Source organism: Micromonospora sp. GCM10011541, assembly GCF_042650725.1.
GTDB classification, from domain to species: domain Bacteria; phylum Actinomycetota; class Actinomycetes; order Mycobacteriales; family Micromonosporaceae; genus Micromonospora; species Micromonospora sicca.
Genome location: NZ_JBHSBP010000009.1, coordinates 113,555 through 168,768, shown reverse-complemented (window position 1 = coordinate 168,768; position 55,214 = coordinate 113,555). Strand labels below are relative to the sequence as shown.

The window sequence follows — 55,214 nt, the reverse complement described above, 5'->3', positions numbered from 1 at the left end:
GGCCACCTGGCCACCTTCGTGGTCGCGGCCCGCACCGCGGGCGCCGACGCGCCGCTGGCCCGGCTGGTGCCGCTGACGTTGCTGGCCCTGCTGGCGATGGGGCTGCCGGCCAACGTCGGCGGGTTCGGCCCGCGCGAGGGGGTCGCCGCGTGGGCGTTCGCCGCCGCCGGCCTGACCGCCGCGCAGGGCGTCGCCGCCGCCATGGTGTACGGCGCGCTGGTGCTCGTCGCGAGCCTGCCCGGCGCGGCCGTGCTGCTGCTGGGCCGGTTCCCGGCGACGACGGCGAGCACCGCTCGCTGACCGCGCCTACGGTGGACCTTGGTAAGCGCGGCCGGCCCGTCCGGCGGCACCGGACGGAGGAGAGCAATGGACGAAGCGCTGCCGGCGGCGACGGTCCGGACCCAGGTGACGGTGCCGCTGCGGTTCCCCGACGGGTACGTCACGGACGCCCGGGTCTTCTCGTTCGACGGGCTGGTGGACGGCCGGGAGCATCTCGCGTTCGGCCTCGGTGACTGGGCGGCGACCCTGGACGGGCAGGCCACCGGCGGGCCGCCGCCCCTGGTGCGGCCGCACAGCGAGTGCCTGACCGGGGACGTCTTCGGCAGCCAGCGCTGCGACTGCGGCCCGCAGCTGCGGGAGGCCGTCGAGCGCATCGCCGAGGCCGACGGCTTCCTGCTCTACCTGCGGCAGGAGGGGCGCGGCATCGGCCTGTACGCCAAGCTCGACGCGTACGCCCTGCAGGACGCCGGCCTGGACACCTACGAGGCGAACCTGGCGTTGGGCCGAGGCGCCGACGAGCGCGACTACCGGGTGGCCGCGCAGATGCTGGCCGCGCTGGGCGTGCCCCGGGTCGCCCTGCTCAGCAACAACCCGGACAAGGCCGACCAGCTCGACCGGTTCGGCGTGACGGTGGCCGAGCGGGTGCCGACGGGCGTGCACCTGTCCCCGGCCAACGCCGGCTACCTGGCGGCGAAGGTCCGCCGCGGCGACCACGCCCTCGACCTCCCGTTCGTGCCATGACCGACCGGCCGTACGTGCTGCTCAGCTGCGCGATGTCGATCGACGGGTACATCGACGACGCCTCGGCCGAGCGGTTGCTGCTGTCCAACGCCGACGACCTGGACCGGATCGACGCGGTCCGGGCGGGCTGCGACGCCATCCTGGTCGGCGCGGTCACCGTCCGCCGGGACGACCCGCGGCTGCTGGTGCGCTCCGACCGGCGCCGGGCCGAGCGGGTGGCCCGGGGCCTGCCGCCGTCCCCGGCGAAGGTCACGGTCACCGCCAGCGGGGACCTCGACCCGGCGGCCCGCTTCTTCACCATGGGCGAGGCGACGAAGCTGGTGTACTGCCCGAGCGGCGCGCTGGAGAAGACCCGGGAGCGGCTGGGCGGGGTGGCGACGGTGGTCGACGCCGGCGAGCCGGCCGGTCCCGGGACGCTGCTGGCCGACCTGGCCGCCCGGGGCGTACGCCGGCTGATGGTCGAGGGCGGCGGCACCGTGCACGCGCAGTTCCTCAGCGCCGGACTCGCCGACGAGCTGCACCTGGTGGTCGCGCCGTTCTTCGTCGGCGACGGCCGGGCGCCGCGCTTCGTCGGGGACGGCAGTTTCCCCTGGCACCCGGGACGGCGTGCCCGGGTGCTGGAGGTCCGCCAGATCGGCGACGTGGTGCTGACCCGGTACGCCCTCTCCGACCGCTGCCCGGAGGCCTGAGCTCCGGAGGCTAGAGCACCTGGGCGAGGAAGCGGCGCAGCCGGGGGTGCTCGGGGGATTCGAAGATGGCGGCCGGCTCGCCGGCCTCGAGGACCACGCCGTGGTCCATGAAGGCCACCGTGTCGGCGACCTCGCGGGCGAAGCCCATCTCGTGGGTCACCACCACCATGGTCATGCCGCCGGCGGAGAGGTCGGCCATCACCCCGAGCACCCCCTTCACCAGCTCCGGGTCGAGCGCCGAGGTCGCCTCGTCGAAGAGCATCACCTGCGGTTGCAGGGCCAGGGCGCGGGCGATGGCCACCCGCTGCTGCTGACCGCCGGAGAGGTGCGCGGGACGGGAGTCGGCCTTGGCGGCCAGCCCGACCAGGTCGAGCTGGGTCCGGGCCACCTGCATCGCCTCGTCCTCGGAGAGCTTCCTGATCTTCCGCAGGGCGAGGGTGATGTTGCGCAGCACGGTCATGTGCGGGAAGAGGTTGAACTGCTGGAACACCATGCCGACCCGCTGTCGCAGCGCGTCCGGGTCGTCGCGCAGCACGCTGCGGCCGTCGAGCAGGACGTCGCCGGAGTCCGGCTCGATGAGCCGGTTGATGGTGCGCAGCAGGGTGGACTTGCCGGAGCCGGACGGGCCGATCACGCAGGCCGTCGCGCCCCGGGCCACGTCCAGTTCGGCGCCGCGCAGCACCCGGTTCGCGCCGAAGGCGAGGTGCACGTCCCGGACGCCGAGGCTGACCGAGGTCGTCGTGCCGGTGGTGGTGGTCGTCATCGCTGGTCCTCTCGCTGCGGCGCGGCGGTCTCCGGGGGCAGGGCGACCTGGCCGGCCACGGCCAGCCCGCCGTCGTCGTCGGGGTCGACGGTGATCGCGCGACCCTGGCGCAGGCGCCGGTCGATCCAGTTGACCGCGTGGGTCAGCGGCACGGTCAACGCCAGGTAGAACAGGCCGGCCAGCAGCAGGGCGGACTGGTTGCCGGTGTTCGCCGCGTAGTCCTGCCCGATCCGGAACAGCTCCCGCTGGCTGGCCAGCAGGCCGAGTAAGTAGACCAGGCTGGAGTCCTTGATCAGGGCGATCAGCTGGTTCACCCAGGCCGGCAGCACCCGCCGGACGCCCTGCGGGACGATCACCAGGCGCATCGCCTCGCCCCAGGAGAAGCCGAGCGCCCGGGCCCCCTCCAGCTGCGCCGTCTCGACGCTCTGGATGCCGGCCCGGAAGATCTCACCGATGTACGCGGCGGCGATCAGCGACAGCGCCAGGATCCCCAGCGGGTAGGGGTTCGGGCCCCAGACCTCCATGCCCAGTGGCGCCAGGCCGACGCCGATGAGCAGGATGGTCGCGGCGGCGGGCAGGCCGCGGAAGATGTCGGTGTAGACCCGGGCCGGCCAGCGCAGCCAGCGGCTACGCGAGATGCCGGCGATCGCCAGCAGTATGCCCAGCAGCGAGCCGAGCAGGGCGGCGGAGACCGCCAGGATCAGCGTGTTGGGCAACCCGACGGTCAGCATGTCGGGTAGCGCCTCGCGCATGGAGTCCCAGTCGAAGAAGGTCTCCCACAGGGTGCTCAACGGATCCATCGGAATCTCCTACCGCCCCGCTCGCTCGTGTTCGCGTACGTCAGGAAGCGGCCGACGCCGACGGCGCCGCCGGGCCAGGGACGGCGACCGCGCCGCTGCCGGGCTTGAAGTCGGCCGGGATCGGGCGGCCCGGGTAGTACTGCGCCTGAAGCTTCGTCCAGGTGCCGTCGGCGATGACCTCGTCGAGGCCCTTGTTCAGCGCCTCGCGCAGCTTGTCGTTCCCCTTCGCCACCGCGTACGCGGTTGGGGCCGGGCTGAGCTGCGTGGTCGCCACCGTGATCTTGCCGTTGCTGTCCGCTGCCGACTTGTCACCGATCTCGGCGGGGGCGATCCAGGCGTCGGCGGTGCCGGCCTTGAGCTGGTTGATCGCGCCGTTGTAGTCGGGCACCCGCACCGGGTTCAGGTTCTTGCCGGTGGCGTAGTCGTCCTGCACGGTGCCCTGCACGACCACCACCCGCTTGCCGGCGAGCTGGTCGAAGCCGGTGATCGGCGAGCCGGCCGGCACGTCGAGTCCGAAGTAGCCGAAGTCGTAGCCGTTGCCGAAGTCCACGGTCTTCTTCCGCGCCTCGGTGATGGTGATCGACGAGCTGCCCACGTCGAACTTGCGGTTGTTGACCTGCGACAGCAGCGCCGAGAAGTCGGTGCCGACGAACTCCACCTTCAGCCCCGCCTTGGCGGCGACCGCGGTGAGCAGGTCGTTGTCGAAGCCGGTGAACTTGCCGTCCTTCAGGTACACGTTCGGCGGGGCGTCGGTGAGCGTGCCGGCCCGCAGCACGCCGGGCTGGAGCAGGCCGTACGGGTTGGCGGCCTTGCCGGTGGCGGCGTCGTCGCCGCAGGCGGTGAGGCCGGTCGCGGCGAGGACGGCGGCGGCACCGAGCGCGGCGACGCGGGTCAGGGCGGGAAGGAATCGCACAGGTGTCTCCTGGGTCGGATGGCGGCGTGGGCGCACGCCGCCGACGGCAGGCCCGGGGGCGGGCGAGCCGGAGTGGGTGGTTCGAGGAAGGGGGGTGGTGGCGCTCAGCGCGCGTCGGCGCGGCGACAGGCGTCGCTGCACACCCGCATCAGGTCGACGTGCCGGCGCTTGACCAGTGCGAAGCCGGCCGGGTACGCGACATGGTCGGCGAGCGGGGCGCGAGAGTGAGCAGACATGGTTCCCTCGGGTCGGTGATGACCTGGGTACCAGGCCACGCTTGCACCGGCGTGCTGCCGGTGCCTGGTCTTCACCCGGGGCACCCCACCGCGGAGGAGGGTTGCCGGCCAGCGAGCCGGGGCTTGACGCTGGCGCTCATGACCTGCCGAGAAGGCTAGCAGCAGCGCCACCCCGGCCGTCCAGCCGTTATGACCACGCTCACGTCCACCCGTTACCCGCCCCAGCGGGCGCGTCCCTACCGGCTCAGGGTCGGTGCGCCGACGTGGGGGTGGGGGTGGCCGCCCGCAGCGTGGCCACCCGTCGGAGCCCGTCGGGGTGGGCGGGCACGATCGGCGCGTCCCGTCCGGTGCCGTGCCGCCCGCCGCCGGTCGGGGAGGACCTCTTCTGCTCGTGGTAGTCCTGCTCCACGTTGACCGTCCAGACGTCGTGCCCGGCGCCGTGGGCGATGTTCTCGGCGGTCAGCATCGCCGTCAGCATCGAGTGGTCCTGGTTGTTGTAGCGGTGCATGCCGTTGCGCCCGACCGGGTGCACGTTCGGCACCTCGCGGGCCAGCCAGTCCCGGATCACGTCCACGTTGTGCTGGTACCGCTCGTCGTACACCGGGTAGGCCTTCGGCATCCGGACGACGTGGCCGGCCTCCACGCAGCCGGGCCGGACCAGGCCGAGCCGCTCCAGCTCCGCGGTGGCGAGGGCGACCAGATCCTCGTCCGGGGTACGCCACATCTCGTCGTCCTCGAAGACGAAGTACTCCAGCCCCAGGCAGGTGCGCCCGTCCTTCACCAGGTACGGCGACCAGCAGCCGAAGTTCTGGATCCGCCCCACCTTCGCCGCCGGGTCGTGCACGTAGATCCAGTTGTCCGGGAACGAGAACTCCTCGGGCACGACCAGCGCGACGGTCAGGAAGTCCCGGTAGCGCAGGTCGTCGGCCGCGGCGCGCACCTCGGGCGGGGCGGCCGGGCACAGCGCGTGGACCAGCGCGGAGATCGGCATGGACGAGATCACATGGTCGGCCGGCTCGGTCCGTTCCCCGGCCGCGTCGGCCACCGTCACGCCGGTGGCGCGCCGCGCCGCCGGGTCGCGGTGCACGGCCGTCACCGAGGTTCCGGTACGCACCGAGCCGCCCCGCTTCTCCACCTGCTCGGTGCAGCGCTCCCACATCATCCCGGGCCCGAACTTCGGGTACTGGAACTCCTCGATCAGGCTGGTCACGTCCTTGCGGTTGCGCCTCGGTAGCAGGGCGTTGAGCACCGCCTTGGACAACGACAGGTTCTTGATCCGCTGCGCGGCCCAGTCGGCCTGCAACTGGTCGGCCGGCATCCCCCAGACCTTCTCGGTGTACGTCTTGAAGAACTTCGAGTAGAGCCGCCAGCCGAACCGGGCCGACACCCAGCCCTCGAAGTGCGACTGGTCCTTCGGTGGCCGCAGCCGGGCCCGCCCGTACGAGCCGACGCAGCGCAACGCCTCGACGATGCCCAGGTTGCGCAGCGCGTTGGCGGCGTTGAGCGGGTAGTCGTAGAGCGCGCCCCGGTAGTAGATCCGGCTCATCCTGGGCCGGAGCAGGAAGTCCTCGTCGGGCAGGATCTCGTGCCAGAAGTCCTCGACCCGGGACACCTTGGTGAAGAACCGGTGCCCGCCGATGTCGAAACGCCAGCCGTCCCGCTCCACCGTGCGGCTGATCCCGCCGACCACGTCGTCGGCCTCGAAGACCCGGACCGGCTCGCCGTGCCGGAGCAGCTCGTACGCCGCGGTCAGCCCCGCCGGTCCGGCGCCGATCACGACGGTGCCGTTCTTCTCGTCCATGCTGTCCGAGCCCTCCGCCGCCGTCCGGTCAGTTGCGGCAGCGCGGTTACCCGGCCTGCCCCCGATTTCACCTTCCGGTGCGGCGCGAATCTCGCCGGTCCCCGGCCAGCCAGCCGCCCCGCGGCCCGCCGCGCCAGACGATCATTGCCGGGCAGGTGTCAACGGCCGCGGAACGGGGATGCCGGGCGACGGTTCGCGGCCCCGGGCGGTCGCGGGCGGGGGCGACGCGTGGGGGACGGATGGTGGACGGGCGGCGGGCCGGCGCGGCCGACGCGCCCGCCATGGACCGGCCGGAAGCGGAGGCCCGGCTGCGCCGCACCGGCCGGAGGGTGTCCGGGCTCGCCGCCCGGGTGCCCGCCCCGTGGGGGTTCGTGCTGGCGGTCTTCGTCGGTTCGAAGGTCGTGCTCAGCCTGGTCGGCGTGATCGCGTTGAGCGCCTGGGACGGCGTGCCCGGCGCGCCGCCCGCCGACGAGGTGATGATGCGCGTCCAGCAGGACGCCGTCTCGCCGTACCGGTGGATCTCGCTCTGGTTCGCCTGGGACTCGTTCCTCTACGACCACCTGGCCCAGCTCCCGCTCGACCGGCCCTGGCGGGACTTCGGCTTCCCGCTGCTGTATCCGTTCCTGGCCCGCCCGCTCGCGCCGCTGCTGGGTGGGCACACCGCGTGGGCCCTGCTGCTGGTCAGCAACCTCGCCCTGATCTTCCAGCTCTACTACGCCCACCAGCTCGGCGCCCGCCTGCTCGGGTCCGGCTCGGCGGGCGGACCGGCGGATGGCGCGGCGGGTGGCGACGACCCGGCGGCGGGTCGGCGCTTCGTCCGCTACCTGCTGCTCCTGCCGACCGCCTTCCTGTTCCAGGCGGCGCTGACCGAGTCGCTCTTCCTCTGCCTCGCGCTGGCCGCCTTCTGGTACGCCGAGCGGCGCCGCTGGCTGCTGGTGGGGATCGTCGGCTACTTCCTGGCGCTGAGCCGCTCGGTCGGCTTCCTGGTGGTGGTTCCCCTCGCGCTGGTCCTGCTGCGCCAGCACGGATACCGGCTGGACCCCCGCACGCTGGGGCGGTACCTGCGGCAGGGCTGCCCGCTGCTGCTCGTACCGGCCGGCTGGCTGACCTTTATGGCGTTCTGCCGCTGGCAGTCCGGCGACTGGTACGCGTACAAGCACGCCCAGGAGAAGGGCTGGGGGATCAGCGTGCAGAACCCGTTCCGGGTGGCCTACGCGGCACTGACCGGGGACAACAGCGCCGACGCCCTGCGGGTCTGGTGCGCCGTGGCCGTCCTGGTTGTCGTCGTGGCCGGGATGCGCTGGGCCGAGCTGCCGTACCTGGTCTACACGGCGATCGTGGTGCTGGTGCCGCTGTCGATGGGCCCGCCGGTGCACAAGAGCCTGCTGCGCTACCTGCTCGCCGCGTTCCCGGTCGGCCTGGTGCTGGCCCGGTGGGCCCGCCGGGCCACCCTCGACACCTGGCTGACCGCCGCGCTGGCGCTGCTCCAGGGAGCGCTCTTCGTGGTCTGGCTGACCTACTGGACGCACTTCATCATCTGAACCCGGCCTTGCTATGCAACGAGTTGCATAGCAAGATGCTGGCATGTCGCTGGAGCACGCCATCCTGGTCTCGCTGCTGGAGCAGCCCGCCTCCGGGTACGAGCTGGCCCGCCGCTTCGACCGCTCGATCGGCCGCTTCTGGACCGCCACCCACCAGCAGATCTACCGGGTGCTCAAGCGGATGGCGGCGGACGACTGGATCGCGGGCGAGGAGGTCGGCCAGGAAGGACTGCCCGACAAGAGGGTCTGGTCGGCCACGCCGGCCGGCCGGGCCGCGCTGGTCACCTGGCTGCACGCCCCGGTACAACCCGAGGCGGTCCGGCACGAGCTGGCCGTCAAGATCCGCGGCGCGGCGTTCGACGACCCCGCCGGCCGCGCCGCGCTGGCCACCGAGGTCGAGCGGTACCGCGCCGACCACGAGGCCACCCTCGCCGGCTACCTGGCCGGCGAGCGCCGCGACTTCCCGGACCCCGACGCGCTGGACGCCCGCGAGTCGCTCCAGCACGTCGTGCTGCGCGGCGGCATCGCGTACGAGCGGATGGTGCTGGCCTGGCTCGACGACGTCCTGGCCACCCTCCGCGACCTCGACCCCCCGACCAGGAAGGCGACTCCGTGACCGACCCGCTGCTGCTCAACCCGCACAGTTACGACCCCACCCACCTCGACGAGCCCTCCCGCCGGCTGCTGCGGGCCACCGTCGACTGGTTCGAGTCTCGCGGCAAGCGGGCGCTCGTGGACGGCTACAACCGGCGCGACTGGTACGGCGACTTCCTCGACTTCGCCGCCAAGGAGGGGCTCTTCGCCACCTTGCTCACCCCTGCGGCGGACGCCGGCGGCCACCCGGACAAGCACTGGGACACCGCGCGCAACGCGGCGCTGAGCGAGATCCTCGGCTTCTACGGGCTCGGCTACTGGTACACCTGGCAGGTCACGGTCCTCGGCCTCGGCCCGGTCTGGCAGAGCGGCAACGCCGCCGCCCGGGCCCGTGCGGCCCAACTGCTCGACGAGGGCCACGTGATGGCCTTCGGGCTCTCCGAGCGCCCGCACGGCGCCGACATCTACTCCACCGACATGGTGCTCACCCCCGACGGCGCGGGCGGCTTCCGGGCCACCGGCGGCAAGTACTACATCGGCAACGGCAACGTCGCCGGGCTGGTCTCCGTCTTCGGCCGCCGGGCCGACGTCGAGGGTCCCGACGGGTACGTCTTCTTCGCCGCCGACAGCCGGCACCCCGCGTACCGGCTGGTCCGCAACGTGGTGAACGCGCAGATGTACGTCAGCGAGTTCCGGCTCGAGGACTACCCGGTCCGCGCCGAGGACCTGCTGCACACCGGCCGGGCCGCCTTCGACGCCGCGCTGAACACCGTCAACGTCGGCAAGTTCAACCTCTGCACCGCGTCCATCGGCATCTGCGAGCACGCCATGTACGAGGCGGTCACCCACGCCCACAACCGGGTCCTGTACGGCCGCCCGGTGACCGACTTCCCGCACGTCCGCCGCGAGCTGACCGACGCGTACGCCCGCCTGGTCGCGATGAAGCTGTTCAGCGACCGGGCGGTCGACTACTTCCGCTCGGCCGGCCCGGACGACCGGCGGTACCTGCTGTTCAACCCGATGACCAAGATGAAGGTCACCACCGAGGGCGAGAAGGTCATCGACCTGCTCTGGGACGTGATCGCCGCGAAGGGCTTCGAGGCGGACACCTACTTCGACAAGGCCGCCAGGGACATCCGGGGCCTGCCGAAGCTGGAGGGGACGGTGCACGTCAACCTGGCGCTGATCCTCAAGTTCATGGCGAACTACCTGTTCCAGCCGGCGGAGTTTCCCCCGGTGCCCACCCGGCACGACCCGACGGACGACGGGTTCCTGTTCCGGCAGGGCCCGGCCCGCGGCCTCGGCGCGATCCGCTTCCACGACTGGCGCGCCGCGTACGACGCGCACGCCGCGGTGCCGAACGTGGCCCGGTTCCGGGAGCAGGCCGACGGGCTCTGCGCGTTGCTCGCCGCGCACGCCCCGGACGAGGCCCAGCAGCGGGACCTGGACTTCCTGCTCGCCCTCGGCCAGCTCTTCGCCCTGGTCGTCTACGGCCACCTCGTCCTGGAGCAGGCGGAGCTGACCGGCCTCGACGCCGACCTGATCGACGAGATCTTCGACCTGCTGGTCCGCGACTTCTCCGCGCACGCCACCGAGCTGCACGGCAAGGCGGCCACCACGGAGGAGCAGGCCGCCTGGGCGCTGGCCCACGTCCGACGCCCGGTGCGCGACGCCGAGCGCACCGCCCGGGTCTGGCAGCGGGTGGCCGCCCTCGCCGGGACGTACGAGATGCGGCCCTGACGGCACGCCCGCGCCCGCCGGCTCGGGCGATCCCGGCGTCGCTCGATGGTCGCGTCGCTCGTGATGGGCCCGGTTCCCGGAGCCGGCCGGACAAGGCACCCAACTGCGCTACGAACCTGATGACGCAGATGAATCACCGGCATCCGCCGGCCCTCAGCCGATCCCGCTACGTCATCAGGTTCGTCGGCAGTGACCAGGAACAGCCCTGCCTGCCCACCCAGCCCGCCCGGCCGCTGTGCGGGCGCTCGGGCTGTTAGGTTGCTGCCGTGTTCGCGATCGCCCTGACCCCTGACGCCGAGCTGCGTCCGCTCGACCCCTGGCGGGCCGAGGAGTTCCTGGCCAACCTCGACCGGTGCCGGAAGCACATCGCCCCGTGGGTGTCGCCGTCCTTCGTCGCCACCGACCCTGCGTCCGCGCGCCGGGTGCTGCAGAACTACGCCGACCGGTGGGCGCGGGACGGCGGCGGCATCTGGGGCATCTGGCTCGACGGCACCCTGGTCGGCGGTGTGCTCTTCGTGTCCTTCGACGTGACGACCGGGGTCTGCGAGGCCGGCTGCTGGCTGGAGCCGGGCGCGGAGGGACGGGGCCTGGCCACGCTCGCCGCCCGCCGGATCATCGACTGGGCGATCCGGGAGCGCGGCATCCACCGGGTGGAGTGGCACACCAACGCGGCCAACGCCCCCAGCATCGCCGTCGCCCGCCGCCTCGGGATGCGCCGCGACGGTACGCTCCGCCAGGTCCTCCCCGGTCCCGGCGGGCGGATCGACCTGGAGATCTGGTCGGTGCTGGCTCCAGAGTGGACGGCCTGACCCACGCCGCCTCCCGGCCCCCGGCCGCGCTCGACCGAGGTTTTGTCGTACCCGGACGTCAACATGCGTCCATGGCTGCCCCCGCCCTGGCCCACCGGACCGACCCGCCGCGCGCCCTGCCGCTGCGAGAGGTCCGCACCCGGCTCACCCAACTCGTCGCCCTGGCCGAGCTGACCGACACGGTCACCGTGGTCACCCGCGACGGTGATCCCCGGCCGGTCGCGGCGATCGTGCCCGCCTCCGCCGCCCGCACGGCCGCCCAGGCCCGCGCCGACGCCGAGCGGGTCGCCGCGGTCACCGCCGGCTGGGCCCGCCGCCTGGAGGAACTGCACCGGCAGAGCAGCCGGCGGCACGCGGCCGAGCTGCGCGCCGTCACCGACGCCCTGGCCGAGGTCTGGGCCGAGCTGGACCGCCGGGTGCCGGCCGCTGACCCGGCGCTGGCCCGGCTGCGCGCCGCCCACGCCGACCTGCTGCGCGACTGACCCGGCCCGCGGGCGGAGCGGCGAGCCGTGGGGCCGCTGTCGTCCCGGCGCCGGTGGCGGCTGCCCCGGACGGGTCGCCGCCACCCGCGTACGGCGTCAGCCCCGGCCGCGCTGGTGGCGGTAGCGGCGGATCAACGCGGCGGTCGAGGAGTCCACGTCGCCGAGGTCCTCGCCGGTTCCGGTGAGCTTGGGCGCGAGCTGGTTGGCCATCACCTTGCCCAGCTCGACGCCCCACTGGTCGAACGGGTTGATGTTCCACACCGTGCCCTCGGTGAAGACGATGTGCTCGTAGAGGGCGATCAGCTGGCCGAGGGTGGCCGGGGTGAGCTTCGGCGCGATGATCGAGGTGGTCGGGTGGTTGCCCGGCATCACCCGGTGCGGCACCACGTCGGCCGGGGTGCCCTCCGCCTCGACCTGCTCGCGGGTGCGGCCGAAGGCCAGCGCGGCGGTCTGCGCGAAGAAGTTCGACATGAACAGGTCGTGCATGTCGCCCAGGTCGTGGTTGGGCTGGCTGAACGCGATGAAGTCGGCCGGGATGAGCAGCGTCCCCTGGTGGATGAGCTGATAGAAGGCGTGCTGGCCGTTGGTGCCGGGCTCGCCCCAGAAGATCTCCCCGGTCGGGTACGTGACCGGCTTGCCGTCGACGGTCACCGACTTGCCGTTGCTCTCCATGGTGAGCTGCTGGAGGTACGCCGGGAACCGGTGCAGGTACTGCGAGTACGGCAGCACCGCGTGGGTGTGCGCGCCGAGGAAGTCGGTGTACCAGACGTTGAGCAGGCCGAGCAGCGCCGGCAGGTTCCGCTCGACCGGCGTGGTGCGGAAGTGCTCGTCGACGGCGTGGTAGCCGGCCAGCATCTCCCGGAACCGCGCCGACCCGATGGCCAGCATCAACGACAGCCCGACGGCGGACGGCAGCGAGTACCGGCCGCCCACCCAGTCCCAGAAGCCGAACATGTTCTCCGGGTCGATGCCGAAGTCGCGGACCCGCTGCTCGTTGGTGCTGACCGCGACGAAGTGCCGGGCGATCGCCGGGTCGTCGGCGTCCAGCCCGGCGAGCAGCCAACGGCGCGCCTGGTTGGCGTTGGCCAGCGTCTCCTGAGTGGAGAACGTCTTGCTGGCCACGATGAACAGCGTGGTCGCCGGGTCCAGGTCGGTGGTCTTGTCGTGGATGTCGGTGGGGTCGATGTTGGAGACGAAGCGGCAGGTGATGCCGGCGTCCCGGTAGGCCTTCAACGCCTCGTACGCCATCACCGGGCCGAGGTCGGACCCGCCGATGCCGATGTTCACCACGGTGCTGATCCGCTCGCCGGTGTGCCCGCGCCAGTTGCCGGAGCGGACCCGCTCGGCGAAGGCGGACATCCGGTCGTGCAGGGCGTGCACGTCGGCGACCACGTCCTGCCCGTCCACCACCAGGCTCGCCTCGCGGGGCAGGCGCAGCGCGGTGTGCAGGACGGCCCGGTCCTCGGTGGAGTTGATGTGCGCGCCGGAGAACATGGCGGCGATCCGGTCGGTCAGCCGGACCCGCTCGGCGAGGGCGGTGAGCAGCCCCAGCGTCTCGTCGGTGATGAGGTTCTTGCTGTAGTCGACGTGCAGGTCGGCGACGTCGCCGGTGAGCCGCTCGCCCCGCTGCCCGTCGGCGGCGAACAGCTCCCGCAGGTGGGTGCCGCGCATCGCCTCGGCGTGCTTGCGCAGGGCCTGCCATTCGTCCGTGGTGGTGACGTCCACAGCCATCGGGTCGATCTTCTCCTTCACGACGGGTCTGTCAGCGGGCCGTCGTCGCGCCCGCTGCCGGCGACTCCACCAGCCTGCCACCCGGGGCGGGTCGGCGCGACGCGACCCGACATCGCCCATCCGGTGGAACCGCGCCGGGGTGGCCGCCGGGCGGCACTGCGGTTGGGACGCCTGTTCGACACGCCGATCACCCCGAGACAGCAGTCGGTCGCCGAACGTAAGCTCCGGGTCGGTTGTGGTTCGTACCGGTGAGGAGGCGCCATGGCGACGGTGATCGGTCCCCGCCACCCGGCCGAGGAGGACGGCCCGGCCGACGGCGACGCCGGCCCGGCGTTGCCGGAGCTGGAGGACGGTCACTGGATGCACCGGGCGACCGAGTTCGCGCACACCAGCTTCAAGTCCATGGCCCGGCGCCTGCCGGCGCTGGTCCGGGAGGCGGTCGTGCTGGCCTGGGGCACCAGCCGCCGGGACACCGCCGCCTCCATTGGTCTCAACGTCGCGGCCGGCGTGATGACCACCCTGGGTCTGCTGGCCACGACCGGCGTGCTCCGCCAGCTCTTCGCCGCCGGCCCGACCCCCGACCGGATCCGCGCCGCGCTGCCAGCGCTGGCTCTCGCCGCGTTCGCGGTGACGGTCAAGGGCGCGTTGACCGTGGCCGCCGGCTGGGCGCAGGCCCGGCTGATCCCGCAGATCAACTACCAGGTGGAGCTGCGGCTCTTCGAGACGACCACCGCGGTGGAGTTGGCCGCGTTCGACGACGCGGGGTTCGCCGAGGAGATGGACCGCGCCCGGGACCGCGGCATGGCGGAGGCGGCGTCGATCGTCGACCACACCGTCAACCTGGTCACCGGAGTGGTGGGCGTGCTGGCCACCGCCGCCGCGGTGACGGTGGTCCAACCGGTGCTGCTGCCCTGCCTGCTGCTCGCCGCGGTGCCGGAGGCGGTGACGGCGGTGCGGATGGCCCGCCGCCAGTATCTCGCCATGCTGGCCCGGATCACCCGCCGCCGTCGGATGTGGATGCTGGCTCATCTGATGGCGGAGCGGCGCACGGCCGCCGGGGTCCGCGCGTACCAGATGCGGGAGTTCCTGCTCACCGAGTTCCGCCGGATGATGGCGGCGGAGACCCGGGCCGAGCTGCGGCTGGCCCGCTCGCAGAGCACCACCCGGGCGGCCGGCATGTCGGTGACCGGCATCGCCGCCTTCGGCGTCTACGCGGTTCTCGGCGGGTTGCTGCTGAGCGGCGTGGTCGCGCTGGCCGCCGCGGCCACCGCCCTGCTGGCGTTGCAGTCCGCCCGGTCCTCGCTGCGGATCGCGGTGTTCGCCACGAACTCCCTCTACGAGGACGCGCTCTACTACCAGGACTACCGGGACTTCCTCGACCGGGCCCGGCAGCGCGTCCCGACCGGCGGCGGTCGGCCCGTCGACGGCTTCGACCGGATCGAGCTGGACCGGGTGACCCTGCGTTACCCGGACACCGACAAGGCCGCCGTGGACGGGGTCAGCGTCAGCATCCGGCGCGGCGAGGTGGTCGCCCTGGTGGGGGAGAACGGCTCCGGCAAGACCACGCTGGCCAAACTCATCGCGGGTCTCTACCGGCCGACCGACGGGGCCATCCGCTGGGACGGCGTCGACGTCGGCGAGCTGGACCCGCGGCAGACCGGCGCCCAGGTCGCGGTGATGAGCCAGGACTGGTGGAGATTCCCGTTCACCGCCGGGCAGAACATCCGGGTCGGCCGGCACGACCGGCCGGCCGACCGGCCCGGTCCGAGCGTCGAGGACGCCGCCCGCGGCGCCGCCGCGCACGACATGATCACCGATCTGCCGTACGGCTACGACACGCTGCTCGACCGGCAGTTCAAGGACGGCCAGGACCTCTCCGGCGGCCAGTGGCAGCGGCTCGTGGCCGCCCGCGGCCTCTACCGGGACGCCCCGCTGCTGATCTGCGACGAGCCCTCCGCGGCCCTCGACGCCCGGGCCGAACACGCGCTCTTCCAGCACCTGCGGCGGCACCCGGAGCGGGCGGTCGTGCTGATCACCCACCGGCTGGCCAACGTCCGGCACGCCGACCGGATCTTCGTGCTGGACCACGGCCGGCTGATCCAGCAGGGCAACCACGACGAGCTGATGGCGCAGGACGGCCCCTACCGGGAGTTGTTCGAGCTGCAGGCCGCCGGATACCGGGCGGGCGCGGGGGAGGCCACCGTCTGACCCCTCGGGCTGCGCCCACCGCCGGAGGCTCCGCTGTGCTGGACGCCGCCGCCGGGCCCGCGGCAGGATTCCCGGAATGCTTCCGCCGACCCTTCGCCGCGCCGGCGCCGCCGCGTACCCGCACGGGCTGGACGTGGCCGGCCAGCCACTCCGCCTCGGACGCGTCCGACCCGGCCTTGCCGCAGCTCGGCCAGCGGCTGCGGCTCAAGCGGTCGGTGGACGTGTCCCGGTTGCCCCGGCAGGCCCGGATCGTCGCCGAGGCCATGCAGCGGTACGGCCTGATCGTCGCCGACCACGGCTCGGCGTGGTTCCTGTCCGGCGCGCCGGATCCGGGCCAGCCAGGGGCACTCCATCGCGGTCGATCTCGGGCTGGCCCCGACGCCACCGCCGGACCGGCTCTACCACGGCACGAGCGCCGCGGTGGTGCCGGCCATCCTGGCCGAAGGCCTGCGTCGCGGCGCCCGGCACCACGTCCATCTCTCGCCCGACCTGCAGACCGCCCGTCGGGTGGGCGCCCGGCGGGGCGGCCCGGTGGCGATCCTCACCGTCGACGCGGCGGCGATGGCCCGGGACGGCCACCTCTTCTACCGCAGTGCGAACGGCGTGTGGCTCGCCGACGCCGTCCCCGCCGCCTACCTCACCGGCTGACCTCCACCCGCCGCGGTCCCGCCCGTGGCGTCCCTTCGGGTCGCGCGGGTCGCGGGGTCAGGCCACGGTCACCGGGTGCCGGACGACGCCGTCGAAGAGGTACCCGAGGTCGTTGTGGCCGGCGGTGTCGGGCTGGCCGGCCCCGGTGACGTCGGTGGCCCGGGCGCGCAGCGTCCACCGGCCGGGGGCGGGCGGCCGCCAGACGGCCGTCCAGCGCTGCCACGCCCCGCCCCGGTCGGCGGCGACCAGCTCGGCGGGGCGCCAGTCGTCGTCGCCGGTGCTGACCTCGACCCGGGCGATCGGCCCGTTGCCGGACCAGGACCGGCCGCGCAGCAGCACCTCGGGGCCCGCCGGGATGCGGGCGTTCCAGGCCAGCTCGAAGGCGCTCTTCACCGACTGGGCGGCCAGCACCCCGCCGCCCGTGGGATGCCCGGAGCCGAACATCCGGTAGAACTGGGTGTTCCAGGGCGAGAAGAGGGGAGTGGCGGAGACCTCCACCGCCCCCACCCACTTGATCGAGGAGATGCCGATCCAGCCGGGCACCACCACCCGCACCGGGTAGCCGTGGTCGGCCGGGAGCGGCTCGCCGTTCATCTCGTACGCCAGCAGCACGTCGTCGAGGGCCTTGCCGACCGGCAGCGGCCGGCGTACCCGGCCGAGGTTCACCCCGCCGGTGACGTAGTCCGGGTCCAGCCCCTCCGGCATCACGTCGACCGCCGCGTCGGTGAGGCCGGCCAGCCGGAGCACCGTGCCCAGTCGTACGCCCCGCCAGCGCGCGACACCGACCCCGCCGAGGCCCCAGGCCACGCCGGGGGCGGGATCGTCCTGCTGCTCGGCAAAGTAGCGGCGTCCGTTGCCCGCGCACTCGATCAGCGCGATGTGCTCCTCGGCGGGCAGCCCCCGCAGGTCGGCGAGGTCGAACTCGACCGGGTCGGGCCGGGTCGGCGTACCGCGCAGCCCGGTGCCGAAGAGGCGCAGCCGCCAGGCGTCGGCGTCCAGCCTGGGTGTCACGGTGTGGTTGCGGACGAAGAAGCGGTCGTTGGGGACGACGTGCCCCTGCCCGGCCATCGCCTCCCAGCGCATCTCGGCGTTGGTGTCCAGCCGCCGGAACACGTGCGGCGGCAGCGGCTTGGCGATGGGCGCCTCGGCGGCTCCGGACCCCGGGTCGACGCCGACCGGGGCGGGGGCGACGGCGACCGGCTCCCGCTCCTCGGCGGCGGCGGTGACGGCGGCCATGGCGGCGCCCAGCTCCAGCAGTTCCTGACGGGGGACCCCGTCGCAGCGGGCGTCCCCGGCGAGCCACTGCCGGGTCCGGCGGGTGTCGTGCTCGACTTCGTCCTGGGACAGGGGGCGTGACAAGGGGGACCTCCGGGCTCGGCGACGCTGCATTCCTATTCAATCAGTAGAAATAGCCGTCGATCAGAGCCGGTGGTGGCGTGGCAGTGTCGGCGCGCGGTGGCACGAGGGTGAAGGGGATCAGACCGGGGACTTGCCGGCCAGGAAGTCGGCCAGCGCCCGGGTGTGGGTGGAGAAGGCCAGCTCGACCGGCTCGGTGAGGACCAGCCACTCCGTGGCCTCCTCGGTCGGCGCGGACGGCGGCAACTCCTCGGCCGCCCGCTCGGGCAGCACGCCGAAGACCATCATGGTGCCGCCGGCCGGTGCCCCGTGCACCGCGAAGAGCCGTGCCTGGTCGGCCTCGGCCAGCAGTCCGGTCTCCTCGCGCAGCTCCCGGACCAGCGCCTCCGACCACTCCTCGCCGTACTCGATGAACCCGCCGGGCAGCGCGAGCTGGCCACGGGCCGGCTCGATGTCGCGGCGGACCACCACCACCCCCAGGCCGGCCGCCGTGCGTACCGGCAGCAGCGCCACCGCGACCGGCAGCGGGTTGCGCCAGACTGTCTGGCCGCAGGCCGCGCAGACGCGCGGCCAGCCGGCTCCCGCCGGGTAGGTCACGCCGCAGTACGAGCAGTGCGAGTACGGTGCGCCGGTCACGCCGCAGCACGTTACCCGCCTGACGTGTGGGCGGCGTGGCGACTGTCAGTCGTCGGTGGGCCGGCGGCGACGCCCCTCGGGGGTGAACCAGCAGGACTCGCCGAACGGCGAGGCGTCCTCCCGAGCCAGGAGCAGCACCAGTCCGTCATCGACCGGCTGGTCGTAGTCGTTCCATAGGTGCAGGCAGAGCAGCGGCCGGGGCGGGTCGGCGGCGTAGAGCAGCGTCCTCGGGTAGCGGGGGTTGGTGCCGCCGAGGAGGACCGAGGGTGACCCGAAGCGGGTGAGCACGTCGCCGACTGTCCGGTCATCGGCGACCCACTCCGGCAGGGCGGCGCACATCTCGGCGTGCTTGTCCGGCGTGAGTACCCGTTCGGTGTGCAGCCAGCCGATCCGATGTGCGAACCCGGCGTAGACCGAGGCGACCGCGTCATGGTGGCGCAGCCATTCGCCGGGCAGCAGGCGGCGGAACGCGCCGCGCACTCCAAGCGGAGTGAACCACCGCCGTTCGGTCATCAGCCGGAGCTCCGCCGACCAGGCGTCCTCGACGCCGTCGGCGAAGTGGTCAGGATCCGCTCCGCGATCCGGGCGTCGCCGAAGAGGGTGGCCTTGTGCCACATCATCCAGTGCTCGGCGGTGACGTACGTCCGGCCGTCCACGGTGAACGGCGCCGGCCACCTGACTCAGGCAACCGGCGCCGACGCTGCCGTCGCGCTGCGGCCGATGCCCCCAGAAGTGCAGGTACTTGACCCGTCGTCCGCTCCGGACGGTCTCGACGAGGTCGGCGACGGATCGTGGCGACATGGCCGACAGTCTGCCCGAGGACAACGAATGCCCGCTTCCGCGTTTCGCCGCTAGCCGGCGGGAGGAAACCGGCTCGCTTCGCGCCGGCCGCCCAGATAGCCTCCGCGGACCGGGACGACGGGCGGGGGAGAGGCAATGGAGACGGTCACGCTGTGGCGGCCGACAGGGCCGGAGGAGCTGGCTCTGGTCGAGGCGTCCGGCTGGCGGGCGTGGCCACCGCGGCTGCCGGACCAGCCGATCTTCTACCCGGTGCTCAACGAGGCGTACGCGCTCATGATCGCCCGAGACTGGAACGTGCCCGCCTCCGGCATTGGGTACGTGACCCGCTTCGAGGTGGAGCGCGGCTTCGTCGCGCGCTACCCGGTACGCCAGGTGGGCGGACGGGACATCCTTGAACTCTGGGTGCCCGCCGAGGAGCTGGAGCTGTTCAACCGGCACCTGGTGGGCCGGATCGAGGTCGTCCACGAGTTCCGCGCCGACCCGGCCGCGGCGGGCTGAGCGGGGCACCCGGGTCGCCGGGCGCCCCGCGTCGCGGGTCAGGAGGCCGGCACTCCGGTGTACGCCGCGGTGGTCCGCTGCGTCGCCGTCCGCGCCTCGTCGGCCGGGGTGCCGGCCGCCACGCTCGCCTCGCCCCAGCGCTCGCTGCTCAGCGTCATGAACCGGCGGCCCTCGTCGGAGCCCATCCACTCGGCGGCCTGCTCCGGGCTGACCCCGCTGCCGTCGCCCGCCAGGTGAGAGGCCAGGCCGAGCAGGCCCATGTCCCAGCCCACGCCGGTGGCGCCCGGGCCGAACTCGGCCCAGCGCTCGTCGTCGACGTGCGCCACGTGCTCCAGTTCGAAGCGGGTGCGTCCCGCGCCCGCCGGGCTGAGCCGTACCTCGATCCAGCTCACCTCGCCGCCGTACTCCCAGGTCGCGGCGAAGCTGTGCGGTGGGTCGCAGCGTTCGACGGTGCCGCCGGCGTTCCCCTCCAGTTGGTAGCGGCCGCCGAGCCGCAGCTCGCCGGAGATCGGCAGGAACCAGCGGGGGATCCGCTCGGCGCTGGTGCAGGCGTCCCAGACGTCCTCCAGCGGCGCGTCGTACGTCTGGCTGATGATGCTCACGCGCGCCTGCCCGGCGGGCAGCGTACGGCTGCCGACGGTGCGTTCGACGGCGCTGATCTGCGCGATCACGTCGATCATGGTGTCTTCCTCTCGTCGGGGCCGCCCTCGCGCAGTCGCCGCTCCCGCCGGCCCCGGGCCAGTTCGGTGGCGAGCGCCTCCAGCGGCGGGGTCCAGAATCGGCGGAAATGATCCAGCCAGGCGTCGACCTGGCGGAGCGGCTGCGGGTCCACCGCGTAGAGGCGGCGGGTGCCCTCGGGTCGTACGGTCGCGAAGCCGTTGTCGCGCAGCACCTTGAGGTGCTGCGACACGGCGGGTTGGGAGATGCCGAACTCCCGCTGGACCGCCGCGCAGATGCTGCCGGCGGTCTGCTCACCCTCGGCCAGGAGTTCCAGGATCCGGCGGCGGACCGGGTCCCCGAGGACGTCGAAGGCGTGCACGACCTCTTTATATCACACCATGCTTATATAAGCGAGCAGTGGCAATCGCCCTGGGTCGGTGGGGCCGGCGGCGGGGGAGCGGGTGGGTCCGGACCGCACTATGAAGCTGATGACGCAGACGAATCACCGCGGCCGTGGCCGCGATTCGTTCATGTCATCAGCTTCGTAGCGTCGGCGACGTGCCACTGCCGCGCCGCGTCGCGTCGGCAGGTCGGCCCGGGCTGGCCGCCCACCGCGGTCACGCAGCTGCGCGACCGCAAGCGGGCACGCCGGCCGTGCTCAGCCGAGCCGGGCGGCCACCGCGCTGCGCAGCTCGGGGAGCCGATCGTGCAGCAGCCCCGGGCACTGGGTGTTGTTGAAGTCCTTGTGCCCGTAGATCTCGGTGGCCGGGATGAAGTACTGCTGGCAGGTGAACGCGCAGAACGTCACCAGGCTGTCCCAGAGCGCCTGCGGCGGCTGCACGTCGAGGTAGATGCCCTCGTTCTCGATGCCGATGGCCTGGCTGTTCTGACCGACGCAGTGCGCGCCCTGGACCATGGTCTGCCCGTGCAGCAGCCCGTAGAGGCTGCCGTGCCGGCCCTCGGTCAGGTACCCGCCCCGGCTGTTGGTGAAGTGCTGCCCGGAGTCGAGCCAGCCGTTGGTGTCCATGTGCAGGTTCTGAATGTCGCGGGAGTTCTGGTACGCGTGGGCCAGGCTGTAGTCGGTCGAGTTGGGGAACGCCGTGTGGTGGACGATGATCTTGTTGGGGCGGCTCTGCACCACGGTCACCGCCGACGACGGCGGCCGGGCGCCCCAGGTGGCGCAGTTCGCGATCGTCGGCTGGTCGACGCGGGTGGCGGAGGCCCGGGCGCTCCGGTCGCCGGTGACCTGGCCGAGGGTGGTGACGCCGGCGGCGGCGCCGAGCAGGACGGCGCCGCGCAGCACGGCCCGCCGGGGTACGGGGACGGACATCGGGACCTCCTCGTCGGGGGACTCCTCCGGTGGCGGGCCGGGCGGCCCGCCACCGGAGCGGATCAGCAGGGTCCGTTGCAGGCCAGCACCTTGAGCCGGTCCAGGGTGCCGTTCCAGACGTTCTGGTCGCCGGGGAAGACGCCGGAGGAGGCCCACTGCCAGAACGAGTACGTCGGCCAGCCGGCCGGCAGGGTGCCGACGCTGCTGGAGTACCGGGCGATCCAGAGCGGGTTGTTGGCGGCGAACTGCGAGGTGTTGCCGGTGCAGGTGGTCCACCAGTCGGTCGTGGTGTAGATGGTCGCCCACCGGCCGGTACGCGCGTAGTACTGGTTGACGAACGAGGCGATCCAGCTCCGCATCGAGGCCTGGCTCAGCCCGTAGCAGGTAGAGCCGTACGGGTTGTACTCGATGTCGAGCGCGCCCGGCAGGGTCTTGCCGTCCTTGGACCAGCCGCCGCCGTGGTCGACGAAGTAGTTGGCCTGGGTGGCGCCGCTGGTGGTGTCCGGACGGGCGAAGTGGTACGAGCCCCGGATCATCCCGACGTTGTAGGAGCCGTTGTACTGCTGGGCGAAGTACGGGTTGGTGTAGTAGGTGCCCTCGGTGGCCTTGACGTACGCGAAGCGCGCGCCGTTGTTCCACGCCGCGGACCAGTTGACGTTGCCCTGGTGGCTGGAGACGTCCATGCCGGGCAGGCCGGCCGGGGCGGCGCTGGCCGGGGTGGCGCCGAGGGTGGCCGAGGCGGCCAGGGTGACCGTGGCGAGCAGGGCGGCCGCGGCGGTCCGCAGCGCCGATCGGAGGGGACGGTTCATCTTTCCTCCCTGGGGGGATGCCGCGCAGGCGGCGGGAGTGGTGAAAGGAACTGTCAGTATTAGGTCATAGGACGAAGATTAACTTCAATAGATGTATGGAAGATTTTCTCTGCGTTGGGAGTGCGCCGGCGGCGAAAATCATCCCGGTCGGCGTGTCGATCCCGCGGCGGCCCGTTCGTGTGGAGGGTGAAGGGGCCGGCGACGGGCCGGCCGCCGGGCGAGGAGGACACCGTGAAGCAGTACCTGATCAGCATGTTCCAGCCGGCGGGCGAGGGGCTGCCCGACCCGGAGTTCCTGGCCGAGGTGATGCGCAAGGTCGACGCCATCCACGACGAGCTGGTGGAGGCCGGATCGTGGGTCTTCGGCAACGGGCTGCACGCCCCCGAGACCGCCACCGTGCTGCGTCCGAAGGGGGAGGAGGTGCTGGTCACCGACGGGCCCTACGTCGAGGGCAAGGAGTACCTCGGCGGGTTCACCATCATCACCGCGCCCGACCTGGACGCCGCCCTGGAGTGGGGCCGCCGGTACGCCCTGGCCACCACCCTGCCGATCGAGGTGCGCCCGTTCCAGGGCGAGGTCTGACCGTCGGCCATGCCAGACCTGACCGACGTCGAACGGGTGTTCCGCGCGGAGTACGGCCGCGCGGTCGCCGTCCTGGTCCGCGTCCTCGGCGACATCGACCTCGCCGAGGAGGCCGTCCAGGAGGCGTTCACCACGGCCGTCGGCCGCTGGCCGGTCGACGGGGTGCCCCCGAGTCCCGCCGGCTGGATCATCACCACCGCGCGGAACCGGGCGATCGACCGGCTGCGCCGCGAGGCCGGCCGGGCCGAGCGGCACGCGCAGGCCGCGCTCCTGTACGCCCGCGACGCACCGGCCGAGGAGGGACCCGTGCGCGACGACCGGCTCCGCCTGATCTTCACCTGCTGCCACCCGGCGCTGGGCGCCACCGCCCGGGTCGCGCTGACCCTGCGGCTGCTCGGCGGCCTGAGCACCGCCGAGATCGCCCGCGCCTTCCTGGTGCCGGAGCCGACCATGGCCCAGCGCCTGGTCCGGGCCAAGGCGAAGATCCGGGACGCCGGGATCCCGTACCGGGTGCCCCGCGACGCGGACCTGCCCGACCGGCTCCGGGCCGTGCTGGCCGTGGTCTACCTGATCTTCAACGAGGGGTACACGGCCAGCTCGGGGGAGCGGCTGGTCCGCGACGAGCTGTGCGCCGAGGCGGTCCGGCTGGGCCGGCTGCTCGCCGAGCTGATGCCGGACGAGCCGGAGGCGCTCGGGCTGCTCGCGTTGCTGCTGCTCACCGAGGCGCGCCGGCCCGCCCGCACCGGACCGGACGGCGCGCTGGTGCTGCTGGCCGAGCAGGACCGCGCCCGCTGGGACCGCGACCTGGTCGCCGAGGGGCAGGCGCTGGTCCGCCGCTGCCTGCGGCGGGACCGGCCCGGGCCGTACCAGATCCAGGCGGCGATCAACGCGGTGCACAGCGACGCGGCGACCGCCGCCGACACCGACTGGGGTCAGATCGTCGCGCTCTACGACCAGCTCATGACCGTCGCCCCCGGTCCGGTGGTCGCGCTCAACCGGGCGGTCGCGGTGGCCGACGTGGCCGGACCGGCCGCCGCGCTCGCCCTGGTCGACGACCTCGACCTGGCCGGGTACCACGTGTTCCACGCCGTCCGCGCCGACCTGCTGCGCCGGCTGGGCCGCACCGGGGAGGCCGCCCGGGCGTACGACGCGGCGATCGCGCGCACCGACAACACCGCCGAGCGGGCGCACCTGCGGCGGGCCCGTGACCTGATGGGGAGGCACCGATGACGGCACCACGCGTACTGGTGGACGGACTGGCCTTCGGGGAGTCGCCCCGCTGGCACGACGGGCGGCTCTGGCTCGCCGACTGGGGTGCCGGGGAGGTGCTGACGGTCGACGCCGACGGCCGGACCGAGGTGGCGGCCCGGGTCGACGGCCTGCCGATCTGCCTGGACTGGCTGCCCGACGGCCGGCTGTTGGTCGTCGCCGGCGGGGCCGGTCGGCTGCTGCGCCGGGAGCCGGACGGCACGCTGGTCGGCCACGCCGACCTGCGGTCGCTGGTGGCGCACCCGTGGAACGAGGTGGTGACGGACGCCCGGGGCAACGCGTACGTCAACACCATCGGGTTCGACTTCCCCGGCGGCGAGTTCGCGCCGGGCGCGATCGCCCTGGTCCCGCCCGACGGGCCACCCCGGCTGGTGGCCGACGGTCTCGCCTTCCCCAACGGCATGGTGCTCACGCCGGACGGCGGCACCCTGATCGTCGCCGAGTCGTACGCCGCCCGGCTCACCGCGTACGACGTGGCCGCCGACGGCGCGCTGACCGGTCGGCGGGTCTGGGCGGCGATCCCCGACGCCGCGCCCGACGGCATCTGCCTCGATGCCGAGGGCGCCGTCTGGTACGGCGACGTGCCGAACCGTTGCGCGGTGCGGGTGGCCGAGGGTGGCCGGGTGCTGGACCGGATCGACCTGGACCGGGGCTGCTTCGCGTGCGCCCTCGGTGGGCCGGACGGCCGGACGCTGTTCCTGGTGGTCACCGAGTGGTCGCCGCAGGCGCTGGCCGGCGGCCCGCGCACCGGTCAGGTCCGCGCCCTGACCGCCCCCGCCGCGGCGGCCGGCTGACGCGCCGCCCGCGACCCGGCGGCACCGGCACGGGGTCCTGCCCGAGGCGACGGTCAGCAGAGCGCGGCGACGAGTCGGTCCCGGGTGTCGGCGGGGTCGACGACGTCGTCGAGTTCGAAGCTCGCCGCGGCGGAGAGCGCCCGCCCCCGCTCGTAGGCGTCGGCGACCAGCTCGTCGTACCGGCGTCGACGCTCGTCCTCGTCGCTGATCGCGGCCAGCTCCCGGCGGTGACCGAGCCGCACCGCGCCTTCCAGGCCCATGGCGCCGATCTCTCCGGTCGGCCAGGCCAGCGTGAGCCGGGTGGCGTGGAAGCTGCCGCCGGCCATCGCCATGGCGCCGAGTCCGTACGCCTTGCGCAGCACCACCGCCACCAGCGGGGTACGCAGCGACGCGCCCGGCGGTGAACAGGTCGCCCACCGCGCGCACCAGCCCGGTCCGTTCGGCGTCGGGGCCGACCATGATCCCCGGGGTGTCGCAGAGGCTCACCACGGGCAGGCCCAGCCGCTCGCAGAGCCGCAGGAACCGGGTGGCCTTGCCGGCGGCGGTGGCGTCGATCGCCCCGGCCTGGTGCAGCGGATTGTTGGCGATCACCCCCACCGGCCGCCCGTCGAGGCGGGCGAGGGCCGTCACCAGGGACCGGCCGTGCCGCTCCCGCAGTTCGAGCACCGAGTCGACGTCGAAGAGCAGGCGCAGGGCGCCCCGCACGTCGTAGGCGCGACGCCGGTTCTCCGGCAGCACGTCGCGCAGCCGGCGCTGGTCCTCGTGCCGGCCGTCCGTCAGCATCCCGTCCGCGTGGCCGAGGACGCGCCGGGCCAGGCGGACCGCGTCGGCGTCGTCGGCCGCGGCGAGATCGACGGCGCCGCTGGCCAGGTGCACGTCGAGCGGGCCGACGTCCTCCGGTGCGACGACGCCGAGCCCGGCGGCCTCCACCATGGCCGGTCCGCCCATGCCGATGCTGGCCCCCGCGACGCCGATGGTGACGTCGCACATGCCCAGCAGCGCCGCGTTGCCGGCGAAGCAGTACCCGGCAGCGATCCCGATCCGCAGCGAGCGCAGCCGGGCCAGCGACGCGAAGGTCGTCAGCTCCAGACCGGCCACGGTCGGATGTTCGGTGTCGCTCGGCCGGCCGCCGCCGCCCTCGGCGAAGACCACGACCGGCAGCCCGTCCCGCGCGGCGACGTCGAGGAGCCGGTCGGTCTTGCGGTGACCGGTGACGCCCTGGGTGCCGGCGAGGACGGTGTAGTCGTACGCCACCGCGGCGACCCGGGTACCGCCGACCCGGCCGACGCCGACGACGACGCCGTCGGCGGGGGTCGCCGCGGCGAGTTCCGCGAGCGGCCGCCGGGACCGCTGCGCCGCCACGGCCAGGCCGCCGTACTCCAGCCAGCTGCCGTCGTCGATCAGGTCCGCGAGATTCTCCCGTACGGTGCGCCGCCCGGCCGCGTGCCGCTTCGCCGTCGCCTCGGCGCGGGCCTCGTCGCGCAGCCCGGCCTGGCGCTGGAGCACCTCGGCCAGCTCGGCGCGGACGGGTTCCCCGCCGGGCCCGGTCGGCTTCGCTCGGGCGGCCGAGCCGGCCGCGGCGGGCGGCTCCACACTGTCGCGCGCCGCAGGCGGCGCGGGGCCCTCCTCGTCGCTCACCCGTTCCTACCCGGGCTCCGCCGGGGCCGTGGCGCGCCACCGTCGGCGGTGCGGCGCCCGTCCGCCGGTCGCTCCGCGAGGCGCGGCGCCACCGGGTCCGGTCCGGGCGGGCGCAGGCCGCCCAGGAACAGCGCCACGAGCTGGTGGCCGACCTCCGCGAAGGTCAGCGGGCCGTCGGGGTGGAACCAGGTGTGCGTGTTGCCCAGGGCGCTGAGGAACGCGTGGGTGATCACGGTGGCGGAGAGGTCGGTGCGCACCGCCCCGCTGGCCTGCCCCTCGCGGACCAGGTCGCGGAACAGGTCGTGGTAGCGCCGCCGCTCCCGGCGGGTCGCCTCGGCCTGCTCGTCGTCGAGCAGGTGCGCCGACCTGGCCCAGACGGTCAGCTCGTCGGCGTGCTCGGCGGTGTGCTCCACGACGTCGAGGGCGGCCGCGCGCAGCCGCTCCTCGACCGGCCCGCTGCCGTCGGCGATCTCCCGCAGCCGCTGGGTCTGCTCGGCGAGCAGTTCCCGGTAGATGCTGGTGAGCAGCTCGGACTTCGACCCGAACCAGTGGTACAGGGCGCCCTTGGTGACCTCGGCTGCGGCCACGATCTCCTGCACGCTGGTCGCCTCGTAGCCGCGGCGGGCGAAGAGTTCGGTGGCCGCCGCGACGATGCTGCGCCGGGCCGAGCCGCGCGGCGCCCGCCGCCGCCCGGCCGGGGTGGTCGGCTCGGTGGTCGTGACGGTCACCGCGACTCCAGCTGCCGGCGGATCTCGCGCCGGGCGACGTCGCGTACGTGCACCTCGTCGGGGCCGTCGGCGATGCGCAGCGTACGGGCGCCGGCGTACATCGCGGCGAGCGGGACGTCGTCGGAGACCCCGGCGCCGCCGTGCACCTGGATCGCCCGGTCGAGCACCTCCAGGGCGACCCGGGGGGCGATCACCTTGATGGCGGCGATCTCGGTGCGCGCGCCCTTGGCGCCGTATTTGTCGATCATCCAGGCGGTCTTGAGGGTGAGCAGGCGGGCCTGCTCGATCGCCATCCGGGACTCGGCGATCTGCTGCTGCACCACGCCCTGCTCGGCCAGCGTCCGGCCGAAGGCGACCCGGCCGGCGGCGCGGTGCACCATGAGGCTCAGCGCGCGCTCGGCCAGGCCGATGGCGCGCATGCAGTGGTGGATGCGGCCGGGGCCGAGCCGGGCCTGGGCTAGGGCGAAGCCGCCGCCCTCCTCGCCGAGCAGGTGCGACGCCGGCACCCGGACGTCGGTGAAGACGACCTCGCCGTGCCCGTGCTGGTCGTGGTAGCCGAAGACCGGCAGCGAGCGGACCACCTCGACGCCGGGGGTGTCCACCGGCACCAGGATCATCGACTGCTGCCGGTGGGTGTCGGCCGACGGGTCCGTCTTGCCCATCACGATCATGATCTGGCAGCGCGGGTCGGCGATGCCGGTGGTCCACCACTTGCGGCCGTTGATGACGTACGAGTCGCCGTCGCGCTCGATCCGGGTGGAGATGTTGGTGGCGTCGCTGGAGGCGACGTCCGGCTCGGTCATCGCGAAGGCCGACCGGATCTCCCCGGCGAGCAGCGGGCGCAGCCAGCGCTCCTGCTGCTCGGCGATGCCGAACATGTGCAGGATCTCCATGTTGCCGGTGTCCGGCGCCGCGCAGTTGGTGGCTTCCGGGGCGAGCTCGATGGAGCGGCCCATCAGCTCGGCGAGCGGGGCGTACTCCAGGTTGGTCAGGCCGGAGACGGCGGGCAGGAAGAGGTTCCACAGTCCTCGACGGCGGGCCTCGGCCTTGAGGTCCTCGACGACGGCGGGCAGGTGGTGGAGTTTCCCGGCCGCCGCGAGCTCGGCCCGCTGCGCCGCGTAGACCGGTTCGGCCGGGTGGACATGGTCGTCCATGAACTCCTGGAGCCGCTTGAGGTGCTCGGCGGCGCGTGCGGTCGGTTCGAAGTCCATGGCTGCCCTCCCATTGACGCACATGGCGGCGGCTCGCTACCGTCGCCGGACGCCGAACATACCGGCTGGTCGGTATGGCGTCCAGGGCACGGCGAGCGTGAGGAGCACCAGGGTGAGCGTGATGGACCGGTTCCGCCTCGACGGGAAGGTAGCCGTGGTGACCGGCGCCTCCTCCGGCCTGGGGGTGTCGTTCGCCCGCGCGCTCGCCGAGGCCGGCGCCGACGTGGTGCTCGGCGCCCGCCGGGTGGAGCGACTGCCGGGGACGGGCGCGCTGGTCGAGGCGGCCGGCCGCCGGTACGCGGCCCGCGCCACCGACGTCCGCCGGCCCGAGGACTGCGAGGCGCTGATCGCCACCGCCGTCGAGCACTTCGGACGGGTGGACGTGCTGGTCAACAACGCGGGGGTGGGCACCGCCGTCCCGGCCAGCCGGGAGACGCCGGACCAGTTCCGCTCCGTCGTCGACGTCAACCTGATGGGCAGCTACTGGATGGCGCAGGCCTTCGCCCGAGCCGCCACGAACGGCGGGGCCATCGTCAACATCTCCAGCGTCATCGGCCTGCGGCCCGGCGGCATCCCGCAGGCCGCGTACGCCTCCAGCAAGGCCGGCGTCATCGGGCTGACCCGCGACCTGGCCGCGCAGTGGACCGGCCGCAAGGGCATCCGGGTCAACTGCATCGCCCCCGGCTTCTTCCAGTCCGAGATGAGCGACCAGTTGGAGTCGGGCACCTTCGAGATGGTCAAGGCGCTGGCGCCGGCCGGCCGCCTCGGTGAGCACGAGGAGTTGGCCGCCACACTGATCTGGCTGGTCAGCGACGCCTCCTCCTACGTGACCGGAGCGACCGTGCCCGTCGACGGCGGCTTGGTCATGCCGTGACGCCCAAGGCGAAAACTTTTGCACGGTAAGTGCAACGGGGTTGGGTCCGCGGTCTCGCCCCTGCGCAGAATGTCCAATTTAGACAGACAAAAGTCACAGCGCCGTAACGAAACATCGACAACGTCCGCTTGATCGATACACTGCCGGTGTAACAACCAGCCCCATGCTTCGCCCAAGTCGCCCAGCGCACCCCCGTCGCCGCGTCTGCTGCAAGAGGTGAAGATGAGCCCTCCACCCACCGACGGAATCGATCTGGCCCTGCAGCACGTCGGCGTGCGGTTCGGCGGGCTGGTCGCGCTCGACGACGTCTCCCTGCGGGTGCCGCCCGGCCGGATCGTCGGCGTGATCGGCCCCAACGGCGCCGGAAAGACCACCCTGTTCAACGTCGTCTGCGGGTTCGTCCCGCCGACCAGCGGCTCGCTCACCCTCGACGGCCGGCCGTTCCGGCCACGCCCGCACCGACTCACCCGGCTCGGTATCGCCCGCACGCTCCAGGGCGTCGGCCTCTTCCCGGGCCTCAGCGTCCTCGAGAACGTGATGGCCGGCGCCAGCCACGCCGCCCGGGCCGGCTTCGCCGCCGCCCTGTTCGGCCTGCCCCGCAGCGACCGCGACGAACGCCGGCTGCGCGACGAGGCCCGCGACCTGCTGGCCGAGCTGGGCGTCGCGCAGCACGCCGCGGCGGCCCCCGCCACCCTGCCGTACGCCGTCCGCAAACGGGTCGCCCTCGCCCGCGCCCTGATCGCCCGGCCCCGCCTGCTCCTGCTCGACGAACCGGCCGGCGGGCTGAGCGCCGAGGACATCGCCGAGCTGGGCGAGCTCGTCACCGCGCTGCCCGGTCGGGCCGGCGCCGCCTGCTCGATCATGCTGGTGGAGCACCACATGGACCTGGTGATGTCCGTCTGCCACGAGATCGTGGTGCTCGACTTCGGCAAGGTCATCGCCGCCGGGACACCCGAGCAGGTGCGCGACGACCCGCTGGTGACCGAGGCGTACCTCGGCGCCGACGTGCCGGCCGAGACGACGCCGGGGGTCGCCTCGTGAGCGCCCTGCTGGAGGTCGAGGCGCTCAGCTCCGGCTACGGACCGGTGCCGGTGCTGCGCGAGGTCACGCTCGACGTGCCCGCCGGCACCATCGCCGCCGTGCTCGGCGCCAACGGCGCGGGGAAGACCACCCTGCTGCGCACCCTCTCCGGCCTGCTCCGGCCCACCGGCGGCCGGGTCCGCTACGACGGCGCGGACCTGCGCGGCGTACCGGTCGAACGCCTGGTCCGGCGCAGCCTGGCGCACGTGCCCGAGGGACGCGGCATCGTCGCCGAGCTGACCGTCGAGGAGAACCTGCGCCTCGGCGGCCTGTGGCGTCGCGACCGGGCCGACGCCCGCCGGGCGCAGGACGAGGTGTACCAGCTCTTCGAGCCGCTGGCCCGGCGGCGCCGGCACGCCGGCCACCAGCTCTCCGGCGGGGAACGGCAGATGCTCGCCCTCGGGCGGGCGCTGATCGCGCGCCCCAAACTGCTGCTGCTCGACGAGCCGTCGCTCGGGCTCGCCCCCCGGGTCGCGGCCCAGATCATGGCGCTGCTGCGCCGGCTCTGCGACAACGACGGCCTGACCGTCCTGCTCGTCGAGCAGAACGTCCGCAGCGCCCTCTCCGTCGCCGACCAGGGCGTGGTGATGTCCCTCGGCCGGGTGGTGACGGCCACCCCGGCGGCGCAGCTCCGCGACGACGCCACGCTGCGCCACGCGTACCTCGGGTTCTGACCGCCCGGCACGTAGGAAGGATCAGCGCTTGGACCGGTTCTTGTTCCTCACCTTCGACGGGCTGTCCACCGGGGCCGTCTACGCGGCGTTCGCCCTTGCCCTGGTGCTCATCTGGCGGGCGGCCCGGCTGGTCAACTTCGCGCAGGGTGCGATGGCCGTGGCCACCGCCTACGTCGGCTACGCCGTCGGCTCCGCCACCGGCTCGTACTGGCTCGGCCTCGGCGCCGCCGTCCTCGCCGGCCTCGCGTTGGGCGCGCTGGTCGAGCGGGTGCTGATGCGCTTCGTCGGCCACGCCAACCCGCTCAACGACGTCATCGTCGCCCTCGGCCTGGTGCTGCTGATCCAGGCGGTGCTCGGCATCGTCTTCGGCAACGAGTACCGGCCGGCGGCCGCGCCGTTCGACACCGACGCGCTCACCGTCGGCGGGGTCGCCGCGATGTCCCCGTACGACCTGTGGGTCCTCGGCGCGGTCCTGGCGGTCGTGGTGCTGCTCGGGCTGCTGTTCACCCGGACGCCGATCGGCCTGCGGATGCGGGCGTCCGCCTTCGCGCCCGAGGTGTCCCGGCTGCTCGGCGTCAACGTCGGCCGGATGCTCACGGTGGGCTGGGCCCTCGCGGCCGCGGTCGGCGCCCTCGCCGGCATGCTGGTCGTCCCCACCGGGCTGGGGCTGCACCCGCACGCGATGGACCTGGTCTTCGTCGTCGCGTTCACCGCCGCGGTGGTCGGCGGCCTGGACAGCCCGGCCGGCGCCGTGGTCGGCGGCCTGCTGGTCGGCCTGATCCTGTCGTACGTCACCGGCTACCTCGGCCCCGACACCATGCCGCTGGCCATCCTCGTCCTGCTGCTGGCGGTCCTGCTCGTCCGCCCCGGGGGGCTCTTCTCCAGCGTGAGAGCGAGGCACGTGTGACCGCCACCCAACCCGAGGTCGCCCCGGATTCCCGGCCCACCGCGCCGTCGCCGCTGCGCCGGTTGCTGCCCGGCCCGCCCGGCGCCGGGCCGTGTGGGTCGACGCTGCTGCGCCACCTCGTCCTGGCCGTGCTCGCCGGCACGGCGGTGGTGCTGCTGACCAACCAGTTGCCGCCGTACCAGAACCTGCAGGTCGCCCGGGTCTGCGCGTTCCTCTGCGTCACCGCCGGCTACACCGTCCTGGTCGGGCTCAACGGCCAGCTCTCCCTCGGGCACGGGGCGCTGATGGCGACCGGGGCGTACACGGTCGCCCTGGTGCAGCAGGGCTTCGAGGAGCGGGCGGTGCAGGGCCGGTGGATCCTGCCCCTGTCGCTGCTGCTCGCCGCCGCGGTGACCGCGGTGGCGGGCCTGGTCATCGGGCTGGCCGCCGCCCGGCTGCGCGGGCCGTACCTGGCCGGCGTCACCCTCGCCGTGGCGACCCTGGTCCCGGCGATCACCACGATCTTCACCGACGTGTTCAACGGCGAGCAGGGGCTGCGCTTCCCGATGGAGACGCCGCCGGCGTTCCTCGGCGCGTACTTCCAGCCGGAGCGCTGGCTGGCCTGGGTCGCGCTGCTCGCCGCCCTGCTGACGATGCTGCTGATGGCGAACCTGGTACGCAGCCGGTTCGGCCGGTCGCTGCGCGCCGTCCGGGACGACGAGGTGGCCGCCCGGCTGGCCGGCATCCACGTCGCCCGCAACCAGGTGCTCGCCTTCGTGGTGAGCGCCGCCTGCGCCGGCCTCGGCGGCGGGGTGTACGCCGTGCTCACCGCCACCGTCGCGCCGGGCAAGTTCTCCCTGGACCTGTCGCTGTTCCTGTTGATGGCGATCGTGATCGGCGGCCTGGGCAGCCTCGCCGGCGCGGTCTGGGGCGCGGTCCTGCTGGTGGCGCTGCAGGACCTGCCGAGCCTCATCACCGAGACCTTCACCCTGCCGTCGGGCCTGGCCCAGCGGCTGGAGGGCAACCTGGCCCTCGCCGTGTTCGGTCTCATCCTCATCGTCGTCATGCTCGTGGCCCCGGGCGGCCTCCAGGGTGCCGCCCGCACCCTCACCGCACGGCTCCGGCCGGGTCGCCCCGCCACGCGCCGCTGATCCACCCCGGTTCCACCCAACCGTTCGCCCCCGTCGCACCGGAATGGAGAACCATGCATCCCACCACACGCCGTGTACTCGCGGCCGCCGCCGGCCTCGCGCTGCTGATCGGCGCAACGGCCTGCGCCAACGACGAACAGCAGGCGGCCGAGAACGTCCCGGGCGTCACCGACACCGAGGTCGTGATCGGCACCCACCAGCCGCTCACCGGTCCCGCCGCGGCCGGCTACTCCAAGATCTCCGCCGCCACCAAGGCGTACTTCGACCACGTCAACAGCAAGGGTGGCGTGAACGGCCGGAAGATCGTCTACAAGGTGATGGACGACGGCTACAACCCGGCGAACACCGACAACGTCGTCCGCAAGCTCGTCCTCGACGACAAGGTCTTCGCGCTCCTCGGCGGCCTCGGCACCCCCACCCACACCAACGTGCTGGAGTTCGTCAAGGCCCAGAAAGTGCCCGACCTCTTCGTCTCCTCCGGCAGCCGGAACTGGAACCAGCCCGACAAGTACCCCACCACCTTCGGCTGGCAGCCCGACTACACCGTCGAGGGCAAGATCCTGGCCACCTACGTGAAGCAGCAGTTCCCCGGTCAGAAGGTGTGCCACTTCGGGCAGAACGACGACTTCGGCCGCGACTCCCTCGTCGGCGTCGAGAAGATCCTCGGACCGGTGGCGGCGAAGCAGACCTACACCCCGACCAACCCGCAGGTCGGCCCGGCGATCGGGGCGCTGAAGGCGGCCGGCTGCCAGGTGGTCATCTCCGCGAGCATCCCCGGCTTCACCGCGCTGGCCATGGGCCAGGCCGCCGGCCAGGGCTTCCGGGCGCAGTGGGTGGTGTCCAACGTCGGCGCGGACTACACCACGCTGTCCAAGCAGCTCGGCGACAAGAAGGTCATCCTGGAGGGCATGCTCGCCGACAACTACCTGCCGATGGCGGGCGACGCGAGCAACCCGTGGATCCAGGCGTTCACGAAGATCCACCAGCAGTACAACGCGGCCAACCCGATCGACGGCAACGCCGTCTACGGCTACTCGATGGCGTACACCTTCGTGCAGGCGCTGCTGGCGGCCGGCAAGGACCTCACCCGGGAGAAGCTGGTCGACGCGGTGCAGAAGGGTGGCTTCAAGGGGCCGGGCCTGACCCCGTTCCGGTACAGCGACGACGTGCACGCCGGCTACAGCGGCGTGCGGATGAACAAGGTCACGGGCGGCGTACAGAGCTACTTCGGACCGACCTGGACCACCGACGACGGTGACGGCGAGGTCAAGGAGTTCACCGAGACGCCGACCGCCCCGCCGGCGGACGCCATCCCGACGACCTGACCGGCGCGACCGCCGGTCACCGGCCGGCGGGCCAGTCGGGACCGGGCCGCCACGGCGTCGTGGCGGCCCGGCCCCGGTGAGTCGCGGCGGCCTCCGAGCACCTGCCGGGCGTCGTTACGCTTGCGGTGCAACTTCCTTCGGCGCCGCCGCCCGTACGGACAGGGGACCGTCAGATGATCGAGGTGGACGCCGACGCGCCGGCACGGGTGGACGGGCGGGCGGCGCGGGGCGAGCGCACCCGCGGCGCCATCGTCGAGGCGCACCTGGCGCTGATCGACGAGGGAGACCTCAAGCCCACCGGGGAGCGCATCGCCGAACGCGCGGGGGTGTCGCTGCGCACCCTGTGGACCAACTTCAAGGACATGGAGACCCTGTACGCCGCGACCGGGCAGCGGGTCAGCGAGCGGCAGGAGTCGCTGTTCCGCCCGATCCCGCCGGAGTGGCCGCTCAGCCGGCGGATCGCGGAGTTCTGCGCGCAGCGGGTCCAGATGCTCGAGGCGCTGGCGCCCTCGGCTCGTGCCTCCGCCCTGCGCGAGCCCTTCTCACCTCAGTTGCGGCGCAACCGCGAGGAAGCCATCGCCCGGATGCGCCGCGAGATCGAGCTCGCGTTCGGCCCGGAACTGGCGCAGGCGGGGGAGGGGCGCGAGCAGCTGCTCGACGCTCTGACGGTGGCGAGCACCTGGGCGGCCTGGTCGATGATGCGCGACGCGATGGGGCTGGACGTCGAGGCGGCCCGCGGGATCATGGCCCGCACCCTCGGCGCGCTCCTCGTCGACGCCATCGCCGCCGGCCTGCGCTGACCGGCGGTCGACGAGTTCAGTCGGTGGCGGCGCTCAACGGCGGAACCTCAGCGCTCCGCGAGCTGCTTGACCGTGCCCAACACCTGCGCCCAGTTGGCCTCGGAATGCGTTCGTTCCTCCTCGCTCCCCGCATTGCTCTGGCTGATGGTCAGCTCGGTGCCACCCTTGGCCGGCGTCAGGGCGAAGGCCACCGTGTGGTAGTTCTCCGGGAGGTCGGGCTGGCCGCTCAGCGGGCTGTAGTGGGTGAACCGGAGCAGCTTGTCCGGCTCGACGGTGACGATCTCTCCCTTGTCCTGAAAGGACTTCCCGTTCCACTCGCCGCTGAAGGTGATGGGGCTGCCGGCCCGCCAGTCCGTCTCGACCTTTGCGCCGAAGAAGGCCTGACTCAGCAGTTCAGGATCGGTCAGCACCCCCCACACCGCGGCCGGCTCCGCATTGATGACCCCGGTCGTCGTTGCCGTCAACTTCTGCGCCACGTGCCTCTCCTTTCTCTCGCGACCTGACCAGTTCTGCCCGTTCCACTACTCGTTCAACCCGAGCAGCACGCGACGGACACGCCGGCAGGCCGGGCGGTCGGCAAGAGCGCTGCATATTTCCGTGACGGGTCGGGTGCGGCCGGTCAGTCGCGCAGCGTACGCAGGATGCGGGCCAGGTCGGCCTGGTCGGCTTCGCCGAGGTCGCCGAAGAAGCGTTCCGCCTCGGCGTTCCGGGCGGCCCGGATGGCGGCACCGACCCGGGTGCCCTCGTCGGTCAGCGCGACCAGGGTGGCGCGCCGGTCCTCCGGGTCGGGCCGGCGCTCGACCAGGCCCCGCTCCTGGAGCCCGTCGACCACCTCGGTGGTGGAGCGCGGGGCGATGTGCAGGTGCTCGGCGAGCGTGCTCAGCCGCAGCGCGCCGTGCCGCATCAGCACGGCCAGGGCGCGGGCGTGACCGGGGTTGATCTCCCACGGTTCGAGGGTGCGGCGGGACTGGTGGCGCAGCCGGCGGGCCACCGCCCAGAACAGCTCGGCCAGGCTCTCCTCGTCGTCGCCGGTCACCGGAATACGGTAGCAGGTTTTCCTGTTGTTCCCTCATGATGAGGTAACCTCAGCATGTCTCCCGACAGGAAGTGAGCGTCCCTTGGAAGCACCCCGTGCAGGCCGCGGTGGCGGCCCACGCACCGTCAGCGCCGCCGAGAAGGCGCAGGCCCGGCAGGTGTCGCTGCGCCGGGTCGGCGGGCTCTTCGCCGCGCACCGCGGTCCGCTGGCCGTCGTCGTGGCGATCATCGTGGCGTCGTCCGTCATCGCGATGGCGTCGCCGTTCCTGCTCCGTACCGTGATCGACCGGGCCCTGCCCGAGCGCGACCTGACCCTGCTGGTCCGGCTGGTCCTCGGCATGGTCGCCGTCGCGGCGGTGACCTCCGTGCTGGGCGTCGTGCAGACCTGGATCTCCACCCGGGTCGGCCAGCAGGTCATGCACCGGCTGCGCACCGACGTCTTCGCCCACCTGCACCGGCAGTCGATCGCGTTCTTCACCCGCACCCGCACCGGCGAGGTGCAGTCCCGGATCACCAACGACATCGGCGGCATGCAGACCGTCGTCACCTCCACCGCCACCTCGATCGCGGCCAACCTGACCACCGTGGTCGCCACCGCCGTCGCCATGGTGGCGCTGAGCTGGCGGCTGTCCCTGGTGTCGCTGGTGGTGCTGCCCCCGGCGATCTGGCTGACCCGGCGGGTGGCCCGGATGCGCCGCGAGATCACCGCGCAGCGGCAGCGGGAACTGGCCGACCTCAACGTCACCATCGAGGAGGGGCTGTCGATAAGCGGCGTGCAGCTGAGCAAGACCCTCGGCGCCGGGCCCAAACTGGTCGAGCGGTTCACCGCCTCCTCGGCCCGGCTGGTCGACCTCGAACTCCGCTCCGAGCTGGCCGGCCGGTGGCGGATGGCCGCGATGACCGTCATCTTCGCCGCCATCCCGGCGGTCATCTACCTCAGCGCCGGCCTCCCGGCGACCGCCGGCACGCTGAGCATCGGCACCCTGGTCGCCTTCACCGCCCTCCAGGGCGGACTCTTCCGGCCGCTGATGGGGCTGCTCAACGTCGGCGTCTCGCTGACCGCCTCGCTGGCGCTGTTCGCCCGGATCTTCGAATACCTGGACCTGCCGGTCGAGGTGGACGACCCGGCCCGCCCGGTCGAGATCGACCCGGCGCGGGTCCGCGGCCACCTGCGCTTCGAGGACGTCACCTTCAGCTACCCGGGCAGCGACACCGCCGCCGTCGCCGGCGTCAGCCTGGACGTCCCGGCCGGCACCAGCCTCGCCCTGGTGGGCGAGACCGGCTCCGGCAAGAGCACCCTCGCCGCGCTGATCACCCGGTTCCACGACCCGGCCGCCGGCCGGGTCACCATCGACGGCGTCGACCTGCGCGACCTGCGCCTGGCCGACCTGGCCGCCGTCGTGGGCGTGGTCAGCCAGGAGACCTACCTGCTGCACACCACCGTGCGGGAGAACCTCCGGTACGCCCGGCCGGACGCCACCGACGCCGAGATCGAGGCCGCGGCCCACGCCGCGCAGATCCACGACCTCATCGCCGGCCTCCCCGACGGGTACGACACGGTCGTCGGCTCCCGCGGCCACCGCTTCTCCGGCGGCGAGAAGCAGCGCCTGGCCATCGCCCGTACGCTGCTGCGCGACCCCCGCATCCTGGTGCTGGACGAGGCGACCAGCGCGCTGGACACCGAGACCGAACGCGCCGTGCAACGGGCCTTCGACGCGCTGTCGAAGGGCCGCACCGTGATCACCATCGCGCACCGGCTCTCCACCGTGCGAGACGCCGACCAGATCGCGGTGATCGACCACGGCCGGCTCGTCGAGGCCGGCACCCACCAGAGCCTGCTCGACCGGGCCGGCCGGTACGCGGCGCTGGCCGCCTGACCGGCCCCTTCCGACCGGCACCGTCCCGACCGCCCGGCAGGTCAGCGCCGACCCGGCACCGTCTCGGCGCCGGGCCAGGCGGCTCTCCGGGCTACCGGCTGACCGACGCCGGACATCCCGTCGAGCGCGCCGGTTATCCGGAGCACGCCCCGGGCGGGGAGTGCCGGACCGCCGACCCGGACGGCAACGTGGTGCTCTTCGGGCAGCGCCGGGCCGTCCCCGCGCAGGCCCGGGTCGAGCAGCCCGGCGGCGAGGCGCGCTTCTCGCTGATCCGCGAGGCCGCCGAGGCGGTCAGCCGCCGGGGCGGCGCGCCGGCCCACTGCCAGATCGGCGGCCCGCGCGGCGAGGCGTGCCCGGAGCCGGCCGAGGTCAAGCTCGCCGACTCGTGGGGCGACACGGTGTGGGGCTGCATGGCACACGCCGACGAGGCCCTGCTCAACGCCCGGGGCGCGTTCCTGGCCACCGAGGACGGGATGGGTCTGGGCCCGTTTCTCCAGCTCCGCCAGGCAGACCCGGACCGGGCCGCGCAGGGCTGACCTTCGGTCTCTCTAACCACGGCCTGGGTGAGGATCGGCTCCGGGGGCGGGAATTCGCGGCAGCATCGGACGGTCGAGTCAGGTCATTCGGCGGAACCCGTCGGCCGTGAGGCGCGGCTAGGCTGCTGTCGCTTCTGATCAGCGACACAGTTAGGCACAGCATCATGGCGTTGCGGTTCAACACTCCACCGGGCTGGCCGGCGGCACCTGAAGGTTGGCTCCCGCCAGCGGGATGGCAGCCGGATCCAACGTGGCCCGTGCCCCCGGTCGGGTGGCAACTCTACGTCGACGACGCCGCCCCGCAGGCCCCGATGAACCTTCCGGCGGTGCGGAGCACCACCGATGTCATCGCGCCCGAGCCGCGCCCAGCGACCCTCGAGTTGCCGCCCGTGACCGGCACCCAGTCGTTGCCGCCGACGGCAGCCCCGCCGCCCCCGCCGCAGGTGGCGCCGGCCGTCGAGCCGGGCGTGCTGTGGGCCGCCACCGGCCAACCCATCACCGGTATCGGTGCCGGCCGGTACAGGTTGACGGCCACGATGCTCTACTTCGAGCGGGGCGTCCTCTCGACGAATGCGCAGCAGGTGCCGATCGGCGATGTGGTCGACGTGGACCTGCGACAGTCGATCACCCAGAAGGCCCGGGGCGTCGGCAACGTGATGGTGAAGGTGCAGCGCTCGAACGGCTTCGAGCTGGTGGTGCTGGAGGACATCCCGGAGCCCCGCAAGGCGGTGTCGATCATCAACGAGACGGCCCACGCGGCCAGGTTGGCCCAGCAGGAGCGGATGAACACCCGGCACTACTCCGGCGCGCCCGCTATGGTGCCGCAGCCGCCGGCGGCCCCAGCCGTCCCGTCCGCGCCGCCGCAGGTCGATCCGATCGCGCAGCTTCGGCAGTTGGGCGAGCTTCGGGACGCGGGAATCCTCACGGAGGAAGAGTTCGCGGCGAAGAAGGCGGAGATCCTGTCCCGGCTCTAGCCCGAGCCGGGGCGCCGCCAGCGGTATCGGTCAGCGTGCGGGCGAGCGGGAACCGTCACCTCGCCCGTACGCTGCCCCCGGGTCCGCCACTCATGGTCCGGCCCGGAAGGAGGCGACCGTGGCGGAAGAGCGCGGGTACCGGCGGGACAACGGCGAGCGCATCGCAGCCCGGGAAGCTTGGGACATCTGGGCAGTCCACGCGTACGACATTCTGATCGGCGTCGCGCAGACCTACCACGCCACGATCACCTACGGTGAGCTGCGGGACCGGCTCTTCGCCGCCTCCGGCATCCAGACCTCCGCGCTGCTGCAGAACTGGATCGGCGAGGTGCTCAACCGGGTGATCCACGAGTCGCGCCGCCGTGGCGAACCGCCGCTGTCCGCCCTCGTCGTCCGGCTAGACGACGGGATGGTGGGCGGAGGGTACGACGAGGTGCTCCGAGTACGGGGTGAGCCCGCCGCAGAGAACGAGATGGCGCGGGAGGAGCACGCCGCTGTTTCGCGCCTGGCCTGTTACCGCCGCTTCGGCGCGCCGTTGCCCCCGGACGGTGGGCAGCCGGCGTTGTCGCCGAGGCTGCAGGCGGCGGTCCGCGCGCGAACGCCGCAGCCCCGGCGCCCGCTCTGCCCGACCTGCTTCGTCCAGCTTCCGGTCACTGGCGCCTGCGACTCCTGCTGATACCTCGCCTTCACCGCCGAAACGGTGCCGCCACTCGCGTCCCGGCGCCGCTGCCGGCGTGACCGGTGCCTCGGACGATCGCCCGCAGGCGTCACCTTTCGGCCTTCCTGGAATAGCCGGTCGGCCTGGTCGCACCGTCATCCTTTCGGCGTTCTGAACACCGAATCAGATTGACCGATAAACGACTGAGATATCGCTCACCACGCCCGTCGACAGCGGCCGGAAACCGGCTGTGAGCAGGGAATTTCGCCGCTGCGAGTCCTGCCTTCGACGGGCTGGAGAAGGTCGGAACGGCTCACGGGGAAACGTGTGTCAGCTAGCCGTCCGCCAATTCGCTTCCCGCCCGGCCCGCCGTGCCGCTCACTGAGGACACCAATGTGAAGAAACGGAGTCAACCGTGTCCACCACGAATGAGACCGGGCAGGCGATCGTCCTCGGCGCGAGCATCGGCGGGCTGCTCGCCGCGCGGGTCCTGAGCGAGTCGTACACGAAGGTGACCGTCTTCGATCGGGACGAGTTGCCGGCGGAGGTCGCCGACCGCAAGGGCGTACCGCAGAGCGAGCACTCGCACGGCCTGCTCGCCCGGGGCCGCCAGGTCCTGGAGGAGCTCTTCCCCGGCCTGACCGCCGACCTGACCGGCCAGGGCGCCCTCGCCATCGACATCCAGCGGGACTGTCTCTGGGTCAACGACGGGCACCGGATCCCCCGGGTCGCCTCGGGACTGCAGGGGCTCTGCGTCAGCCGGCGCGCACTGGAGGGGTACGTCCGGGACCGGGTCCGGACGCTGCCGAACGTGGAGATCCACGACGGGTGCGAGGCGTTCGGGCTGCTCGCCGACGCCGACGGCGGCACGGTCACCGGCGCGCGGATCCTGCCCCGGGGCGGGGAGGAGCAGCACCACGACGCCGACCTGGTGGTGGACGCGACCGGTCGCGGCAACCGCGGCCCGACCTGGCTCGCCGAGCTCGGCTACCAGCCGGCCGTCGAGGACCGGGTGGATCCCGGCACCGTGTACGTCTCCCGCGACTACCGCCGCACCCCGGGCGACGCCGGCTTCGCCGCCTTCATCAGCAGCCCGTCGCCGGCTGCCCCGTACGGCGGGGTGGCCATCTCGGCCGAGGGCGACCGGTGGATGGTGACGCTGCTCGGCGTCGGCCCGGGCCAGGCCCCGCCGGTCGACCCGGACGGTTTCCTCGCCTTCGCCGGCCGGCTGCCCGCCCCGGAACTGCACGCGCTACTCAGCCGGGCCGAACCGCTCGGCCCGCCGAAGCGAATGCGGCTGCCCACCAGCGTGCGGCGGCGCTACGAGCACCTCGCCCGGCTGCCGGAGGGCTTCATCGCGGTCGCCGACGCGGTGTGCAGCTTCAACCCCGCGTACGGGCAGGGCATGACGGTGGCCGCGGTGGAGGCGATGGTGCTGCGCGACTGTCTCCGGCAGGGCCGGCGGGAGCTGCCACGCCGCTTCTTCGCCGGGGCGGCCAAGGTGGTGGACGTGCCGTGGGACATGGCGGTCGGCGCCGACCTGCGCTACCCGACGGTGGTCGGGCCACGCAGCCGCCGGACCCGCTTCCTCAACGGGTATGTCGCCCGGCTGCACGTCGCCGCCGCGCGGCACGCCGTCGTCGGGCGGCGCTTCCTCAGCGTCGCGAACCTGATGACCCCGCCGCCGGGGCTCTTCGCGCCGGGGATCGTCGCCCGGGTGCTCTGGTCCGGCGGGCGTACCGTGCCGACGGCCGCCCACCCCGAGTCGACGCCGCAGGCCGAGGAGCTGGTTGTCCGGTGAGCCGGGTCAGGCGGGCAGGCGGTCGCGAGATCGCCTGCTCTCGCCCTGGTGATGCACCCGCCCGGTTCGGTCCGGTGAGCGGGCTCGGTGCGGCGTGAGCTTAGGATCTCTCGCATGCAGGAGGGTCCGTGGACGACGATCACGCCGTCGCAGTTCGCGCACGAGCGGGAGGCGCTGGCGTACGTCCAGGCGCTGCTGCCGGACACCGAGCCCTACCGGGCCTGGTCGAACTTCACCTTCACCGCGCAGACCGGTCACCCCTACGAGGTCGACCTGCTGGTGGCGGGACCGGGCGGGCTCTACCTGATCGAGATCAAGAGCCTCAACGGCCGGCTGGTTTCCAGCGGCTCGAACTGGATCCTGAACGGGCCGAGCGGCACCCGCACCTTCGACAATCCGCTCCACCTGGCGGACATGAAGGCGAAGAAGCTCAAGTCCCTGCTCCAGGTCGCCGCCGCCCGCCGCAAGGGCAAGCCAGTCAAGATCCCCTTCGTGCAGGCGGCGGTGTTCCTGTCCAAGCCGGGGCTGCAGGTCGAGCTCTCCGACCACCACCTGCACGGCATCTACGGTCCCGAGCCGGCGCCCGGCCACCAGCCGGGCCAGCTGCCGACCATCGGCTCGATCCTGAAGCGCCCGCCGCAGGACGAGCAGCAGCGGGTCACCAAGGAGATGTCCGCGGCGCTGCCGGGCCTGCTGGAAGAGGTCGGCATCGCCCGCAGCCGCCGGCACTACGAGATCGGCGCCTGGAAGCTGGCCCCCCGCCCGTTCGACATCGGCCCGACCTGGCAGGACCACGAGGCCCGCCACCGCGATCTCGAACGCGAGCGCCGCCGGATCCGGATCTACCTGGTCGAGCGGAACGCCGTCCAGGCCGAGCGGGCGAGCATCGAACGCGCCGCCAAGCGCGAGATGCAGGTGCTGCACGGCATCAACCACCCCGGCATCGTCCAGGTCGACTCGATGGAGTCGCACGAGGCCGGCCCGGCGCTGATCTTCCGGTACGACCCCCGCTCGATCCGCCTCGACCACTACATGGCCCAGTACGGCGACCGCCTCGACGCGCTGAGCCGGCTGGCGATGATCCGCCAGCTCGCCGAGACGGTCGCGTACGCGCACCGCCGGCGGTTGCACCACCGCGCCCTGTCGGCGCGCAGCGTCCTGGTCAGCCCGGGACGCCAGCGGCGGGGTGGCAGCGAGGACGAGGCGTGGCTGACCCCGCAGCTGCAGCTCAGCGACTGGCAGGCGGCGACCCGCGGGGTCGACGGGAGCGGCGGGGGCAGCAGCGGCGACCCGGTCACCCTCTCCACGCACGCGGCCACGCACATCGAACGCTCGGCCGAGGCGTACCTCGCGCCGGAGCTGACCGCGCCGAAGCCGGACGCGGTCGCGATGGACGTCTTCGGCCTCGGCGCGTTGAGCTACCTGATCCTGACCGGCCAGCCGCCGGCCGCGAAGCGGGCCGAGCTGCTCACCCGGCTGGCCCGGGACAACGGGCTGCGCGCCTCCGCGATCGCCGACGGGATCACCGAGTTCGCCGACGAGCTGATCCAGGCGGCCACCGCCCCGGTGCCGACCCAGCGGCTCACCACCGTGGCCGAGTTCGTCGAGATGCTCCAGGTGGTCGAGGAGGAGCTGACCGCCCCGCCGCCCGCGTCGGTGCACCCGGAGGAGCCGGAGCCCGAGCAGGTCGACCCCCTCGAGGCGCGCGGCGGCGACCGGGTCGGCGAGTGGAAGATCGTCCGCAGCCTCGGCACCGGCTCGACCTGCCGGGCGTTCCTCAGCTTCAACGAGCGCACCCGCCGGGAGGAGGTGCTCAAGGTCGGGCTCTCCGACGAGAAGGGCGCCCGGCTGGCACACGAGGCGAGGGTGCTCGGCCCGCTCACCGACTCACGGGTGATCCGGCTGGCCCGGCCGGAGCCGCTGCAGATCGGCACCCGCACGGTCGTCGTGCTGGAGCACGCCGGTGACCGCACCCTGGCCCGCAAGCTGCGCGACGACGGCCGGCTCACCGTCGACGAGCTGGAGACCTACAGCGACTACCTGTTCGGCGCCCTGGACTACCTGGAGGGGGAGGGCGTCTACCACCGGGACATCAAGCCGGACAACATCGCCATCCGGGTACGCCCCAACCGCACCAAGCAGCTCGTGCTCTTCGACTTCTCCCTGGCCGGCGTCTCGGTCAAGGAGATCACCGCCGGCACCCCGCGCTACCTCGACCCGTTCCTCGGCACCGCCAACCGGCCCGGCTACGACAAGCACGCCGAGTGGTACGCCCTCGGGGTCACCCTGCACGAGATGGCCTCCGGCGAGCTGCCCGTCTGGGGCGACGGCGGCACCGAGCCGCAGCTGACCGAGGGCCCGCCGGTGCTGGCCGTCGAGGCGTTCGACCCGGCGATCCGCGACGGCCTGGTGGACTTCCTCCTGCGCGCCCTGCACCGCGACCACCGCCAGCGGTTCGCCTCGCTCAAGGACATGCGCGACGCCTGGCAGCAGGTGTTCCGCCGCTCCGACGCGAGCGCCCCGGTGGGCACCGACCACCCCGAGATCGAGGCCGACGAGCCGGACGAGAAGGCCGCCGAGGCCGCCCGCGACGAGGCCGCCACCAAGGCGACCCGGGCCACGGCCCTGGAGGCCGCCGGGCTCACCCCGCGCGCGGTCTCCGCCGCCCACCGCCTTGACGCCACGACCGTCGGCGAGCTGCTCACCGTCGCCAACAAGCTGGCCCACCTGCCCGGCCTGGGTGCCAAGACCCGCCAGGAGCTGCAGCGCCGGGTGAAGGAGTGGCGCGGCCGGCTGGGGGAGCGGGAGACCATTCCGACCACGCCCGCCGCCCGCAAGGCGGCGACGGAGGAGGTGGCCTCCGAGGCCGCCGCCGGGGACGGCGACCCCGATCTGGTACGCGTCGGACTGGACGCGATCGCCACGCTGCTCGTCCCGGCCAGCCGTAACCCCAACGACGTCGAGGCCACCCGGCTGGCGCTGCACCTGCCCGACGCCACCGGCGCCCTGCCGGACCTGCCGCTGTGGCCGCAGCACCCGCAGGTGGCCAAGCCGCTGGGCCTCACGCCCGCCCGGATCGCGCAGATCCTTGGCAAGCAGCGCAAGCGCTGGCACGACATCCCGGTGGTCGGTAGCGTGCGTACCCAGATCATCGAGCTGTTGCGCGACGGCGGCCGGGTGATGGGTGTCGTCGAGCTGGCCGCGGCCCTGCTGAGCAGCCGCGGCTCGGTGCGTACCGGGGATGCGTTGCGGCTCGCGGTGGCGGTCGCCGCGGTGCGGGCCGCCGTGGAGGTCGACGCGCTCGCCGACGAGCCGCGCCTGCTGCTGCGCCGGCACGCCCGCGCCGACATCAACGGCAAGCCGCACCCGCGCGGCGACCGGCTGCTGGTGGCCCTCGAAGCGGGCGAGGACGACGCGCCGGACACCCCGGCCGCGCCCGCGCTGCTCGACTACGCCGACGCGCTCGGCAAGGCCGCCGACAAGCTCGCCGCCAGCGAGGTGCTGCCCAGCCCGGCCACGGTGCTACGTACCCTCGCGGCCGTGACCGCGCCCGGCGGCGCGGCCGACGCGATCGATGAACGGCGGCGGGTGCTGCTCGCCGCGGTGGCCTCGGAGCGGGCCGCCGCGACCGCGCGGCTGGAGCTCTACCCGCGCGACCTCGACCCGGTACGGGCGCTGCGGCTGGCCCAGGCCGGCGTGGTGCCCCCGGCGGCCTCGCCGGATGGGGGTCGCGGGCTGACGCCGGAGCTGGTGACCCAGCGGGTGCGGACGCGCTTCCCGGAGCTGGATCCGCTGCCCGCGCACCCGAAGCTGGACCGGCTGCTCGCCGAGGCCGGGTTCGAGCTGCGCTGGGACCGCAACCGGTACGTCCCGCCGCCGCCCCGCAACGCGTCGTCCTCCATGTCGATCATGCAGCGGCGCCCGTCGGTGACCGTCGCGCCGAGCCGGTGGACGGCCGAATCGCCGGAGCTGGCGGCGGCGATGCGGGCCGAGGAGCGGCTGACCGGTGCCAGGTCCGCCGGAGGGTTCCGGGCCCTGACGGTACGACTGTCCCGGTACGGGCTGGCGCGGGGGGAGCTGGCCCGGCGCTTCGACGCCCGGCCGGTCAACGTGGCGGCCCGCTTCCTGGACCACCTGCATGCCCTGGTCGATGAGCACCCGAAGCCGACCTGGGAAACGGTGGTCGGCGCGGACATCGCGCCGCCCGGCTCCCGGGGAGCGATCAAGCTGGGGGAGTACGTCGAGCGGGCGTGGCAGTTGGCCGCGCCGGAGCTGCGCGCCGAGCTGTCGGCCGAGGCGGGGCCGGTGCTGCTGCACGACGCGGCGGTGCTGGCGAGGTATCGGGCGATGGACCGGCTCTATGAGCTGGCGGATGCGGCGCGCGGTGGGGCGGGGGCTGTGTGGCTGCTCTGCCCGATGGAGGACCCGGCGTTGCTGCCGAAGCTGGACGGTGCGGTGGTGCGGGTGGGCGACAACGAGTGGATTGCCCTGCCGGACGCCTGGGTCGTCAACGCTCACCGCAGCGCAGTGGCCGCCTCCTGAAGCGCCGCGCTGCCTGACTGGATGTGGCGGGAGGTCGAAATGGCGGCAGCTCAAGGGCTACCGGAAGCGGATGTGGCCCAGGCGCGTCGGTGGTGCCACCAGCGCGTCCCGGAGCGGGTCCGTGACCAGGTGCGGATTGAGTGTGAAGAGGCGGCCCGCTACCTGACGATCGTCGAGTGTCGGGCCCCGTGGCGAGCCGACATGGGGTCGGAGTGGACGCGGCTTCCCGTCGCGCGCCTCCGGTACGCCAAGAACACCGGGACCTGGACGCTGTACTACCGGGACCGCAACCTCCGGTTCCATCGGTACGACCTGATCCCGCCCACAGGCAACATGGCGGAACTACTCGACGAACTCGATCGGGACCCGACAGCGATCTTCTGGGGTTGACCGCTTCGATCAGTCAACTGCGCCGGGAGGCGCCATCCAGGCCGGTCAGGTCGGGCAGCCCGCCGGTCTTGAGCCAGTCGGCGAACTCGCGCCGCTTCTCCCGGTTGACCACGGCCTCAAGAGCGGCGTTGACCGTCGCCTCCTTCGTCGTCGTGCCGAGGATCTTCGACGCTTCCGCGAGCAGGTCGTCGTCAACGTCCAGAGTCGTTCGTGACATAGTCGAGCGCCTCTCTGCCGAGTCAGCTGCGATGACATCAAGAATCCCCGTAGTTGATATCACCGCTCTCGCGGCGCGCCCGGCTGGTCGGCGGCGAGACCGGAGAGGACCTGCGCGCCGAAGAGCGATAACAGGGTGATCTGTTCGGACGTCAGACGCAGCGGGGGTGTTGGGTTGGTGTCGGGGAAGATCTGGGCCGCGTCGAGGTCCGCACGCCGAATGCTGGTGGCTATGCCGATCTTGACCCCTCGGTGGTTCAAGGTGTCGAGCAGGCGGAGGGTGTCGAAGAGGTAGACGGCAGAGATCTGCCATTGATGATGCACGACGCCGGCGGGTCGTCGTGGCCCGCTGAAGATCAGGTAGAAGTCGCAGTCATGCGGGCTGATGTCCAGGCCGGTGAAGGCATCGCCGTAGGTCTTGACGTTGACGGTCCGGCCGGCCAGTGGGCCCGATCTGAACGTTCCATCGTGGCCGGCCTGGACCGCGTTCCCGGCGAGTTGAATGTCGAAGATCTGTGCCGCCACGAACTCCCCGATGTCACCCTGCCGGGCGGACCGTCCGGTCAACCCCGCTATTGCGGCATCCAGGTCGTCGCGAGCCCGCAGCAACTCTGCAAGTTGGTGCAACTTCTCGGTCACGTCCTGAATTGTTCGCGTTGCACCCTGGCTTTGCCAGAGGCTCATCGCTAGCTTTTCGTCATGACGACCTCGACACGGGAGCGGGTTGCGGCCTTCTGGGACGCCCACATCGCGGCGTGGCTCAACGGTGAAGATCAACTACCACCATGGCTGGAGGGCTGGTTCGACTCCTATGTAGGTGTCGGTGCCGGCGAAGTGACCCGTGAGGGTTTTCCGGAGCCGTATCACGGTGACCTTCTCGGCTTGGAGCACACGCCGCGGATGGTGGTGCTCGGCCTGAACCCCGGCAAGTTTCACTCCCGTTTTCAGGGGCGGAACGGCATCTTCGCGGAGGAGATCAAGAAGCACTTCTCGTACAGCAGGTGGGCTACGACCTGTCCCTATAACCGGCCGCCGTGGACCCTGCCACACGAGATGGGCGACAATCCGTACTACCAGGCGCGCCTTGAGTTCACCCGCCGGTGGCTCCAGGACCCGAGCGCCGACCACCGTGATCTGTTGATCTTCGAGTGCTACCCGTGGCATTCGACGTCCATCACGGCTCCGCTGAAGCCACCGCCAGAGGTCATCGACGAGTTCGTGTGGCAGCCGATCGCGGAGCTGCCAGTGCAGGACGTATTCGCGTTCGGCCGACCGTGGGATGACGTCGCCCAGGCGCTCGGGCTACGGGAGGTGGACAAGCTGGGATTTGGCGGTACGGACTACGGGTCAGCGGTGCACAGCCGGGCGGTGCGGATGTACTCGCTGCCCTCCGGGCAGCGGTTGGTCGTCGAATGGCACGCCGGTTCAGCCAGGCCGCCGAGCGAGAAGGAGACCGCACTCCTTCGCGATACGCTCGTCGGAGCGGCGAGCGATGTCCCTAGCGAAACCCCGCCCCGCCCCAGGACGGGAGCATCCAGCGATCGGGCCCTCAATCCGGCGTCAGCCAAGCAGCCGTCGCCATGACGCTCGCCAGCGACACCGTCACCACCGCCAGACGTATCGACGAGCTCGGTCAGTACATGGCTGAGCATGTTCTGGGTCCGTCCGGGCAGTTCATCTGCCGGATGCTCGGCAGTTGCCGGCACAGTGTCCTGGGGCGAAGCGAGGGATCTCGACCGGAGGCTGCCTTCACCGCAGGACAGCTGTCGCACGTCGGCCACCATTACGACCTGGTGCTCGACGGGGTCCCGACGCGCACCCTGGTCATCGCCATGGAGACCGGGCGGGCACGAGAGGGCGTGACGCTCAAGGAGCGCCACGCCGAGGTGATGCGGTCCGCGAGCCTGGCGTTCACCGCGCGGAACCCGCACATGCGTGGGGTCACCAGCGCCTTGCGGCTCGCCGTCGGACGTGACCCCGGGGCGGATCGAGACGGTGAGCAGCTCCGCCTGGACGGCACCCGTTCCCCCGTACACCTCTTTGATGCCTATGCCATGGCCAACATGCGGCTGTGCTCCGCGGTGGTCAGCGGCACGAGCAAGTCGCTGGGCAACCCGACGATGAGCCGGAACTGTTCCCCCCACCTGGCAGCCACCATCAAGATCCTTGAGCCGACGCTCTGCATCGTTCAGGGCGTCGAGGTCTACAAGGCGCTCACCGTTCTCATGAGCCGCCGTCGTCAGATTGCACCAAACCTTGAGCAGGCGCGGATCGCCGGCGTGGACACGCTCGTCGCCGCGTTCACCCATCCCTCCGCCATGAGGTTGACCAGCCACTGGGGGCGGCTGACCAGCGCGCCGTACCTGCACGGAACAGTCGTTCCGACGATCAAGGCCGCGCACCAGTTGGTGACGAGGCGAGGCGTCCCGACCGACAACGTCGTCGGACCGCGGCGGAGACCGAGGGTCGTCGACGGTCAGCCGCCGGGGTAGCGGCTCCACCAGTACGGGTCGGTCGCGGGGGCGTACTCGCCGCCGGATGGGCTGTCCTCGATTTCGGTGACGAAGTCGCGCGCCAGGGTGTCGGCCACCCAGGCCAGTTCCAGCCGGGACAGCCAGTCGACGGGAAGTGCGTCCGGCCCGTGCCTCGTCCCTAACAGAGTGCCGGCCACCGTCGCCACGTGACCCCCGTCGTTGGTCGAGGAGGCGAACAGCAGCGCGTCGTGGATTGACTCCCGATGGGGGAAGGACACGGCCACGTAGACGCCGCCGGCCAGGGCGGACACTGCCTTCGCATCGGGTGCGAGGCGAGCCAGCTCCGATCGCTGACCGGGCCGCGACCGGGCGGCGGCCAGCGCCGGAGCCAGCGATCGTACGGGCACCCCGGACTGGTCCTCGTCGGCCGCCAGCACCCGGTCGACGGCGGCGTCAACGTGCTCGCCGGACGCCAACAGACGAACGATTCCCACACCGAGCCGGGCGGCGGCGAGCGCTTCTCCGGTGTGAGTGAGCGCGGCGATGGCCGCGGGGTCCAGCCGAGATCCCAAGCCGACCGGCAGGGTACGGGTGAGAGCGTGGGCGCCGATGCTCGTGCCAGCAGGCTTGTCGATGGTGCCCGGGGTACCGCCCTGAAGTGCTGAGACGGTAGCCGGCGCTGATCCGCGCCGCTCCGCCAACGCCGGCACCTTCGTCAGCCAACCGTTCGGCCAGTCCGCATCGTCCGGCACCTTCAAGCCAGGGATGCGCTGGATGGCAGCCCAGTGGATGTACGAGCGCCATACCATGCTGGGTGGGTGGCTGATGCCCTTGTGCTTGCCTCGGATATGGGCACGGATCAGGCCATCGATGGTGAAGCAGGCCAGCTGGCCGGCACTGGTGGCCCGCAGCGTCCCGCTGCCCGGTACGTTGCCGCCCGTCGCGCCGATCGCGTCACCGAGCATCAGCCCGAGTACGCAGCCCCGAGCGGTCGCGAGCTGCTCCGCCGTCACCTTGGTCATCCCGCGAAGCATAGGGGCGGGTAGCACGGGAGCGTTTTGGGGCCGGGGTGCTGGTGGCGCGGCGGAGGCCGGCGAGCTGGACGTAGATTTCGCGCTTGGCGGTCGCCTGGCCGCGCCGGTTGAGGACGTAGCCGGTCAGCCAGATCCAGCCGGCGTACGTCGGGCGGTCGCAGACCGAAACGACGCGGAAGGTCAGGGCGCGATCGCCAGCGAACTGCACCGAGGCGCGGCCGTCGATCCGGAGCAGGTCGCCGGGTTGGGGGCGCGCCACTACCAGCGGCCCTCGTTCGGCGGGCGGCACTCCCGGGCGTGCATGGTCTGCCAGTCGCGCAGGGCGCGCTTGATCCGGTCGTTCTCCTGGCTGAGCAGGCGTACCTGTCGGTGGAGGTCGGTCAGCTCGTCGGCGAGTTGGGCCTGGAACTCGCGTACCTGATCGGGGTCGGCGCCACGGCGGCGCGGGTCGAAGGTGCGGGTCCGCACCTCGTGCGGCGTCAACCGGGCCGGGCGACCGGTCCCGTAGAGCTGGCCACCTCGATACACCTGGGTCACGTCGGTCCTTTCCTGAACAGGCGGGAGCGGGGAGGTCCTTTCGGTGGGTCTGGAAGGGCGGGCCGTCCGCATGCCGGCCGCGGACGGCCCGCCCGCTCCGCCGCCGCAGCTCAGATCAGCGGTACGGCAGCGGAGCAGTCCGGTGGGTCGGGACGGGCACGCGTACCCGCCCCGACCAGGGGGATGAGCCGAACTCGTTGCCACGCGAGGACCGGCTCCGCTCCAACTTAACTAGGGAACACAGGGAAGTCAAAGCACGTTGTTTAGATATTGGAGGTGTGATCGAATTCGGGTTGCCACGCGAGGAGCGACATGCCCGAATCAGCTGGATATCTCCGCATCGCCGACGACGTGATTGCCGACGTCAGGTCGGGAAAGCTCAAGCCTGGCGACCGACTGCCATCGGTCGCCGAGACGCGCGCCGACTACGGCGTCAGCTATGGAACCGTGCAATTGGCCTACGTGCGCCTTGAGGCTCTGCGGGTGATCCGCCGGTTGCAGGGCAAGGGTGTGTTCGTCACCGATCCAAGGACCTGGATGCGGGAGCCGTAGGTAGCGACCCGTCGGCCAGATTGGGCCTTACGGGTACCTCCGTCCCGTCCACGGGACGACTAGAGTCGTCGCGTGATCGACCGGAAGCTGCTCTTGTCCGACCTGCAGAAGCAGGTCAAGAACCTGGAAAAGGACCTGCGGGAGCAGGTCGAATCGGTCGAGGAGGTGCGCCTCCGCCTGCGTGGTGAGTACGACCACGCCTTCAAGGTCGGGCGTACCGCCGCCACCTGGGCGGCCTGGCGGGACGAGCGCGTCACGCAGGTCGCCGTCGCGTGGGTGCTCGGCACCGTCTTCGTACGCTTCTGCGAGGACAACGATCTGCTGCCCGACCCCTACCTGGCTGGACCGGGGGACCGCCTGGTGCTGGCCGAGGAGGCCGAGGCGCAGTTCTTCCGGGACCGGCCCAACGAGACGCTTCGCGGTTGGCTGAAGCAGGGCTTCGACGCGATCGCCAGCACCCAGGCCGGTAAGTCGCTGTTCGACGAGCGACACAACCCGCTCTATCAGATCCCGCTGTCGCACGACGCGGCCAAAGAGCTGATCGGCTTCTGGCGCCGGCGCGGCGAGACCGGCGGCCTGGTCCACGACTTCACCGACCCGGAGTGGGACACCCGCTTCCTCGGCGACCTCTACCAAGACCTCTCCGAGGCGGCCCGCAAGACCTACGCCCTGCTCCAAACGCCACAGTTCGTCGAGGAGTTCATCCTCGACCTGACCCTCACCCCGGCGATCGGCGAGTTCGGCCACGACGTGGTCAAGATGATCGACCCGACCTGCGGATCGGGCCACTTCGTCCTCGGCGCCTTCCACCGGCTCCTCAAGGAGTGGGAGCGGCACGCCCCCAACCGTGACCCCCACGAGCGGGTACGCCTCGCCCTCGATGCCGTCCACGGCGTCGACATCAACCCCTTCGCGGTCGCCATCGCCCGCTTCCGCCTCCTCGTCGCGGCCCTCCGCGCCGGCGGCGTCAAGACCCTCGCCGACTCTGCCGGCTACGTCTTCCCGATGCACCTCGCCGTCGGCGACTCGCTGATCAAGCGGCGACAGGCCATGCTCTTCGGCGAAGACCCGATGACCGAGTTCGCCTACGCGACCGAGGACGTGCACGAGCACTCCGGCATCCTCAGCCCCGGCCGTTACCACGTCGTCGTGGGCAATCCTCCCTACATCACCGTCAAGGACAAGGGCCTCAACGAGGCGTACCGCGAAATGTACGACGCCTGCTCCGGCAAGTACGCGCTGTCGGTGCCGTTCGCGCAGCGCTTCTTTCAGCTCGCTAAGCCCGGCGACGGCGAGGGTAAGGGTGCAGGGCACGTCGGCCAGATCACCGCCAACTCGTTTATGAAGCGCGAGTTCGGCAAGAAGGTAATCGAGAAGCTGTTCGCCGTCGAGGTCAACCTGACCCACGTCATCGACACCTCCGGCGCCTACCTTCCCGGCCATGGCACTCCGACCGTTATTCTGATCGGCCGCAACACAAACCGCGGCCGGGCGGGCACGATCCGCACCGTGATGGGTATTCGCGGCGAGCCGAGTGCGCCGGACAGTCCGCGCCGGGGCCTTGTCTGGCAGGCGATCGTTGGCCAGGTCAACAGCCCTGGCTCCGAAAGTCAGTGGGTGAGCACGGGTGACACACCACGTGCCAGCCTTGCAACATTCCCGTGGAGCCTAAGCGGCGGTGGTGCAGGAAGCCTGAAGAAAACCATCGAGGAGTCTCATCCCACGCTTGGGACAATCGCATCGAGAGTCGGAGTGTTGGGCATGACAAATGCCGACGATGTGATGCTCGCAAGCCGGGAGGCGTGGAAGCGCAGGATCGGGGATCTTGGGCTCAACCGGCGTTTGGTGGTCGGGGACGAACTTCGAGACTGGAACTGCAACCTTGGCGACTGGGCATTTTTCCCCTATACCCCCGACTTTGCCCTCCGTCCGCTCGACGTAAACAGCGGGTGGTATCGGTGGCTCTGGCCGTGTCGCACCACCATTGGAAACAGGGCCACGTTCAGTAAGCAGACTTACTTTGAGGAAGGGCGCCCTTGGTACAGGGCCACTGCAAGGTAGGGATATGACCGCATTGGGGTCTTCGTGGTAGCCGCGCCGGGTTGTGATGTTACGTAGGAGAGCGCGGCCTTCCGTTGATCATTCAGGTGTCGAGTCTGGATGGTCACAACGGAAGGGCCGCGCTCGTGGCGTCATCATCGTTGATTGGTGGGCTGGCCGCACGCCTGCAGGGCGTGTCGGGTGAGGCGCATCGGTGGGGGTCGGGGCTGCTGGGTGTGTTGGCGCAGGTGCCGGACCCGCGGGATCCGCGCGGGGTGATCCATCCCTGGCCGAGTCCTCTGGCCGTCGCTGTCGCGGCGGTGGCGGCGGGGCAGATGTCGACCGCGGCGATCGGTGAGTGGGCCGCTGACCTGCCGGATGCCGTTCTGGGGTCGCTGGGGGCGGCGCGGGATCCGTGGACCGGGACCCGGGTGGCGCCGGACGCGACGACGATCGGGCGGCTGCTGAGCCGGGTCGACGCGGACGCGTTGGACACCGCGGTCGGGCGGTGGTTGATCAACCGCGCGACCGCCGTGCCCGGTGCCGTAGCCCGCCGAGTGATCGCCGTGGACGGCAAGACGCTGCGGGGCAGCGGCCGCCCAGGCGATCAGGTGCATCTGCTGGCCGCGGTCGACCAGCACACCGGGGTGGTGCTCGCGCAGACCGACGTCGATGGTAAAACCAACGAAATCACCCGGTTCCAGCCGTTGCTGGCCGGACTCGACCTGGCCGGGGCGGTCGTCACCGCCGACGCTCTGCACACCCAACGCGAACACGCCCGCTGGCTGGCCGAGAACAAGGCGGGTTACGTGTTCACGGTCAAGAAGAACCAGCCACACCTGTACCGGCAGCTCAAAGCGCTGCCCTGGGCAAAGATCCCGGTGCTGGACACCACCCGCGGCCGCGGCCACGGCCGCCACGACATCCGCCGACTGCAAACGGTCACCTGCACCGGGCCACTCGCCCTGGACTTCCCGCACGCCGTGCAAGCGATCCGGATCCGCCGGCGCCGCCTCCACACCGCCACCGGACGCTGGAGCACCGTCACCGTCTACGCCATCACGAACCTCACCGCCACCCAGGCCAGCCCCACCGACCTGGCCGACTGGCTCCGCGGACACTGGACGATCGAGGTGCTACACCACATCCGCGACACCACCTACCGAGAAGACGCCAGCCGCGTCCGCACCGGCAACGCACCCCGCGCCCTGGCCACCCTCCGCAACACCGTGATCAGCCTGCTCCGACTGTCCGGTCTCACCACCATCGCCAAAGCGCTACGCCGCAACAGCCGAAACCCACACCGAGCAATACAACTCCTCGGACTGACCTGAAAAGGTCATATCCCTACCTTGCAGCGGCCCTGGCCCTTGGTATGAGTGGCATCAGCTGACACGTGACTCGGGGGTGCACGAGTGGACGATTTGCTCAGCTTTTGTCGCTACGCATAACCACTTTGTGTTGGAGCGGG

Annotated in this window: 57 protein-coding genes, 1 pseudogene and 1 riboswitch (2 of these 59 running past the window's edge); of the genes and pseudogenes, 34 read left to right on the top strand and 24 right to left on the bottom strand. The window is 72.3% G+C overall.

Going from position 1 to position 55,214, the window contains the following annotated elements; translation table 11 throughout:
• The 3 genes from ACFOYX_RS03645 to ACFOYX_RS03635 all read left to right on the top strand — a co-directional run.
• Nucleotides 1-300 carry the 3' portion of a lysylphosphatidylglycerol synthase domain-containing protein gene (locus ACFOYX_RS03645; protein ID WP_322439616.1) on the top strand. 654 nt of this gene lie to the left of the window's left edge, so 300 of the gene's 954 nt are visible here — the last part of the coding sequence; the start codon falls outside the window, past its left edge; its stop codon occupies nt 298-300.
• Nucleotides 301-366: 66 nt separating this feature from the next.
• Nucleotides 367-1,020, top strand: coding sequence for a GTP cyclohydrolase II (gene ribA, locus ACFOYX_RS03640; RefSeq protein WP_322439488.1), 654 nt, complete (start codon nt 367-369; stop codon nt 1,018-1,020).
• Entirely contained in the window at nt 1,017-1,709 is a 693-nt protein-coding gene (locus ACFOYX_RS03635) for a dihydrofolate reductase family protein (RefSeq protein WP_322439487.1), read from the top strand. Before ribA ends, ACFOYX_RS03635 begins: the two co-directional genes overlap by 4 nt.
• 10 nt (nt 1,710-1,719) lie before the next feature.
• Here the strand turns inward: ACFOYX_RS03635 and ACFOYX_RS03630 are convergent, their stop codons facing one another.
• From ACFOYX_RS03630 to ACFOYX_RS03610, 5 genes are all read right to left on the bottom strand, one after another.
• On the bottom strand, nt 1,720-2,472 hold the full coding sequence (locus ACFOYX_RS03630; protein ID WP_322439486.1) for an amino acid ABC transporter ATP-binding protein: 753 nt from the start codon (nt 2,470-2,472) through the stop codon (nt 1,720-1,722).
• Nucleotides 2,469-3,272 carry an amino acid ABC transporter permease gene (locus ACFOYX_RS03625; RefSeq protein WP_322439485.1) on the bottom strand — a complete coding sequence of 268 codons (804 nt, stop codon included), beginning with the start codon at nt 3,270-3,272 and terminating at the stop codon, nt 2,469-2,471. The genes ACFOYX_RS03630 and ACFOYX_RS03625 overlap by 4 nt, the downstream gene beginning before the upstream one ends.
• Before the next feature lie 40 nt (nt 3,273-3,312).
• Nucleotides 3,313-4,185 carry an ABC transporter substrate-binding protein gene (locus ACFOYX_RS03620; RefSeq protein ID WP_322439484.1) on the bottom strand — a complete coding sequence of 291 codons (873 nt, stop codon included), beginning with the start codon at nt 4,183-4,185 and terminating at the stop codon, nt 3,313-3,315.
• A gap of 104 nt (nt 4,186-4,289) precedes the next feature.
• Nucleotides 4,290-4,421, bottom strand: coding sequence for a hypothetical protein (locus tag ACFOYX_RS03615; protein WP_255544393.1), 132 nt, complete (start codon nt 4,419-4,421; stop codon nt 4,290-4,292).
• A gap of 32 nt (nt 4,422-4,453) precedes the next feature.
• A riboswitch (SAM riboswitch) is annotated at nt 4,454-4,565 on the bottom strand.
• A gap of 100 nt (nt 4,566-4,665) precedes the next feature.
• A complete protein-coding gene (locus ACFOYX_RS03610; protein WP_322439483.1) occupies nt 4,666-6,222 on the bottom strand; it encodes an NAD(P)/FAD-dependent oxidoreductase in 1,557 nt (518 codons plus the stop codon).
• Between the two features lie 239 nt (nt 6,223-6,461).
• Between ACFOYX_RS03610 and ACFOYX_RS03605 the strand changes: the two genes are divergently transcribed.
• The 5 genes from ACFOYX_RS03605 to ACFOYX_RS03585 all read left to right on the top strand — a co-directional run bounded on the left by ACFOYX_RS03605 (nt 6,462) and on the right by ACFOYX_RS03585 (nt 11,388).
• The gene (locus ACFOYX_RS03605) at nt 6,462-7,763 is read left to right on the top strand and encodes a hypothetical protein (protein ID WP_322439482.1); all 1,302 of its coding nucleotides are present in this window, start codon (nt 6,462-6,464) and stop codon (nt 7,761-7,763) included.
• Between the two features lie 43 nt (nt 7,764-7,806).
• Nucleotides 7,807-8,379 carry a PadR family transcriptional regulator gene (locus tag ACFOYX_RS03600; RefSeq protein ID WP_322439481.1) on the top strand — a complete coding sequence of 191 codons (573 nt, stop codon included), beginning with the start codon at nt 7,807-7,809 and terminating at the stop codon, nt 8,377-8,379.
• Entirely contained in the window at nt 8,376-10,097 is a 1,722-nt protein-coding gene (locus ACFOYX_RS03595; protein ID WP_322439480.1) for an acyl-CoA dehydrogenase, read from the top strand. Before ACFOYX_RS03600 ends, ACFOYX_RS03595 begins: the two co-directional genes overlap by 4 nt.
• Nucleotides 10,098-10,363: 266 nt before the next feature.
• Nucleotides 10,364-10,906, top strand: coding sequence for a GNAT family protein (locus ACFOYX_RS03590; protein WP_322439479.1), 543 nt, complete (start codon nt 10,364-10,366; stop codon nt 10,904-10,906).
• Nucleotides 10,907-10,977: 71 nt separating this feature from the next.
• Nucleotides 10,978-11,388: a hypothetical protein gene (locus tag ACFOYX_RS03585; RefSeq protein WP_109800766.1), complete on the top strand. Its 411-nt coding sequence runs from the start codon at nt 10,978-10,980 to the stop codon at nt 11,386-11,388.
• Nucleotides 11,389-11,484: 96 nt separating this feature from the next.
• On the opposite strand, the gene pgi is transcribed toward ACFOYX_RS03585, so the two are convergent.
• The gene (gene pgi, locus ACFOYX_RS03580) at nt 11,485-13,119 is read right to left on the bottom strand and encodes a glucose-6-phosphate isomerase (protein WP_322439615.1); all 1,635 of its coding nucleotides are present in this window, start codon (nt 13,117-13,119) and stop codon (nt 11,485-11,487) included.
• Nucleotides 13,120-13,380: 261 nt separating this feature from the next.
• Between pgi and ACFOYX_RS03575 the strand changes: the two genes are divergently transcribed.
• Both ACFOYX_RS03575 and ACFOYX_RS03570 read left to right on the top strand, forming a co-directional pair.
• Entirely contained in the window at nt 13,381-15,327 is a 1,947-nt protein-coding gene (locus tag ACFOYX_RS03575; protein WP_322439478.1) for an ABC transporter ATP-binding protein, read from the top strand.
• A 327-nt stretch (nt 15,328-15,654) separates the two neighbouring features.
• On the top strand, nt 15,655-15,975 hold the full coding sequence (locus ACFOYX_RS03570; RefSeq protein WP_322439614.1) for an RNA 2'-phosphotransferase: 321 nt from the start codon (nt 15,655-15,657) through the stop codon (nt 15,973-15,975).
• A 57-nt stretch (nt 15,976-16,032) separates the two neighbouring features.
• On the opposite strand, the gene ACFOYX_RS03565 is transcribed toward ACFOYX_RS03570, so the two are convergent.
• The 4 genes from ACFOYX_RS03565 to ACFOYX_RS03550 form a co-directional block, all read right to left on the bottom strand.
• The gene (locus tag ACFOYX_RS03565; RefSeq protein ID WP_322439477.1) at nt 16,033-17,334 is read right to left on the bottom strand and encodes a sulfite oxidase; all 1,302 of its coding nucleotides are present in this window, start codon (nt 17,332-17,334) and stop codon (nt 16,033-16,035) included.
• A 117-nt stretch (nt 17,335-17,451) separates the two neighbouring features.
• Complete coding sequence (locus ACFOYX_RS03560) at nt 17,452-17,967, bottom strand: NUDIX domain-containing protein (protein ID WP_322439476.1); 516 nt, start codon at nt 17,965-17,967, stop codon at nt 17,452-17,454.
• 45 nt (nt 17,968-18,012) lie between these two features.
• The gene (locus tag ACFOYX_RS03555) at nt 18,013-18,480 is read right to left on the bottom strand and encodes a hypothetical protein (RefSeq protein ID WP_322439475.1); all 468 of its coding nucleotides are present in this window, start codon (nt 18,478-18,480) and stop codon (nt 18,013-18,015) included.
• The gene (locus ACFOYX_RS03550) at nt 18,480-18,623 is read right to left on the bottom strand and encodes an NADAR domain-containing protein (RefSeq protein WP_377533807.1); all 144 of its coding nucleotides are present in this window, start codon (nt 18,621-18,623) and stop codon (nt 18,480-18,482) included. The genes ACFOYX_RS03555 and ACFOYX_RS03550 overlap by 1 nt, the downstream gene beginning before the upstream one ends.
• Before the next feature lie 280 nt (nt 18,624-18,903).
• Between ACFOYX_RS03550 and ACFOYX_RS03545 the strand changes: the two genes are divergently transcribed.
• Nucleotides 18,904-19,266: an ADP-ribosylation/crystallin J1 gene (locus ACFOYX_RS03545; RefSeq protein WP_322439474.1), complete on the top strand. Its 363-nt coding sequence runs from the start codon at nt 18,904-18,906 to the stop codon at nt 19,264-19,266.
• A 38-nt stretch (nt 19,267-19,304) separates the two neighbouring features.
• Here ACFOYX_RS03545 and ACFOYX_RS03540 read toward each other — a convergent pair whose 3' ends face one another.
• The 4 genes from ACFOYX_RS03540 to ACFOYX_RS03525 all read right to left on the bottom strand — a co-directional run bounded on the left by ACFOYX_RS03540 (nt 19,305) and on the right by ACFOYX_RS03525 (nt 22,065).
• Nucleotides 19,305-19,946 carry an SRPBCC family protein gene (locus tag ACFOYX_RS03540; RefSeq protein WP_322439473.1) on the bottom strand — a complete coding sequence of 214 codons (642 nt, stop codon included), beginning with the start codon at nt 19,944-19,946 and terminating at the stop codon, nt 19,305-19,307.
• A complete protein-coding gene (locus ACFOYX_RS03535; RefSeq protein WP_109800772.1) occupies nt 19,943-20,305 on the bottom strand; it encodes a helix-turn-helix transcriptional regulator in 363 nt (120 codons plus the stop codon). Before ACFOYX_RS03535 ends, ACFOYX_RS03540 begins: the two co-directional genes overlap by 4 nt.
• A gap of 279 nt (nt 20,306-20,584) precedes the next feature.
• Nucleotides 20,585-21,256 (bottom strand): peptidoglycan recognition family protein, encoded by a 672-nt coding sequence (locus ACFOYX_RS03530; protein ID WP_322439472.1) that lies wholly within the window; start codon nt 21,254-21,256, stop codon nt 20,585-20,587.
• 62 nt (nt 21,257-21,318) lie between these two features.
• Nucleotides 21,319-22,065: a lysozyme gene (locus ACFOYX_RS03525; protein WP_201749525.1), complete on the bottom strand. Its 747-nt coding sequence runs from the start codon at nt 22,063-22,065 to the stop codon at nt 21,319-21,321.
• A 231-nt stretch (nt 22,066-22,296) separates the two neighbouring features.
• On the opposite strand from ACFOYX_RS03525, the gene ACFOYX_RS03520 reads away from it, so the two are divergent.
• The 3 genes from ACFOYX_RS03520 to ACFOYX_RS03510 are packed head-to-tail and all read left to right on the top strand — an operon-like array spanning nt 22,297 to nt 24,710.
• Entirely contained in the window at nt 22,297-22,647 is a 351-nt protein-coding gene (locus ACFOYX_RS03520) for a YciI family protein (protein WP_322439471.1), read from the top strand.
• A gap of 18 nt (nt 22,648-22,665) precedes the next feature.
• Nucleotides 22,666-23,877 carry an RNA polymerase sigma factor gene (locus ACFOYX_RS03515; RefSeq protein WP_377533819.1) on the top strand — a complete coding sequence of 404 codons (1,212 nt, stop codon included), beginning with the start codon at nt 22,666-22,668 and terminating at the stop codon, nt 23,875-23,877.
• Nucleotides 23,874-24,710 carry an SMP-30/gluconolactonase/LRE family protein gene (locus ACFOYX_RS03510; protein WP_322439469.1) on the top strand — a complete coding sequence of 279 codons (837 nt, stop codon included), beginning with the start codon at nt 23,874-23,876 and terminating at the stop codon, nt 24,708-24,710. Before ACFOYX_RS03515 ends, ACFOYX_RS03510 begins: the two co-directional genes overlap by 4 nt.
• A gap of 53 nt (nt 24,711-24,763) precedes the next feature.
• On the opposite strand, the gene ACFOYX_RS03505 is transcribed toward ACFOYX_RS03510, so the two are convergent.
• The 4 genes and pseudogenes from ACFOYX_RS03505 to ACFOYX_RS03490 form a co-directional block, all read right to left on the bottom strand.
• Nucleotides 24,764-25,096: a carboxyl transferase domain-containing protein gene (locus tag ACFOYX_RS03505; protein WP_322439613.1), complete on the bottom strand. Its 333-nt coding sequence runs from the start codon at nt 25,094-25,096 to the stop codon at nt 24,764-24,766.
• Nucleotides 25,097-25,133: 37 nt separating this feature from the next.
• Nucleotides 25,134-26,216: pseudogene (locus ACFOYX_RS03500) on the bottom strand (carboxyl transferase domain-containing protein); the annotation flags it as partial.
• A 128-nt stretch (nt 26,217-26,344) separates the two neighbouring features.
• Nucleotides 26,345-27,076 carry a TetR/AcrR family transcriptional regulator gene (locus tag ACFOYX_RS03495; RefSeq protein WP_322439467.1) on the bottom strand — a complete coding sequence of 244 codons (732 nt, stop codon included), beginning with the start codon at nt 27,074-27,076 and terminating at the stop codon, nt 26,345-26,347.
• On the bottom strand, nt 27,073-28,287 hold the full coding sequence (locus tag ACFOYX_RS03490; protein WP_322439466.1) for an acyl-CoA dehydrogenase family protein: 1,215 nt from the start codon (nt 28,285-28,287) through the stop codon (nt 27,073-27,075). The genes ACFOYX_RS03495 and ACFOYX_RS03490 overlap by 4 nt, the downstream gene beginning before the upstream one ends.
• A 121-nt stretch (nt 28,288-28,408) precedes the next feature.
• Between ACFOYX_RS03490 and ACFOYX_RS03485 the strand changes: the two genes are divergently transcribed.
• The 7 genes from ACFOYX_RS03485 to ACFOYX_RS03455 all read left to right on the top strand — a co-directional run bounded on the left by ACFOYX_RS03485 (nt 28,409) and on the right by ACFOYX_RS03455 (nt 35,077).
• Nucleotides 28,409-29,161: an SDR family NAD(P)-dependent oxidoreductase gene (locus ACFOYX_RS03485; RefSeq protein WP_322439612.1), complete on the top strand. Its 753-nt coding sequence runs from the start codon at nt 28,409-28,411 to the stop codon at nt 29,159-29,161.
• A gap of 222 nt (nt 29,162-29,383) precedes the next feature.
• Nucleotides 29,384-30,202 carry an ABC transporter ATP-binding protein gene (locus ACFOYX_RS03480; RefSeq protein ID WP_322439465.1) on the top strand — a complete coding sequence of 273 codons (819 nt, stop codon included), beginning with the start codon at nt 29,384-29,386 and terminating at the stop codon, nt 30,200-30,202.
• Complete coding sequence (locus ACFOYX_RS03475; RefSeq protein ID WP_322439464.1) at nt 30,199-30,915, top strand: ABC transporter ATP-binding protein; 717 nt, start codon at nt 30,199-30,201, stop codon at nt 30,913-30,915. The genes ACFOYX_RS03480 and ACFOYX_RS03475 overlap by 4 nt, the downstream gene beginning before the upstream one ends.
• A gap of 28 nt (nt 30,916-30,943) precedes the next feature.
• Nucleotides 30,944-31,822: a branched-chain amino acid ABC transporter permease gene (locus ACFOYX_RS03470; RefSeq protein ID WP_322439463.1), complete on the top strand. Its 879-nt coding sequence runs from the start codon at nt 30,944-30,946 to the stop codon at nt 31,820-31,822.
• Nucleotides 31,819-32,952, top strand: coding sequence for a branched-chain amino acid ABC transporter permease (locus ACFOYX_RS03465; RefSeq protein ID WP_322439462.1), 1,134 nt, complete (start codon nt 31,819-31,821; stop codon nt 32,950-32,952). Before ACFOYX_RS03470 ends, ACFOYX_RS03465 begins: the two co-directional genes overlap by 4 nt.
• Before the next feature lie 53 nt (nt 32,953-33,005).
• Nucleotides 33,006-34,277, top strand: coding sequence for an ABC transporter substrate-binding protein (locus ACFOYX_RS03460; RefSeq protein WP_322439461.1), 1,272 nt, complete (start codon nt 33,006-33,008; stop codon nt 34,275-34,277).
• A 173-nt stretch (nt 34,278-34,450) separates the two neighbouring features.
• Nucleotides 34,451-35,077, top strand: a complete 627-nt coding sequence (locus tag ACFOYX_RS03455) for a TetR/AcrR family transcriptional regulator (RefSeq protein ID WP_322439460.1) — start codon at nt 34,451-34,453, stop codon at nt 35,075-35,077.
• A gap of 47 nt (nt 35,078-35,124) precedes the next feature.
• Here the strand turns inward: ACFOYX_RS03455 and ACFOYX_RS03450 are convergent, their stop codons facing one another.
• On the bottom strand, nt 35,125-35,553 hold the full coding sequence (locus ACFOYX_RS03450; RefSeq protein ID WP_322439459.1) for an SRPBCC domain-containing protein: 429 nt from the start codon (nt 35,551-35,553) through the stop codon (nt 35,125-35,127).
• 143 nt (nt 35,554-35,696) lie between these two features.
• Complete coding sequence (locus ACFOYX_RS03445) at nt 35,697-36,113, bottom strand: MarR family transcriptional regulator (protein WP_322439458.1); 417 nt, start codon at nt 36,111-36,113, stop codon at nt 35,697-35,699.
• 157 nt (nt 36,114-36,270) lie between these two features.
• Between ACFOYX_RS03445 and ACFOYX_RS03440 the strand changes: the two genes are divergently transcribed.
• The 7 genes from ACFOYX_RS03440 (at nt 36,271) to ACFOYX_RS03410 (ending at nt 46,890) form a co-directional block, all read left to right on the top strand.
• Nucleotides 36,271-37,989 carry an ABC transporter ATP-binding protein gene (locus ACFOYX_RS03440; protein ID WP_322439611.1) on the top strand — a complete coding sequence of 573 codons (1,719 nt, stop codon included), beginning with the start codon at nt 36,271-36,273 and terminating at the stop codon, nt 37,987-37,989.
• A 188-nt stretch (nt 37,990-38,177) separates the two neighbouring features.
• Nucleotides 38,178-38,525 (top strand): hypothetical protein, encoded by a 348-nt coding sequence (locus tag ACFOYX_RS03435; protein WP_322439457.1) that lies wholly within the window; start codon nt 38,178-38,180, stop codon nt 38,523-38,525.
• A 257-nt stretch (nt 38,526-38,782) separates the two neighbouring features.
• Nucleotides 38,783-39,499: an SHOCT domain-containing protein gene (locus ACFOYX_RS03430; RefSeq protein WP_322439456.1), complete on the top strand. Its 717-nt coding sequence runs from the start codon at nt 38,783-38,785 to the stop codon at nt 39,497-39,499.
• Nucleotides 39,500-39,617: 118 nt separating this feature from the next.
• Complete coding sequence (locus tag ACFOYX_RS03425) at nt 39,618-40,175, top strand: hypothetical protein (RefSeq protein ID WP_322439455.1); 558 nt, start codon at nt 39,618-39,620, stop codon at nt 40,173-40,175.
• A 397-nt stretch (nt 40,176-40,572) separates the two neighbouring features.
• Nucleotides 40,573-41,958 carry a squalene monooxygenase gene (locus ACFOYX_RS03420; RefSeq protein WP_322439454.1) on the top strand — a complete coding sequence of 462 codons (1,386 nt, stop codon included), beginning with the start codon at nt 40,573-40,575 and terminating at the stop codon, nt 41,956-41,958.
• Nucleotides 41,959-42,072: 114 nt separating this feature from the next.
• A complete protein-coding gene (gene pglW, locus ACFOYX_RS03415; protein WP_322439453.1) occupies nt 42,073-46,500 on the top strand; it encodes a BREX system serine/threonine kinase PglW in 4,428 nt (1,475 codons plus the stop codon).
• A 21-nt stretch (nt 46,501-46,521) separates the two neighbouring features.
• Nucleotides 46,522-46,890, top strand: a complete 369-nt coding sequence (locus ACFOYX_RS03410; RefSeq protein ID WP_322475048.1) for a DUF3024 domain-containing protein — start codon at nt 46,522-46,524, stop codon at nt 46,888-46,890.
• A 13-nt stretch (nt 46,891-46,903) separates the two neighbouring features.
• Here the strand turns inward: ACFOYX_RS03410 and ACFOYX_RS03405 are convergent, their stop codons facing one another.
• Together ACFOYX_RS03405 and ACFOYX_RS03400 are read right to left on the bottom strand one after the other, a co-directional pair.
• A complete protein-coding gene (locus ACFOYX_RS03405; protein ID WP_322439451.1) occupies nt 46,904-47,107 on the bottom strand; it encodes a type II toxin-antitoxin system VapB family antitoxin in 204 nt (67 codons plus the stop codon).
• 59 nt (nt 47,108-47,166) lie between these two features.
• Nucleotides 47,167-47,745 (bottom strand): hypothetical protein, encoded by a 579-nt coding sequence (locus tag ACFOYX_RS03400; protein WP_322439450.1) that lies wholly within the window; start codon nt 47,743-47,745, stop codon nt 47,167-47,169.
• A gap of 60 nt (nt 47,746-47,805) precedes the next feature.
• Here ACFOYX_RS03400 and ACFOYX_RS03395 point away from each other — a divergent pair, with 60 nt between their 5' ends.
• On the top strand, nt 47,806-48,690 hold the full coding sequence (locus ACFOYX_RS03395) for an anti-phage DNA glycosylase Brig1 (RefSeq protein WP_322439449.1): 885 nt from the start codon (nt 47,806-47,808) through the stop codon (nt 48,688-48,690).
• The gene (locus ACFOYX_RS03390; protein ID WP_322439448.1) at nt 48,687-49,598 is read left to right on the top strand and encodes a hypothetical protein; all 912 of its coding nucleotides are present in this window, start codon (nt 48,687-48,689) and stop codon (nt 49,596-49,598) included. Before ACFOYX_RS03395 ends, ACFOYX_RS03390 begins: the two co-directional genes overlap by 4 nt.
• On the opposite strand, the gene ACFOYX_RS03385 is transcribed toward ACFOYX_RS03390, so the two are convergent.
• Nucleotides 49,583-50,602, bottom strand: coding sequence for an ADP-ribosylglycohydrolase family protein (locus tag ACFOYX_RS03385; RefSeq protein WP_322439447.1), 1,020 nt, complete (start codon nt 50,600-50,602; stop codon nt 49,583-49,585). The genes ACFOYX_RS03390 and ACFOYX_RS03385 overlap by 16 nt on opposite strands.
• Before the next feature lie 270 nt (nt 50,603-50,872).
• A complete protein-coding gene (locus tag ACFOYX_RS03380) occupies nt 50,873-51,151 on the bottom strand; it encodes a DivIVA domain-containing protein (protein ID WP_322439445.1) in 279 nt (92 codons plus the stop codon).
• Nucleotides 51,152-51,463: 312 nt separating this feature from the next.
• On the opposite strand from ACFOYX_RS03380, the gene ACFOYX_RS03375 reads away from it, so the two are divergent.
• From ACFOYX_RS03375 to pglX (ACFOYX_RS03360), 4 genes are all read left to right on the top strand, one after another.
• Nucleotides 51,464-51,703, top strand: a complete 240-nt coding sequence (locus ACFOYX_RS03375; RefSeq protein ID WP_322439444.1) for a winged helix-turn-helix domain-containing protein — start codon at nt 51,464-51,466, stop codon at nt 51,701-51,703.
• A gap of 72 nt (nt 51,704-51,775) precedes the next feature.
• Complete coding sequence (gene pglX, locus ACFOYX_RS03370; protein ID WP_322439443.1) at nt 51,776-53,764, top strand: BREX-2 system adenine-specific DNA-methyltransferase PglX; 1,989 nt, start codon at nt 51,776-51,778, stop codon at nt 53,762-53,764.
• A gap of 152 nt (nt 53,765-53,916) precedes the next feature.
• Nucleotides 53,917-55,077: an ISAs1 family transposase gene (locus tag ACFOYX_RS03365; RefSeq protein ID WP_377533818.1), complete on the top strand. Its 1,161-nt coding sequence runs from the start codon at nt 53,917-53,919 to the stop codon at nt 55,075-55,077.
• Nucleotides 55,078-55,084: 7 nt separating this feature from the next.
• Nucleotides 55,085-55,214 carry the 5' end (the start) of a BREX-2 system adenine-specific DNA-methyltransferase PglX gene (gene pglX, locus ACFOYX_RS03360; RefSeq protein ID WP_377533817.1) on the top strand. Its footprint extends 1,523 nt past the window's final position, so only the first 130 of its 1,653 coding nucleotides appear in the window; it begins with the start codon at nt 55,085-55,087; the stop codon falls past the right edge of the window.

Excerpts from the sequence above, each read along its gene's own strand:
- ACFOYX_RS03585 (WP_109800766.1), top strand. The coding sequence starts at position 10,978 with ATGGCTGCCCCCGCCCTGGCCCACCGGACCGACCCGCCGCGCGCCCTG.
- ACFOYX_RS03555 (WP_322439475.1), bottom strand. The coding sequence starts at position 18,480 with ATGACCGAACGGCGGTGGTTCACTCCGCTTGGAGTGCGCGGCGCGTTC.
- pglW (WP_322439453.1), top strand. The coding sequence starts at position 42,073 with ATGCAGGAGGGTCCGTGGACGACGATCACGCCGTCGCAGTTCGCGCAC.
- ACFOYX_RS03405 (WP_322439451.1), bottom strand. The coding sequence starts at position 47,107 with ATGTCACGAACGACTCTGGACGTTGACGACGACCTGCTCGCGGAAGCG.
- ACFOYX_RS03575 (WP_322439478.1), top strand. The coding sequence starts at position 13,381 with ATGGCGACGGTGATCGGTCCCCGCCACCCGGCCGAGGAGGACGGCCCG.
- ACFOYX_RS03375 (WP_322439444.1), top strand. The coding sequence starts at position 51,464 with ATGCCCGAATCAGCTGGATATCTCCGCATCGCCGACGACGTGATTGCC.
- ACFOYX_RS03605 (WP_322439482.1), top strand. The coding sequence starts at position 6,462 with ATGGTGGACGGGCGGCGGGCCGGCGCGGCCGACGCGCCCGCCATGGAC.
- ACFOYX_RS03635 (WP_322439487.1), top strand. The coding sequence starts at position 1,017 with ATGACCGACCGGCCGTACGTGCTGCTCAGCTGCGCGATGTCGATCGAC.
- ACFOYX_RS03385 (WP_322439447.1), bottom strand. The coding sequence starts at position 50,602 with ATGACCAAGGTGACGGCGGAGCAGCTCGCGACCGCTCGGGGCTGCGTA.
- ACFOYX_RS03510 (WP_322439469.1), top strand. The coding sequence starts at position 23,874 with ATGACGGCACCACGCGTACTGGTGGACGGACTGGCCTTCGGGGAGTCG.
- ACFOYX_RS03390 (WP_322439448.1), top strand. The coding sequence starts at position 48,687 with ATGACGCTCGCCAGCGACACCGTCACCACCGCCAGACGTATCGACGAG.
- ACFOYX_RS03460 (WP_322439461.1), top strand. The coding sequence starts at position 33,006 with ATGCATCCCACCACACGCCGTGTACTCGCGGCCGCCGCCGGCCTCGCG.
- ACFOYX_RS03545 (WP_322439474.1), top strand. The coding sequence starts at position 18,904 with ATGGAGACGGTCACGCTGTGGCGGCCGACAGGGCCGGAGGAGCTGGCT.
- ACFOYX_RS03610 (WP_322439483.1), bottom strand. The coding sequence starts at position 6,222 with ATGGACGAGAAGAACGGCACCGTCGTGATCGGCGCCGGACCGGCGGGG.
- ACFOYX_RS03455 (WP_322439460.1), top strand. The coding sequence starts at position 34,451 with ATGATCGAGGTGGACGCCGACGCGCCGGCACGGGTGGACGGGCGGGCG.
- ACFOYX_RS03525 (WP_201749525.1), bottom strand. The coding sequence starts at position 22,065 with ATGAACCGTCCCCTCCGATCGGCGCTGCGGACCGCCGCGGCCGCCCTG.
- ribA (WP_322439488.1), top strand. The coding sequence starts at position 367 with ATGGACGAAGCGCTGCCGGCGGCGACGGTCCGGACCCAGGTGACGGTG.
- ACFOYX_RS03625 (WP_322439485.1), bottom strand. The coding sequence starts at position 3,272 with ATGGATCCGTTGAGCACCCTGTGGGAGACCTTCTTCGACTGGGACTCC.
- ACFOYX_RS03540 (WP_322439473.1), bottom strand. The coding sequence starts at position 19,946 with ATGATCGACGTGATCGCGCAGATCAGCGCCGTCGAACGCACCGTCGGC.
- ACFOYX_RS03490 (WP_322439466.1), bottom strand. The coding sequence starts at position 28,287 with ATGGACTTCGAACCGACCGCACGCGCCGCCGAGCACCTCAAGCGGCTC.
- ACFOYX_RS03630 (WP_322439486.1), bottom strand. The coding sequence starts at position 2,472 with ATGACGACCACCACCACCGGCACGACGACCTCGGTCAGCCTCGGCGTC.
- ACFOYX_RS03615 (WP_255544393.1), bottom strand. The coding sequence starts at position 4,421 with ATGTCTGCTCACTCTCGCGCCCCGCTCGCCGACCATGTCGCGTACCCG.
- pgi (WP_322439615.1), bottom strand. The coding sequence starts at position 13,119 with ATGGCTGTGGACGTCACCACCACGGACGAATGGCAGGCCCTGCGCAAG.
- ACFOYX_RS03410 (WP_322475048.1), top strand. The coding sequence starts at position 46,522 with ATGTGGCGGGAGGTCGAAATGGCGGCAGCTCAAGGGCTACCGGAAGCG.
- ACFOYX_RS03530 (WP_322439472.1), bottom strand. The coding sequence starts at position 21,256 with ATGTCCGTCCCCGTACCCCGGCGGGCCGTGCTGCGCGGCGCCGTCCTG.
- ACFOYX_RS03480 (WP_322439465.1), top strand. The coding sequence starts at position 29,384 with ATGAGCCCTCCACCCACCGACGGAATCGATCTGGCCCTGCAGCACGTC.
- ACFOYX_RS03485 (WP_322439612.1), top strand. The coding sequence starts at position 28,409 with ATGGACCGGTTCCGCCTCGACGGGAAGGTAGCCGTGGTGACCGGCGCC.
- ACFOYX_RS03395 (WP_322439449.1), top strand. The coding sequence starts at position 47,806 with ATGACGACCTCGACACGGGAGCGGGTTGCGGCCTTCTGGGACGCCCAC.
- ACFOYX_RS03600 (WP_322439481.1), top strand. The coding sequence starts at position 7,807 with ATGTCGCTGGAGCACGCCATCCTGGTCTCGCTGCTGGAGCAGCCCGCC.